Genomic DNA, 52,251 nt, shown 5'->3' on the forward strand with positions numbered 1-52,251 from the left:
GTAAATCCGGCGGGTTTTTCAGCAGCCCCTTAGAGGCCACCTCTTGTTCGTTAAAATATATTTATTCGCACTTTTAAATCAGTTTTACTGATTCAACACAGCATCATCTCAGGTCAGGAGCGGCTTCGACGCGGTTACGCTTGTCGCAGTGTCCAGCGAGAGCAGGGGCCGCGCCAAATTCAGCGGTCGCCCGCCACTGACAACCGCGGGCGCCGCCGGCGGTCCGAGTCGAAGACCGAATCCGCCAGATTATTGCGTGCGACGCGGGAAAGGCTTTGTTGGACTCATCTAGCCGAACAAGCGGCGCGCTCGCCGCGACGTATCAGGTCGCAGTCTTCATCCATCCCGAACCCGATTGATGCGCATCGCCCAGCTCCACGAGCCGTATGAGATGGGCTTCCACCTGAGCAGCGGCCATCGGCTGCAGGCGCACATCGAGATCGGGATAGAGCCGCAGCGCGATCTGCTCGGGGATCGCGGGCTCGTCCGCTGTCAGCGCCTCCCAAACCTGGGTTTCACGTTCGCGCCGATGCGCCACGATATGCGCCAGTACGCCCGGCGCGTCCTCGAGCAGGCGGCCGTGCCCGGGCGCGATCCGTTCGATGGGTAGAGCCTGCAGATGTTCGAGGCTTTGCATGTAGGCGCTCATATCGCCATCCGGCGGCAGAATGACCACCGTGACATCGGCCATCACGGTATCGCCCGCGAACAACAACCCGGCATCGCGCCAGAAGAAACACAGATGATCGGCGGCATGGCCGGGGGTATGGATCGCCTCGAGACATACCGTATCCAGATCGATGACATCGCCATGATAAAGAGGACGATGCGCAGCGAAGTCTTTGTCGCGTACGCCCTGCAACTCGAGCGGATAGGCATGAATAGGAATATTCAGGCGCTCGGCCAGACGGTGCGCGCCGCCGGTATGGTCGGGATGCGCATGGGTAATGAGGATCGCCACGATCTTGCCGGGTGCGGCGGCGACCAGCGCGTCGAGATGATCGGCATCGTCCACGCCGGGGTCGATAATCGCGCAGTGCGACTTGCCCACCACGTAGCTGTTCGTGCCTGCCCCCGTCATCGGGCTCGGGTTAGGGGCCACGACGCGTATCACGCCGTCGACCAGCTGTTCTGTCTGCACACCGTTCACGGTACACGCACCGTTGTCGCGTTCATGAGCGCCGCCAGCGCCGTGTCGGCATCCGGGTAACGGGCCAGTGATTCGAGCGTTGCACGGGTCGGCGTCATCAACTCGATGTCGCCGCGATCGTGGGCGGCCACGGCTTGCGCCGGCGGCGCCCACCACACATGGGTGGTTTCCAGGCCATCGCAATACGCCTCGCCTTCGGGCGCGGCTGCGGCGAAAAAACGGGTCGAGTAACGCTTGGGCGGCCCCGCGGGCGTGGTCCAGTGGGCAAAGAACGCCAGCGCGTCGAGATCGAAACGCAGATCCATTTCCGATACCACATCCACCCAGGTCGTGGCCTGGGCATTGAGTGCAGCGCGTAGCGCATCGCGCCGGTCCGCTGTCACTTGGGCATGCGACGCGCAGGCAACCAGCAGGCCGGCCTCTTCGAAGCATTCGCGAATGGCAGCCATCGCCAAGGCGAAACCGTTGTCGCCAACCGCTTCGTCGATGGCATCGGCATCACCGACACAACGAGCGCGCAGATCGGCATCCTCATCGGCCGCATCGAGCGCACCGCCGGGGAAGACATAGGCATTGGCGCCGAACACGTGGCTGGCGTGGCGGCGCAGTAACAACACCTCAAGGCCCGACGCGACACCATCGCGCAACAGCGCAGCCGTTGCGGCATCGCGCACGGTAACGACTTGGCTCACAGCGAGGCAGTTGTCAGACAATCCATGTCGGCTAGCATACCTGCATCATTCTTTCTTTCGCATGTCGATGCATCAGGTATTCGTCTACGGCACGCTGCGCCCCGGCGGGCGCAACCATCATTTCATGGCAACCGCGACGCATCTGGGTGCGTACACCACGCCGGCGGCTTTTACGCTGCTCGATACCGGCCCCTACCCGGCCGCCCTCGATGAAGGCAAAACGGCACTGGTAGGCGATGTGTTCACCGTAGACGACGATACGTTCGCCGCACTGGACCGGCTTGAGGACTATCCGGTGCACTACACCCGGCGCAAGCTCGCCACCGATTATGGCGATGCCTGGGTATATCTCTGGATAGCCGCTCAAGATCCGACCTGGCCGGTGATCGACCATGGCGACTGGTGTCGACACATGCGCGAGCACAGCGACAACAGCTGACGATCCACAACCGACGAAACACCGTGAACGACACCCGACACAACGCAACCCCCGATAGCAGCCGGATCCGCGATCTCTACGACCTGGTCACCGGCGACGAGCATGCACGCGTATGTCGCAACCTGTCCGACGAGGCCTGTCGCGAACAGCCGACCAATTTCTTTATCCATCTGGTCGCGCTACTGGCCAACAAGATCGGCGACCTGATCGCGAGCCCCAAGCTGGTACTGCCCTGGCTGATGGGCGCACTCGGCGCGCCGGTCTGGATGACGGGCCTGCTGGTGCCGATTCGCGAATCACTGGCCCTGCTACCGCAACTCGCCGTGGCTGGCTGGATGCGTGCCAAGCCGCGCCGCAAATGGTTCTGGGTGGTCGGTTCCGCAATCCAGGGCGCGAGCGTGGTCGCCATGATTGCAGTCGCGCTTACGCTTGAAGCGGTACCCGCGGGCACGGCGATCCTGTTACTGCTCGCTGTCTTCTCGCTAGGGCGCGGCGTGTGCTCGGTGTCCTACAAGGACGTTCAGGGCAAGACCATTGCCAAGACCCGTCGCGGTACGCTCTCTGGCTATGCAGCGAGCGCGGCCGGTGGCGTGGCTATGGCGCTCGGCCTGCTGCTCTGGCTCACGCCGATCGGCGATGCCACGCTCACGCCGCTGCTCGTACTGCTGGCGATCGCTGGCGCCGCCTGGCTATTTGCGGCGATCACTTTTTCGAGTTTGCGCGAGTATGCAGGTGCGACCGAGGGTGGCGGCAACGCACTCAAGACCGCTTGGCAGAGTCTGGGCCTCATTCGCAGCAAACCCGGTTTCGCTCGTTTCATCGGCGTACGCGGTCTGCTGGTCGCCACCGCTCTGGCGGCGCCTTACTACGCCACGCTTGCACGAGACAGTGGCGGCGAAGCGATCGCCAATCTGGCTATTCTGCTCGCACTTTCAGGCCTGGCATCGCTGGTATCGGCGCCGTTCTGGGGCAAGTTCTCCGATCGGTCCTCGCGCCAGGTATTGATACTCACGGGCATCGTGGCCGGCCTGCTCAATTTGGTGGTAGCCGCATGCGCATGGTTCGATCTCGGCGATACGCTGGGCGTCTGGCCGTTCGCGGCGGGTTATTTCGTGCTCGCAGGCCTGCACGCGGGGGTACGCCTGGGCCGCAAGACCTATCTCACCGATCTGGGTAACAACGACGACCGTGCCCAGCTTACGGCCGTGGCCAACACAACCATTGGCCTGATCCTGCTGGCCGGCGGCGGCCTGATTGCGCTGATTGGCCTGCTGGGTGCCGCAGCGGCAGTCGCGGCACTCAGTGTGCCTGCCTTCGCTGGCGCCGCACTCGCAATCGGGTTGCCGGACGCCGAATGAGCGCATCGGCGCATGGTGCCCAGGCGTAAACTAACGAACGCTATGTTTACCGAGTTGCCCATGCGCCGCCCGCTCTTCGCTGTTCTCTTGCTTGCCGCCGTATTCTTCATGAGCGCCTCGGTCGGCGCTGCCGAACGGCCCGCGCCCGATGCTCCTTTCGAGCCCGACGTCGGGGCCGATGAAGGCGTAGCGATCTTTGCCGGCGGCTGCTTCTGGTGTATGGAACAAGCCTTCGATGAAGTCGACGGCGTGGTATCCACGACCTCCGGCTATACCGGTGGCCATCTGGCCGACCCGAGCTATCGCGACGTGACGGCCGAAACGAGCGGCCACGCCGAGGCGCTGAAAGTGGTCTATAAAACCGATGAGGTGGACTACGACCACCTGCTCGACACGTTCTGGTACAACATCGACCCGACCGATGCGGGCGGCCAGTTCTGTGATCGCGGCGATTCCTATCGCAGCGAAATTTTCTATGTGAACGATGCCCAGAAACAGGCGGCCGAGGCCTCGAAAACCGCCCTGCAAAACGATCCCGATGCCCCCTCGCCTATCGTCACCAAGATCGTCGCAGCCAAGACGTTCTACCCCGCCGAGGACTATCACCAGAACTATTACCAAAAGAATTCCTTGCGCTACAAGTTCTATAAAAACTCCTGTCGGCGCACCGCCACCCTGGAAAAACGCTGGGGTGAAAAAGCAGGCGGCCCGGACTCCTGAACGCGGCTTACGGCAGCCGCGCCCGGTAGCTGAGGGCGCTGAAAGACTCGCCCGCGTGCGATAATCGCGGCATGTTCGATCGTGTCCGACGCTACGCACATTCTGTGCAGACCAACGCCCGCGAAGCCTTGACCAATGGCCGCGATTGGTTGGCCAACGACCCGGATCTCTATCAAGCCGAGCGCACGCCTTATCGCGTCATTCATCGTCTCGGTTTGATGGCGGTGCGCTATTACCCGCCGCTAGAGGAAAGCACGATTCCTGTCGGCGATGCGGTCGAGTCGGTTGCCGCGCATGAACACGCGGTACCGATCGTGCTCGTGCCGCCGCTGGCTGCCAGCACCCTGATTTTCGACCTGCTGCCGCAGCGCAGTCTGGTGCGTTATCTACGCGCCCGCGGCTTTGCCGTCTATCTGATCGACTGGGGCGAACCCGGCCGCAACGACGCCCATCTGGGCGTACGCGACTATGCCCTGCGCCTGCTGCCCGATGCGCTGACCGCGGTCCGGGCGCATAGCGGCAGTCCGGACGTATCGCTGATGGCCTACTGCATGGGCGGCTTGTTTGCCCTCATCTATGCCGGCACGGGGCGTGATTACGGCATTCGCAATATCGTGACCATCGCCAGCCCCATCGACATGCACGATGCCACGCTGGCCGCCCGCGCGCTGCGCGCACTCAACGGCCCGGCGCGGCTGGTTCGCCGGCATACGTCGTGGCGTATTCATCAGATCGATCCACGACTGATGCATGTGCCCGGCTGGCTCAACGGTGTGGCGTTCAAGCTCACCAACCCGATCGGCAGCCTCACCACGTATCTCTCGCTGCTGCGCGGGCTGGGCGACCGTGAATTCGTGGCCACCCATGCCACCTTCGGCCGCTGGATGGGCGATATGCTCGATTATCCGGGCACGCTGGTTCAGGATTTTCTGGTCACCCTGTGGATCGACAATGCCCTGGCCAGCGGTACCGTACGTCTGGGCGAAGTCGAATCCGATCTCGCATCGATCGACTGCCCATTGCTGGCCATCGCAGGTGAATCCGACCAGCTGGTGGGCGTGGCGAGCGTGCGCCGGATCATGGCACTGGTGACCAGCGAGGATCGCCACTTCGAGTTGGCGCCGGGCGGCCATGCCGGGGTATTCGCCGGCAGCGAGGCGTCTGCTCACACTTGGCGCATTGCTGCGGACTGGCTGGCCAAGCGGTCGGACTAGGCCTGGCCCCGCGCCGGCAATTCGCGTTCGACGCGCCGCGACGAACGGGCACAGGCCGCGGCGAACAGCGCACCGCTGACGTTGTGCCAGACCGAGAATAACGCCCCCGGCAACGCAGCGGCAGCAGAAAAATACTGCTGCGCCAGCGCGACGGCCAAACCGGAGTTCTGCATACCCACCTCGATCGCCACCGTACGAGCAATACGCCGATCGCCGGCCAACAGCCGGGCACAGCCATAGCCTGCCGCCAGCCCGATCAGGTTGTGCAGCACGACCGCGGCCAGTACGACCAGCCCCATCGTGGCGATCGAATCGGCATTGAGCGCCACAATGATCGCGATAACCACGGCGATCGCGATCGACGAGCCGAGCGCGCACCAACCATCGCGGGACGGCCAGCGATCGCCGATCCAGAGATTCAGCCCCATGCCGGCAACCACCGGCACAATCACGATCTCGGCGATACTGATCAGCATGGCAGCCACAGGCACGCCCAGTGCCGCATCGGCATAGAGCCAGGTCAGCACCGGCGTGGCGACAACCGAGACAAGCGTGGCGATACTGGTGAGCGTAATCGATAGCGCCACATCGCCGCGTGGGAACCTCGGTTTGAATTCCTCGCGGATCGCGTTCGAGTCCTCAAATGCGTCGCAACAAGACGCCCAAGCGCAGTGCCTGGCTCATTGCCAGGTCAAGCTTGGCAACGCCGTTGCGGCGCATTTGAGGCCGAACCGCTTAGCGGCCGGGGCTTTGCGCGTGTCTGGGCGGCGTCATTCGTCGTTCACGTGCAATAAGCACGCTTCACTCCTCATTCCTTGCCAGCCACGCGCAAAGCACGCCGGCGCGACCGCGAAGAATTCAAACCGAGGTTCCCCTTAAACAGATAACGTTAGAGGCGGTGCCACCCGCCACACTTCCGACGAGTATCAGGCCCAGCGCTAGAGGCCCATCGAGGCCCAGCGCTTTGGCGATGGCCCATGCCACCAACGGCATGAGCCCAAACTGCAGCACAACGCCGAGCAATACGACCGGCCAGCGCGTAACGGCGCGCAAAAAATCTCCGGGCGTCAGCGTCAGCCCCATGCCGAACATAATCACCACCAGCAGTGGCACGATCGCCGGTTTGGCGGCCACGAACGCCCACGGCGCCATATAGGCAAACGCCGCCAGCACGCCGGCGACGAGTGGAAACACGGCCGCGATACGCGAAGGCGACGGCGCGTTCACGATGTTGTACCGAGCAGTTCGAAGCCGGCCTCGCGAAGCAGATCGGCCGTTTCATAAAGCGGCAGCCCCATCACACTCGAATAACTGCCATCGAGCCGGGCGATGAAGATCGCGCCGCGCCCCTGAATCGCATAGCCACCGGCCTTGCCGATCGGCTCGCCGCTTGCGACATAGCCAGCGCGTTCCGCGGCGGTGATATCGCGCATGGTGACTTGGCTCATCGATATGCGGGAAAGACAGCGCCCCGCCACGCACAGCGCCACGCCGCTGACCACGCGATGGGTGCGGCCGGATAACGACGCCAACATCGAGTCGGCCTCGGCGTCATCGGCCGGCTTGCCATAGAGTCGTTCACTGAGTGTCACAACCGTATCCGAGCCGAGCACCACGTCGTCCGGATAGTGCGCGGCCAGCGCCTGGGCCTTGCCGCGGGCCAGACGTTCGGCCAACGCCTCGGCGCTTTCGGCGGGGTGCGGTGTCTCGTCGATATCGGCCGCGATCGCGACGTGCGAAACGCCAAGTTGATCGAGCAGCTTGGCACGCTGCGGCGAGGCCGAGGCCAGAATCAATCGTCGGTTCATAACGGTTTCACGTAGCGGGCCGGATCGGCACTGTCGGTAAATTCGATAAACGCGTCGCGCATGAGATTCCCGGCATCGATGGCCTGCTGCCAGGCCGCCAGGCGCGCGTCGTCGCGCCCGGCATAGCGATAGAAATCCTTGCGGTCGGGCACTTTCCGCTCCACCAAGCGATCTCGCAATGCCGGGCCGGGGCCGATCAGCAGCGTATTGGCGGCATGACGCGGGCGCCGCCACGGCAGGCTCTTGTCGAACCAACCCGGCACGAGCCGCTCGTCGTAATGCGGCATGAGTACGAGCGGCGCGTCGGCCTCGCACGCGAGCAGCGGTTGATCAATATGGTAGTCGACGATGCCACCATCGCGATAAACGCCGACCGGGGCGCCGGCCGGATCGACCACGCCGCGCATGACCAAGGGGACATTGCCGCTCGCATAGACGGCATCGCGCACGTTGGCTGCGGTCAGCTCGATCGCGCGGTCGCCCAGATGGGCATCTGCCCAGTGCAAGCCGCCCTTGCCGCGCGAAAAAACCACGCGCTCGAAGAACCAGCGCAGGCTGTTGCGCGAGAACGCGTTACCCAGGGCACCGAGGCTCGAGCCGAACATTAGCGCGCCGCGTGCTTCACTCCGCGTCAGCGCACGCGAGCGTACCGTGAGCACATGCATACGAAAGCGCGGATGGGACAACACGCCGTCGCGCACGTCATCGGTAAGAAACGTATCGAGGATCGCGCGAACCGTACCGCTGATTTCATCGCGCGTGGGCTTGGCGCTATAGAACTGGTCCAGATAGGCCCGTTCCAGCGTATCGATCGATCCGGCCGGATCATGCGGGTGGCAAGCGGCCGCAAAGCGCCATGCCCCGATCGACGAGCCAACCAGATCGATCGGCTGGGCGGCATCGTCGCGGTACAACCAGTCCGAGAAGAGATAGCGATCCAGCGCTGAGAGAATCAACCACTTCGGCCCGCCGGCCGCACCGGCCATGGCCCCGACGTGGCGCGGACTCAACCCCTCTTTTGCCAGCACGGCGCGCGCGGCAGGCCCCGCACGCAGGGTCAGTACGTCGTGAAAGTCCATCTGTCTTGCCAAGCGATCGATCGGCGCATTCTAACGGGCACGGCGCATTCGCGCCGACAGGTGTCGACCGCTTTGATCCGTATCAGTCGACGGTGATGATCTTCATTGCATTGGTGCCGCCGGGGCCGGTGAAATCGCCCTTGGTCACGAGTACACGATCGCCGCTTTCAAGATCGCCGCGCGTACGCAGGCAGGCCACGGCTTCGTCGACCGGCACCACGCCGTTGAGTTCGGACGGCAAAAACGCCACCGGAAACACATTGCGGCACAGGGCCAGATAGCGCTCGGATGCCGGGTACTGAGTGAGCGCAAAGATCGGGATATGCGTGTCCTGGCGCGACATCAACAACGCGGTCGTCCCGGACTCAGTCAGCGCGATGATCGCATCGGCATGCATATGGCGCGCCGTGTACATCGTCGCCATGGCGATGGCTTCGTCGGTGCGCTCGAAATGCGCGGCCAGACCGCTGGCGGCACGGTCGGCCGTGGCTTCACGCTCGGCACCGATACAGATCTTGGCCATAGCCGCCACAGTCTGTACCGGATAGTGGCCGACCGCAGTCTCGGCCGAGAGCATCACCGCATCGGTGCCGTCGAGCGTGGCGTTGGCCACGTCCAGCACCTCGGCTCGCGTGGGAATCGGGTTTTCGATCATCGATTCCATCATCTGGGTCGCGGTGATCACGAGTCGATTCATCTCCCGCGCGGTGGCAATGATGCGTTTCTGTACGCCGGGCAGCTCGGGATCGCCGATTTCCACACCCAGATCGCCGCGCGCGACCATGACGGCATCGCTGGCCTGGATAATTTCATCGAGGGCGGCAATCGCTTCGGCGCGTTCGATCTTGGCGCATAAACGGGCTTCGCCGCCGGCCGCTTGCAGACGCTCGCGGGCGTCGTGCAAATCGGCGGCACTGCGCACGAAAGATACGGCCAGATAATCGACGTCCAGCTCGGCGGCAACGCGAATATCGTCGAAATCTTTCTCCGTCAATCCGCCGGCAGACAGGCCACCCCCGCGCAGATTCACACCCTTGCGGCCGGAGAGCTTGCCGCCGACTTCGACGGTGCACTGAATTCGGTGATCGTCCACCGCATCAACCGCGAGCGAAATCGCGCCGTCGTTAATCAGCAGCTGACTGCCGGCCTTGACGTCGGCCAGCAGCGGCTCGTAATGAATGGCCACTGCATCGCGCGTGCCCGCATTGGCGGCCATCTGCGTATCGAGCGTGAATGGCTGACCGGTTTCGAGTTCGACCGCACCGTCAATGAAGGACTCGATCCGAATCTTCGGCCCCTGGAGGTCGGCCAGCACGGCGACGGGCAGCTGAAGTTCGGCTGCAGCCTCACGCACGCGGCGTACACGTTCGCGATGGTCGTCGGCTTCGCCATGCGAGAAATTGATTCGTACGACATTCACCCCGGCCGAGAGCAGTTTGGAGAGCACCTCGGGTGAATCCGAGGCCGGGCCGAGGGTCGCAACAATCTTGGTTTTTCGTTTCATGCTGCAAACGCTAGCACAGCGCCTGTGTTGGCGGGATGACAAGACAGGAAAATCATGGTTTTAACCTGTACCCAAGCCTGCCGATACGCCTGGACGGGTGCATTGCATAAACGGTTCGCAACCACTTCTCTCGCGAACTAGACTCGTGCGCCCATTCACACCAACGCTGCTCATGCTGTCGCCAACGGAAGTGCTGCGCCGAGCCGGAATTCTGCTACTACTGTGGGTGGCCGGCATCTATATGCGCGCGCCGATTCTGATCGCGGCCCCCTTGGGCGAGCGTATTCGCGACGATCTGGGGTTTGGTCAAACGGCGTTGGGTGCGCTCACCACGCTACCGGTGTTCATGCTCGGCCTCGGCGCGCTGCCTGCCGCCTGGTTGATCGGCCGGTACGGGGCGCGCAACACATTGGTCGCGTCAGTTCTTCTTACCGGCGTGGCATCGATGCTGCGCGCGTTGGCGCCAGACATCGCCGTACTGCTGGGTTTAACCGCCGCGATGGGCCTGGGTATCGCCGCCATGCAACCGGCGCTGCCGGCTCTGGTCGGGCGTTGGTGCCCTTCGTTCGTGGCGCTGGGTGCAGCAATTTATATCAACGGCATGATGCTCGGCGAGTTTGTCGGGGCCGGTCTGACGCTTCCATTACTGTTACCCGCAGTAGGCGGCGACTGGCGCAGCGCCCTGGCCTGGTTTTCGCTGCCGGCTATTGCGTTGAGTCCGTTATTGCTGGGGCCGCGACTGCACGGCAAGCGGCCTACCCAGCGCACGCGTGGTCTGCCCGCATTCGACGATCGTCTGCTCTGGCGTTTCGGGCTGCTGCTCGGTGCGACCGCAGCGACTTTTTTCGGCATGAATGCCTATATGGGCGTCCTACTCGAGCGCAAGGGATTGGGCGAGGATCTCGCCACGATGCTGTTTGCGTTCAACCTGACCCAGCTCGTGACATCAATCGTGCTGGTGTTCGCCGTTCGCCATGTGTTGCGCCTGCCACGGCTGCTGGCACTGACATGTCTCGCTCATATCATCGGCCTTCTAGGCTTCCTGCTTGCGGACGGGCTGGCGCTACTCTACCCAGCTGCCGTGCTGCTGAGCCTGACTGCGGCACTCCAGCTGATCGTACTCACCGCCCTACCACCGCTACTGCGCGACGCCGACTCCGCCGGGCGACTTGCCGCCGGCATGCTCGCGGTCGGCTATATCCTCGGCTTTGCCGCACCGATCGCCGCCGGCGCAGCCGCCGACGCATTGGGCTCGCCGTATGCGGTCGTCGCCGTATTTCTGGCATTCAACACAGCCGTATTACCGCTTGCCTGGACGACGCGGACCGACCCCGAGTATTAATCCGGCAAAAAACCAGATTGCTCAACTCCTTGTTGATGCGTGCATGCCGGCTAAGTAGATCGTGGTCAGGCGCAGCCTGACCGCCCCTCGGCAGGACCTGAAACGATCTGCGCTTGATATGGCACGGCGTTGAAACAGCTGAGCGCGTCAGCTGCGCCAGCGCCACAAAACAAGCCCCGTCGAAACGGGGCTTGTATCAAACGGCAGATTTTCGCTTCAAACCGCGCCTAGAACGTCGCCCAATCACCATCATCAATATCGATATCGCTTTTGACCGGCGCCGCAGCCGGCGCCGGCCGCGCTGACGGCGCAGCCGATACGCTCGGTGAAACAGACGCTGCCACCGGCTGTTCGTTTGCAACGGGCGCAGACTCGACCACATTGATATCACCACGCAGCTTGAAGAATGCGACCTGACGCTTGAGCGCCTCGGCCTGTTCTTCGAGCGACCGGCTTGCGGCGGCGGATTCCTCGACCAACGAGGCGTTTTGCTGGGTCATGCTGTCCATTTGCGATACGGCCAGATTGACCTGTTCGATACCGCTGGACTGCTCGCTGCTCGCAGCAGCGATCTCGGCAATAATATCGCCGACCTTATGCACGCTCTCGACGATGCCGTCGAGCGTCTTGCCCGATAACGCCACCTGCTGTGAGCCATCGGCCACCTTCGCCGCACTGTCTTCCACCAGCGACTTGATGTCCTTGGCTGCCGCCGCACTACGGCTGGCCAGATTGCGGACTTCCGAAGCGACCACGGCAAACCCGCGCCCCTGCTCGCCTGCACGGGCAGCTTCTACAGAGGCATTCAAGGCCAGAAGATTGGTCTGGAAAGCAATATCGTCGATCAGACCCACGATCTCGCTGATCTTGCGGCTGGAGGCATCGATCTCCTGCATGGCTGCGACCGCGCGCGACACCACCTCACCGCCTTCACTGGCCTGCGCCCGCACACCGTGCGCCAGCTGATTGGCCTGGGCGGCGTTGTCGGCATTCTGCTTGACCGTAGAGGTCATCTGCTCCATCGAAGCCGCGGTTTCTTCGAGATTGGCGGCCTGTTCCTGGGTACGGCTGCTGAGTTCGTCGTTACCTGAAGCGATCTGGCCGGCGCCGACGCTGACCGACTCGGAGCCTTGGCGCACGTTGGCGACAATCTCGGACAGCTTGGCCTGCATATTCTTCAGGCTTTCAAGCATCGCGCCGAACTCGTCCTTGTACGGATTATGAACATCGTTCTCGAGGTGGCCGTCGGCGATAGACTCCGCCAGTTGCCGGGCCTGATCGAGCGGCCGGGTGATCATACGGGTGAGCACGAACATAATGCTCAGGATAATGAGCGCCACCACCACGAGGGTCGCAATAATGATAGTGCGGCTGGTGGCTACCGTAGCCTGCGCCTGAGCAAAGAACTCCCCGGCCCGCGTGGCCTGATACGCGGCCAACTCGTCCATATAACCCACCAGGGAATCGAACCCGGGCTCGACATCGACCGCATACAGTGCCTGCGCCTGATAAGTCTCACCCGATTGCATGGGTTCGAGGATTGTCTTGAGCACCGGAACGAATGCCTTGAACGCCGCTGCAGCCTGATCTGCTTTTGCGCGCTCTTCGTCACCGGTCAACAGAGCCGGGTAATAGTCTTCCCAAACCCGGGTTACCTTGGCGATCCGGGTATCGAGCTGCTTGTCGAGCTCTACGCCGTCATCGTTGAACATAATGGCGTGCTGCACATCGCGGCGCATCGCGTTGAACGTATCGCTAAGGACGTTGACCTCGATGACGCCTTTGAGGTTTTTCGAATAGATCCGGTCGGTGACAGAAGCCACCTGACTGTTGCTGTAAAGCGAAAAGGCCCCGAGCGCTATCACCAGAACGGTAATCACGCCGAAGCCCAACCCCAGCTTCCCCTTCACACTTTTCATCATTGCGAACCTGCCTGTTCAGTACCCTTATTCCCGCGGTTTCGGCCAGCGCGAACACCGGTTCGATACGCCTTCGGCGGGGGTTGTTATTGCAATTATCGGCATGCTGGCCACGCGGATGGCGTTCGACCATCTCGCAGGTGGTAGCTTTAGCACCCGGTACCTATCGGCGTAGCGCCGTATTGCTTGAGCGGCTTGCGCTAGCGCCCGATCGAGCACGTTCGCAGAAGAAATTAAACAGTCGCGCCGGCATGCCTTGACTGCAGCGGCGAGTACTGGGGGTACGGCGTGCGAATGACGTTGCCACAACGCCAGCACGCGAACCGCTCGCGGGAGCTAACGGTTACCGCGTCGCAAAGCAGGGGTCACAGGAGCGAACGTAAGCGCCGCCGCGGGAAGCGCCCGGCTCGTTGCTCGGGAACAATCATGCGACTCGTCTTGTGCACAATCGTGTCGGCGACGCATGGTCATCAAGCGCTTCGCGGACACGATCAAAGCGGCAGCGTAGAAAAGTATCTCCCGATTCTAGTGCTCGGTAAGCATTGCGCGCAGACGCGATACGGCCTGACTGTGGAGCTGACATACGCGAGACTCGCTCACGCCCAGCACCACGCCGATTTCCTTGAGGTTGAGATCTTCCTGGTAGTAAAGACCCAGCAGCAGTTTTTCGCGCTCAGGCAGTTCGTCGATCGCTTCTGCCAGTTGCTCGCGGTCGCCGAAGGCCAGAAGCGCATCGAGCGGGTTGGTCGAGGTATCGACATCGGCCGAGATGATAGAGGCGGCGGAATCTTCCGTACCGCTCTCCTCGAAGGCTTCGATGAAACCGTTGTTCACGTCGTGCAGTAGACGATGATATTCGTCGATCGGCATATCGAGTTCTTCGGCGATCTCGCGATCGGTAGCCTGGCGACCATGACGATGTTCGAGACGCTGAATCGCACGGTCGACATCACGACTGGCGCGACGCACACTACGCGGCAACCAGTCGCGGCTGCGCAACTCGTCGATCATCGTGCCTTTCACACGCTGGGACGCATAGGTCGCAAACGAGGCCCCCTGCGAGGCATCGAAGCGATTGAATGCATCCAACAGGCCGACCATGCCCGCCTGAATGAGATCATCCAGCTCGACGCTGGCCGGCAGGCGCACCTGCAACGACAGCGCATGCCGTCTGACCAACGGCAGGTACTGTTCCACCGCCTGGGACCGATCGATCTTGCCTTGCGCCGTATACATAAGTGATCCGCCTGAATGGGCAACCGCTGGTTACGTATGAGCACGTCCAACGCGGTTGGTTTTTCGATGCAGGCAATACTAGGGGTTGGCAAGAGTCAGCGATTGGCGAATTAAGCGCAGCTTTCGGCCCCTTCTCGGCGAATAGCGTTGTCGGCACGGCCGACCAGACTTCCCGACTGGGTCTCATTAAAACTTTTGCTTTGAGGCCATTAAAGATTATTCAGAGCACGACGATATGTACCCCAGCGGCAGCGAGAGCCGCATCCCGGCAAGCCGCCGAACCCAACACAACGCACAGGGAACATTGCCATGTCATTCGTGATCAACACCAACACGCTGTCGCTGACCGCCCAGCAGAACCTCAACTCTTCACAGAAGACCCTCAACAGCGCCATCGAGCGTCTGTCGTCGGGCAGCAAGATCAACTCCGCCAAGGACGATGCCGCCGGCCAGGCCATCTCCAACCGCATGACCTCCCAGATCAACGGTCTGAAGCAGGCTTCGTCGAATGCCAACGACGGCATCTCGCTGGCCCAGACCACCGAAGGCGCGCTCAACCAGATCAACGACAACCTGCAGCGCGTACGTGAACTGAGCGTGCAAGCCGCCAACGGCACCAACAGCCAGTCGGATCTGGAATCCATCCAGAACGAAATCACCCAGCGTCTGGGCGAAATCGATCGTGTGTCCGAGCAGACCGCCTTCAACGGCACCAAGGTGCTCGACGGTTCCAAGACCGAAATCAAGATCCAGGTCGGCGACAAGGACGACCAGACCATCTCCATCAACCTGGAGAACATGGATTCGGCTTCGCTGGGCCTGGGCGGCTTCAATGTCGATGGCAGCGTTGCCTATGACGAAACGGGTAGCAGTCTGGGCGCCGACGAAGCCCTTGTCTCCTACACCGACGCCGACGGCAACACCGCGTATGCAATCGAGGACTCCTCGGCCGGCGCTGGCAACGAAACCTATGCCGCAGCCACAGTCGCTGCAGACGGCACCGTCTCGGCCGGCACTGCGGTGACACCGACCGGCACGGTCTCGGCGGTCGCCGACGGCGATACCATCCGTGGCGATGCGGCCAAGACCGCCAACCCGCTGGCCACGCTCGACAGCGCGCTGAAGCAGGTCGACGATCTGCGCTCGGATCTCGGTGCGGTCCAGAACCGTCTGGACTCGGCGATCAACAACATCTCCACCACCGAAATCAACATCTCCTCGGCCCGTTCGCGCATCACCGATGCCGACTACGCCACGGAAGTGTCGAACATGTCCAAGGCCCAGATCCTGCAGCAGGCCGGTACCTCCGTGCTCGCCCAGGCCAACCAGAGCACCCAGGGCGTTCTCTCCCTGCTCCGGTAAAGCCCTGGCTTCAAGTCTTCGCTATACGCGAATACAAAGGGCGCCCCTCGGGCGCCCTTTTTTTATTCGGAATATCAATACCGTACACAGGAGGAACGACCGAACCCGATACAGCCCGCATAGGACACGCGTATCGAGCCATAAAAAAACCCTGCAGGGCACAGATAAAGCGCTAAAGAAAAAACGAACGAAGGCGATATGACATCAGCGGCGCGATATGCAGGCCGCCCCTAAAGCTCCCGGAGCTATCCGGCCAGTCACAACGACTTAGATACAGGAAATCGCCATGTCATTCGTGATCAACACCAACACGCTGTCGCTGACCGCCCAGCAGAACCTCAACCAGTCCCAGAAGACATTGAACAGCGCCATCGAGCGCTTGTCTTCGGGTAGCAAGATCAACTCCGCCAAGGACGATGCCGCCGGTCAGGCCATCTCCAACCGCATGACCTCGCAGATCAACGGTCTCAAGCAGGCTTCGTCGAATGCCAACGACGGCATCTCGCTGGCCCAGACCACCGAAGGCGCGCTCAACCAGATCAACGACAACCTCCAGCGCGTTCGTGAACTGAGCGTACAGGCCGCCAACGGCACCAACAGTCAGTCGGATCTGCAGTCGATTCAGAACGAAATCGACCAGCGTCTGGGAGAAATCGATCGCGTGTCCGAACAGACCGCCTTCAACGGCACCAAGGTGCTCGACGGGTCCAAGACCGAAATCAAGATCCAGGTCGGTGACAAAGACGATCAAACCATCTCCATCAACCTGGAGAACATGGACTCGGCCTCGCTGAGCCTGAACGGCTACAACGTGAACGGTTTTGCCGACGCCGGCGCCGATGGCCTGGATGCCGCGACCTTCAAGGCCACCGACGGCACGACGGATGTGACCGCCGCCAATGTGGCGAGCAACGGCACCGTCACGATCACCGATCAGAATGGCGGTACGGTCACCGGCACGATCCAGCAGGACGACAACGGCGACCTGTTTGTCGAGTCCGGCGGCAACACCTACGGGGTGACCAGCAGCGACGTGAATATCGGCGCAGCCGCCAACGGCAGCGATTCGACGATTTCGCTCACGGTCGATACCGAAAACGCCCTGTCGGCACGTAACGAGGATCCGCTGGCGGCTCTCGACAGCGCCCTGAAGCAGGTCGACGATCTGCGCAGCGACCTCGGTGCGGTCCAGAACCGTCTGGATTCGGCGATCAACAACATCTCCACCACCGAGATCAACATCTCCTCGGCCCGTTCGCGTATCACCGATGCCGACTACGCCACCGAAGTGTCGAACATGTCCAAGGCCCAGATCCTGCAGCAGGCCGGTACCTCCGTACTCGCTCAGGCCAACCAGAGCACCCAGGGCGTTCTTTCCCTGCTCCGGTAAACCTTGGCTATCCGGATTCGCTACACGCGAAAACACAAAGGGCGCCTTCGGGCGCCCTTTTTCGTGCAAACTTGCCCAGTCTTACGTCTTCCATGCAAGCATAACTCGAGATTCAGAGAGCCCGTGAGGCTGGCCTTCGATCAGACCCCATACGCTGCAGGAAATGCATGGCAGTTAGGCTTGAAGGGCTAAAGAAAATAGCGATCTAGGCGATATGACATCAGCGGCGCGATATGCAGACCGCCCCTAAAGCCGCCGGCCATAGCCGGCCAGTCATAACGACTTAGATACAGGAAATCGCCATGTCATTCGTGATCAATACCAACACGCTGTCGCTGACCGCCCAGCAGAATCTCAATCAGTCCCAGAAGACATTGAACAGCGCCATCGAGCGTCTGTCTTCGGGTAGCAAGATCAACTCCGCCAAGGACGATGCCGCCGGCCAGGCCATCTCCAACCGCATGACCTCGCAGATCAACGGTCTCAAGCAGGCTTCGTCGAATGCCAACGACGGCATCTCGCTGGCCCAGACCACCGAAGGCGCGCTCAACCAGATCAACGACAACCTCCAGCGCGTTCGTGAACTGACCGTGCAGGCTGCCAACGGCACCAACAGCCAGTCGGACCTGGAATCGATTCAGGGCGAAATCGAGCAGCGCCTGGGCGAGATCGATCGCGTGTCCGAACAGACCGCCTTCAACGGCACCAAGGTGCTCGACGGCTCCAAGACCGAAATCAAGATCCAGGTCGGCGACAAGGACGATCAGACCATCTCCATCAACCTCGCCAACATGGATTCGGCTTCGCTGAATCTGGATGGCTTCAACGTCGACGGCACGACCAGCGTTGCGGTGGGCGATGCGACCACGCTAAATCTTCAGTCTTACAACGACGCCGACGGCAACACCCAGTACGTCATTAATGATGGCTCTGGTGGATTCACACAGGCCGAGATCAACTCCGAAACGGGTGTGGTCAGCGATACGGGTATCGATGCCACCACCGCCGTCACAGATGCTGGCGGTGCCACGAACATTGCTGATGGCGGCACCGTAACCGTCGAAACCAGCGACCCGCTGGCCGCCCTCGACAGCGCCCTGAAGCAGGTCGACGATCTGCGCTCGGACCTCGGTGCGGTCCAGAACCGTCTGGACTCGGCGATCAATAACATCTCCACCACAGAGATCAACATCTCCTCGGCCCGTTCGCGTATCACCGATGCCGACTACGCTACGGAAGTGTCGAACATGTCCAAGGCTCAGATCCTGCAGCAGGCCGGTACCTCGGTCCTGGCGCAGGCCAACCAGAGCACCCAGGGCGTGCTCTCCCTGCTCCGTTAAGCAGGCTAAGCATCTCGTAAGAGAACTGACAGAGGGCGCCTTCAGGCGCCCTTCTTTTTTTGCTCCGGCCATCGCTCCAAGGCAGTCGGCTCTAGCTTCTGTTCGATCAACTCAATGAATATCAGCAACCAATCGCTGACACAGGTCGTTCGATACAACCTCGGCTTGCACCAGCAACGCAAGCAGATCGCGGTCAAACATATGGCCAGCGGCGAGCGTGTCAATCAAGCCAAGGAAGGGCCTGCGGCCGCGGCTATCGCCAACCGTATGACCGCCCGTACCCAGGGGCTGACCCAGGCCATGCGTAACGCGAGCGACGGCCTGGCCCTGGCTGCGCGCCTCGAATCCTCGTTGGAAGACATCAACAACGAACTGCAGCACATTCGCAAATCGACGGTCGGAGCGCTCAACGGCACGCTATCGGACATCGACCGAGCGACGATCGGGCGTGATATTCAAAATAGTCTCGACACGATCGATCGCATCGCGGAGAGAACGCAGTTCAATGGCATGCACCTGCTGGACGGCTCCCGCCAACGGGTGTCGATTCAGGTAGGCACGGATGACGGCGATCGACTGTATATCGATCTGGAACGCATGAACACGCAGGCACTCGGCCTTGCACCTGAAGAGCATGCCGAGCCCGTTGCCGACACGCTCGAGCCAAACGAGCCGCCGCCCATGTCTGCCCCTGCCTTCCAAGCCAACGGACGTACCGCGGATGCAGATGCCGTATTTGCTTTCATGGCGGGTGGGTTCCAAGTTTACGGCTATGAGGCCGTACAGGGTGCGGACGGGTCGTTATACGTACGCGACGAAGACTACAATTACTACGCCGTCTACTCCTCAAAGGTTACGGATGCAGGCGGTGCGATAAACGGGCCAGAAGCCCCTAGCGGTGGCGATACCGTTGAACTCGGTTTTAACCCTTGGGCGCCTGTTGCCGCACCAGAAGGCTTCTCCACCACGCCGCGAGCGACGACGGCTGACGCACCGAGCGAGAACGCTTCAACGAACGAGACGCCTGCGGCACCCTCGCGGCTGCTGAGTCTCGAAGCAATCGACCATGCCATACAACAGGTGGATCGCTTCCGAGGCTATCTGGGTGCGACCGAAAACCGGATCGACTCGGCGCTGGCTACAATCCTGGAACAGAAAAACGCTGTCGTCGCGGCACGATCGAGAGTGCTCGACGCCGACTACGCCCACGAATCCGCCCAGCTTGCTTCGGCCCAGCTGCTCGAGAACGCGGGCATATCCGTTCTGGCACAGGCAAACCAGGCACGCAGCACCATCGTGGCTCTGCTGGGTTAGCCGTCACACACATTCCCACCGAGCGATAGAAGTACCGTACTGCAGCGGCACGAGGGCGTATCCGCTTCTGCTACTGCACGTAGAACAGGACAAAAAAGGGCGCCCACGGCGCCCTTTTCTTGTTCAGCACACGAAACGCAGGGCTACACCTGCATATTCATGATCTCCTTGTACGCATTCACTACCCGATTGCGTACCTGTACGCCCATCTCGAAAGCCAGGCCGGCTTTCTGCATATCCACCATCACATCGTTGATGCCCACACCCGGCACGCCGCGCTCGAATGCATGGCCCTGGGCAGCGGCGCTTTGCTTCATACCGTCGATCTTGTCGATCGCGGCGACCAGCGCATTGGAAAAATCGACGGCTTCCGTCTTTTCGCCGTTTTTCGGCACGGCCTGCGCACCGGCTTGAACGCCCGGCTGCGCAGCAGCAGGGCCAGCCTGGTTGGCCGTGGCTTGCAGCTGTTGCAATACGCTATTGAGATTCACACCCGAGACACTCATAAGCCTTCCCTCGTGAAAGACGATCGGGGCGCGCAAGCCGCGCCGACACGATATCCAATTTGATGGAAGGCAGGGTAACGCAGGCGCAAGCGATCTAATTCGCTCAATTGCCGCCCAAAAAGCCGGCTTATTCGGCCTTTGATTTTCTTTCGTTGCTGAATAATGGCCCTCGTCCTGCTACGACCGCGACACATCGAGCGCCGCGGTCAGGCAGACAACAAGAGGGCCCGGGTACATGAATCGACCCGCGGCAGTAACGCATCAAGCAACGAGGAATGAGCATGGCGACAGCGGAGACGCCGGTCGCAGCAGCCGAGGCCAAGCCCGGTGTGCTGGAGCAGCTACGCGCGAACCCGCGTCTGCCCTTGATCGTGGGTGTTGCGATTGCCGTGGCCCTATTGGTGGCCATGGCGTTGTGGACCATGGGTCCTAGTTACGGCGTGCTGTTCTCGAACTTGAGCGATCGTGACGGCGGCGAAATCATCGCTGAACTCGAGCAGATGCAGGTGCCCTACAAGTTCGCGGGCAACGGCAACACGATCATGGTCCCGACCGACATGATCGATCGTACGCGCCTGCAGCTCGCCGGCGAAGGCCTGCCCAACGGCGGCGGCGTCGGCTTCGAGTTGATGGACAATCAGTCCTTCGGCATCAGCCAGTTCGCGGAACACGTCAACTACAAGCGCGCGCTCGAAGGCGAGCTGGCCCGCTCTATCGAAAGCATGGATAGCGTGGCCAAGGCGCGCGTGCATCTCGCAATTCCCGAGTCGTCGGTATTCGTGCGTGAGCGCGAAAAACCGAGTGCTTCGATCGTACTCGATCTGTATCGCGGCCGCGCGCTCGGCGACGGTCAGGTCACCGCGATCGTTAACCTCGTGGCCAGCAGCGTGACCAATCTGCCCACCGAAGGCGTCACCGTGGTCGACGGTTCCGGCAAACTGCTGTCCAACAACGCGGCCACCGCGGGCGAGGCCACCGACGGCTCCCAACTCGAATACGTTGACCGTATCGAGCACAGCTATCGCGACCGTATTGAATCCATCCTCGCGCCGATCGTCGGCCGCGACAACATCCGCGCGCGCGTGGTCGCTGATGTGGATTTCTCCTCCAACGAGCAGACACAGGAACTCTATACGCCCAATGGCGACCCGGCCCAGGCCGCGATTCGCAGCGAGCAGCGCAGCTCCACCCGCTCCAACGGCGGCCCGGCCATGGGCGGCGTGCCCGGCGCGCTGAGCAATCAGCCGAGCCCCGAGATCGCCTCGCCGATCAACGAGAACAACACCACGACGACGGCCAGAAAAGACGACGGGGCCAAGGGCGCGACCGTCAGCAACGCCACGATCAACTACGAGGTCAATCGCACCATCCGCCACACACGTGAACAGAGCGGGCAGCTTCAGCGCCTGTCTGCGGCCGTCGTCGTGAATTATCCGATGCAGGCGAACGCCGAAGGCGAGATGCAGCCGATGCCGCTGGCCGCAGAGCAGATGGACCAGATCAAAAGCCTCGTGCGCGAAGCGATGGGCTTTTCGGCAGCGCGCGGCGATTCGCTGGAGGTCATTAATATGCCCTTCACCGCGCAGCCGGATACCCTGACCGAGCCCGGCGTGCCCTGGTGGCAGGATCGCCAGCTTCTCGCCATGGCCGAGAGTGCGATCAAATATCTGCTGCTCGCCATCGCGGCGTGGATCGTATGGCGTAGGCTGGTCAAGCCGCTGCTCGATCAGGTGCCGCGTCCGCCCGTGCGCCTGGCCGATGCCAAGGCCGAAGCCGGCGAAATGACCGAGGAACCGGAGGACGACGGTAACGAAGATTTGCGGGCGGCTATCGAAGCCGGCCGTGGCAAGCGTCGCCAACAGGATGCGCTGCTAACCACCACCCGCGAAGCCGCCAAGAACGACCCGAAACTGGTCGCCGCCATCATCAAGAGCTGGATGCATAGCAATGCCTAGACAGATGTTCAACGAAGCCGGCAGCGAACGCGGCGCCATCCTCATGATGACGCTCGACGAAGATACGGCCGCAGACGTGTTCAAGCACCTGTCCACGCGCGACGCTCAGGAACTGGGCATGCGCATGGCCCATCTGCGCAATATCTCGAATGAGCAGATCAGCGAAGTGCTCAACGAATTCCATGAAGAATTCGAGCAGGTGAGCGCAGTGAGCATGAACTCGAGCGAGCACATCCGCTCCGTGCTGACCAAGGCCATGGGCGCCGAACGTGCGGCGAGCCTTCTGGAGGATATCTTCGACGCCCAGGAAGGTACGGGCATCGATGCACTGAACATGATGGAGCCGACCGTGGTCGCGGAGATGATTCGCGACGAACATCCGCAGATCATCGCGACCATCATGGTTCACCTCGAGCGTGGACAGGCGGCCGAAGTGCTCATGCTTTTCGACGAGCACTTGCGCAACGACGTGGTACTGCGTGTATCCACCTTCTCGGGTGTTCAGCCGGCCGCGCTGCAGGAACTCACGGAAGTGCTCTCCGGTCTGCTCGACGGCCAGAACCTCAAGCGCAGCAAGATGGGCGGGGCCCAAACCGCCGCCGAGATCCTCAACCTGATGAACTCGGCCAACGAAGAGAGCGTGTTGGAAAGCGTGCGCGCTCACGACGACAACCTGGCGCAGAAGATCATCGACCAGATGTTCGTATTCGAGGACCTGGTCAGCGCCGACGACCGCACCATTCAGCGTCTGCTTCAGGAAGTCGACCAGAACAGCCTGGTGGTGGCACTCAAAGGCACCCCGGACGAGCTTATCGCGCGTTTCACGTCCAACATGGCCAATCGCGCAGCGGAAATGCTGCGCGAAGACATGGAGCTGCGCGGCCCGATTCGCGTGTCGCAGGTCGAAACCGAACGCAAGGCCATTCTGCAGACCGTGCGCCGTCTGGCCGACGCCGGCGAAATCACGCTAAGCAAGGAAGACGACGAGTATGTCTGATCGCTCGAGCGCGCGAAAAGATGCCTGGCGCCCCTGGCAGATGGGCGCGCTCGAACGGCGCATGCCGCGCCGTGATATTGACGATGCCACGGATGCGCCGGCACGCCGGCGCGAGGATGCCATCAGCTTCGCGCTGTTCGAGCTCGCCAAGGAAGAGGCAGTGGCCAAGGGCCACGAGGCCGGTTATGCCGAGGGCCTGGAACAAGGCCGAGAAGAAGGAAAGGCCGAGGCCAAAGCGGAACACGAACAACGTCTGGCCGCCGAGCTCGAAACGCTTCTCGCCCCGATTCGCGAGTTGAGCGGCTCGTTTCGCTCGGCTGTGGACAGCCTTAACGACAAGGTCTCTTACGAGCTCGTCGAGCTCGCGCTTGAAGCAGGCCAGAAACTCGCAGGCCGGGCATTACAGCTCAAACCCGAACACATCCTCGATGACATCGAGGAATTGATGGCCGAGAATCCGACCATCGGCGGCAATCCGACGCTGTATGTGAATATCGAGGATCACGCGCTGGTCGAATCGCATCTTTCGCAGACACTTCAGGCCGCTGGCTGGGAACTACACCCCGATATGGGGCTGGCACGCGGCGATTGTCGTGTAGAAAGCGAACAGCGCGCCGTCGACGCCACGGGCGGCGATCGCTGGAGCCGACTGTTGCATACCATCGGGCATGGAGAAGAGTCATGACCGGAAATCCCAGCGCTGTTCAGCAGTGGATCGAAGATCTGCGCGAAGCCCGACAAAATGTAACCAGCCTCTCACGTACCCGTCAGGGCGGACGCCTGACGCGTGCTACGGGCCTTGTACTCGAAGCCGTAGGCCTACAACTGCCGCTGGGCGCGCATTGCATTGTTGAAATCCGCGGCGGCAACGATTTCGCGGAAGCCGAGGTGGTGGGCTTCAATCAGGAAAAGCTTCTACTCATGCCGTTCGTCGATACCGCCGAAATGGTACCGGGCGCGCGCGTGTGGGCCACACTCCCACCGCCGGGCGCGCAGGCCATCGGCAGCAAACGCGTGCCGGTTGGCGATAACCTGCTCGGACGCGTTGTTGACGCACGGGGGCGCGTGCTCGATGGCCGCGGGCCACTTCACGATGCGGCCCATGCAACGCTTGCCGCGCCGCGGCTCAATCCGCTCGATCGCGAACCCATTCATGAAGTGCTGGATGTCGGCGTGCGGGCGATCAACGCCCTGCTGACCGTCGGCCGTGGCCAACGCCTGGGCCTGTTCGCGGGTTCCGGTGTCGGCAAGAGCGTGCTGCTGGGCATGATGGCGCGCTTCACCCAGGCCGATGTGATTGTGGTCGGACTCATCGGCGAACGTGGGCGTGAGGTCAAGGATTTCATCGACAACATTCTCGGTACCGAAGGACTCAAACGGGCTGTTGTCGTGGCCGCACCGGCCGACGATTCGGCCCTGCTACGCTTGCAGGGCGCGGATTATGCGACGCGGCTCGCCGAGGATTTTCGCGATCGCGGCAAAAACGTGCTGCTGATCATGGACTCGCTCACGCGTTACGCCATGGCCCAGCGTGAAATCGCGCTGGCGATCGGCGAGCCGCCAGCAACCAAGGGTTATCCGCCGTCGGTCTTTGCCAAGCTGCCCAAGCTGGTCGAGCGCGCCGGCAATGACGCACCGGGCAAGGGCTCGATCACGGCGTTCTATACCGTGCTCACCGAAGGCGACGATCAGCAGGACCCGATCGCCGATTCCGCTCGCGCCATCCTGGACGGGCACTTCGTGCTCTCGCGCCAGCTCGCCGAAGCCGGCCACTATCCGGCGATCGATATCGAAGCGTCGATAAGCCGCGCAATGACCGCGCTTATCGACGAAATGCATCTGTCGCGTATCCAGTACTTTAAGCAAATGCTCTCTCGCTACCAGCGCAACCGCGATCTCATCAGCGTGGGCGCCTATGCGAAGGGAAGCGACCCGTTGCTCGACCAGGCAATCGAGATGTATCCGCAGCTCGAAGCCTTCCTGCAGCAATCAATGAACCAACGCGCCGATTTCGAACACGCCAGCCAGCAACTGGCCGAACTGCTACCGCAACGACCGAACCACTGATATGGCCAAGACCTCTGCTCTCGATACGCTGATCAACCTTGCAACCGACGACCGCGATGCGGCGGCCGTGGCACTCGGCCGTCTGCGTCAGGATCATCAGCAGACCGAGCAGAAGCTCGAAGCGCTGCTGGGCTATCACGCGGAATATCAGCGGCGTCTGGATGAGGCGATGTCGATGGGCATGAGCATTGCCACGCTGCAGAACTACCAGCGCTTCATCGCATCGCTGGAACATGCGATCGAGCAGCAGCGCGGTGCAGTCAACCAAAGCGAACGCCGTATCGAGCATGGCAACGACGACTGGCGCACCCGCCAGAAACGTTTGAATTCCTATGACGTACTGGCCGTACGGCGGCGCGAAGCTGCACAAAAAGCCGAAGCGCGACGCGAACAGCGCCAGACCGACGAATTCGCCAGCCGTGCGCTCAGCGCCGGCCTTTATCAATAGTATTCGCCACCGACGGATATCGCTCCATGGGCATTCAACTTCTCAACGCGCTTACCGCGTCGTCTGCCGAGAACGGCACAAAAGGCGGTGCGGCGGGCAACAAGCCGCAGGGGGACGTGAGTTTCTCGGCGGTGCTCGCGGATCGCAGCCGCACGGATGCGCGTGATACCAACGCGACGACCATCGCCAAGGATGCTGCGCTCAAGCAGGGCGAAGCGTCGTCGCACGCCGATCGAAAAACACAACCCACAACCGATGCGTCGGCACGCGATCTGCTGGCCGTACGTCACGGCACAACGGATCCACGCACGGCAAACCAGCCCCTGACCGCGGACCGCGAAAAACAGACAGAGGGCCGAGCCCAAACCAAGCGCCTGCCTGACACGCGTTTGGCCGATAGCTCGACCGACGCGGATCTGACCATCGCAGAAGCCGAAACAGAGGGCGATTCCGACAAGACCGTATTCGCCGACATAAGCTGGAACGCGATTGCCGTACCGCTGCAGCACGGCGCGGCTGGTGCGACGACCACCCAGACCAAGACAACGCACGCGACGGTCGCCACTGCCGCGACCGACACGCAGGCTACCGCAGGCAAAGCCACTGGGCTGGTCGAATTGCAGTCGTCCATACCGAATGCCGGGCAATTGGCGACTGCCGCCGCCGATGGCGCCCCTAACCCGCGCACGCTCGACGCACGCGCACAGCAAACGGCGCGTAAGGCCGGCGATACCGCGCTACGCCTTACGGCCGATAGCGACGGCCTCGTCAAACAAGGCGAAGACGCGCTTGCCAGCGATCGCGTCCGTATTGCCGTGGCCGCGCAAAACACGAACACCGACGCGCGCGCCCCGGCCGCCTGGGCTGCTTTCGCCGGCGATGTGTTTCAGCCGGCCCGCGGTAGCCGCTTTACGACAACCGGCACGAGCGCCGAGTCCGGCGCGGACGCGCTGGATATGAAGTCGCTGCCCAATACGACTACAGCGATCCAGGGCGCGGCCGGCAATAGCTTTGCCGCGAGCACGCCGCCGGCCGCACTAAGTGCAAGCGTGAACGCCCCGCTGGGCAGCGAGGCCTGGAAACAGGCGATCAATCAGCAGGCGCTGCGCTTGAGCCATGTCGGCGATGGCGCCGCGGAGCTCACACTCTATCCACGTGAGCTGGGCCAGCTTCATGTTTCACTCAAGATGGGCGAGCACGCACAGCTGCATTTCGCGTCGGCCCATGCCGACGTACGCGCAGCGGTCGAGGCAGCGTTGCCCCAGCTACGCCACGCCTTTGCGGAAAGCGGCATCAACCTCGGTCAGACATCGGTCAGCGACCAGGGTACGAACCCGAACTCATCGAACGACAATGGCAGTGGTCGCGCTCAGGGCCGCACGACAATCGCCGATACCGGTGACGTGGCGACAGCAGATACGCTGACCGCGCCCGTAGCCGTTACCACGCTGGCCGGGCGCACGCTCGACGGCGGTATCGACATTTTCGCATAGTGATGTGAAACCCGGCCGGCTCATGCCTGCCCGACTTTTAAGGACACCTATCGCTCATGGCCACTTCGCCCCCCAACGCTTCCGGCAGCAACCGCACGCTCTGGCTCATCATCATGGCGCTGGCGCTGATCATCGTGACCGGTGCAGCGATCGGCGGTACCTATTTCTTCATGAACGACGGCGATAAGGCCGCCGCGGCACCCGCGCATGCACCGGCGGTGCCCAAGCCTGCGCCGGTATTCGTGGAGATCGACCCGTTCACGGCCAACCTGCGCGACCCGCGCGGGCGTATCCTTTATGTGCGTATCGCGGTTAAGGTCGACGATGAAAAGGCAGCAAAGAAGCTTGCCGAACACATGCCGCAGGTACGTAACCGTATTCTCATGACAATCGCCGATACCCAGGCCGATAACCTGACCAGCGCAAACGGCAAACAATCGCTTGCCAACACGCTGCAGGTCGCCATCGCCAGACCGTTCGACGAGGACGAAGACGCCATTGGCGTACAGGAAGTCCTTTTCACTGATTTCATCGTTCAATAGGCAGCGCTCGTGTCCAACGACGACATGCTTTCACAGGACGAAATCGACTCGCTGATGCTTGGCGTCAGCGGCGATGACGAACCGTCCTCGTCCAAAGCGGATAATGGTGGCAAACGTATCCGCGCCTTTGATCCGAACGATCAACAGCGCGTGGTGCACGGACGCCTGCATGCATTCGACATCATCAACGAACGCTTTGCGCGACGTTTTCGCATGTCGCTGTTCAATCTGATCCGGCGCAACGCTGACATTACCGTGGGCCGAATCAAGATTCAGAAATACAAGGATTTCACCCGCAATCTGCCGGTGCCGGCCAACATCAACCTGATCAGCATCAAGCCGCTGCGCGGCAACGCGCTGGTCGTGTTCCCGCCAAATCTGGTCTACCTGGTCGTCGACAGTCTGTTTGGCGGCGATGGACGCTTTCTCACGCGCTCGGAAGGTCGCGAATTCACACATACCGAACAGCGCATCATTCAACGACTGCTTTCGCTGGCACTGGAAAGCTATGCCGAAGGCTGGAAAAGCGTCTACCCGGTCGAGCTGGAATATCAGCGCGCCGAGATGCAGGTGAAGTTTACGAACATCACCAACAACGACAACGAACTCGTGATCAGCTCGACTTTTCATGTCGAGGTGGGCGCTTTCGGCAGCGATTTCCAGATCTGCATGCCGTACTCGATGATCGAACCCATCAAGGATCTGCTGTCCGGCCCGTTGCAAAAGCGGGATCCGGAAGAGGAACAACAGCGTACTCGCCAGCTTGCCGGCGAGATCAAGCAAAGCCATATCAAGCTGATCGCCGATTTCACTCAGATCGAGACCACGCTCGGCCGCGTCGCCCGTCTGGAAGTCGGAGACGTACTGCCGATCGATCTACCGCGCGCCATTACTGCCCGCGTTGATGGCGTGCCGGTTCTCGAATGCGACTACGGTCGGCTTAACGACCGCAAGGCACTACGCGTGACACGTGTCATCAACCAAGAGGCTTCAAAGTCCAACCAGGGACCTAAAAAATGAACGATCAAATGCCCCAAAGCGGCGCCGACGACGATTGGGCCGCCGCGCTTGCCGAACAAGCAAGTACTGAAGCCGAGTCCGAAACCGGCGGCGACAGCATGGAGGACGCCTGGGGCGAGGCCATGGCAGAACAGGCCGAAACCGAGGCCGAAACCTCCCCCCGTCCGAAAGCCACGAGCGCCGGCGACAGCGTGTTCAAGCCGCTCGCCGATGAAGCCAAGGCCGGCACGCCACGCGAACTCGACATGATCATGGAGATCCCGGTCACGTTGTCGGTGGAATTGGGACAGACCCGCCTGACCATTCGCGAACTGCTCGACCTGGCCCAGGGATCGGTGGTGGAACTCGATGGCCTGGCCGGCGAACCGATGTCGATCCTGGTCAACGGCTATCTCATCGCCCAAGGCGAAGTCGTCGTTGTCGATGAAAAATACGGCATTCGTATCACCGAAATCGTGACCCGTTCGGAAAGAATCCACAAACTCAACAAATGAACGAAGACGAGGCGCAACAAACGATGAATGCGGCGCAGGACGCGCCGCGTACGGGTTCGGCCGACTGGCTTCATGGCCGCGCCCAGACGGGTGCCGATACGCCGTCCGTTGCCGTACCGAAAGCCAACGGCTCGCTCGGCATGGAGAGTATCGGGCGCACATCGCTCGGGCTGATCGTGGTCATCGCGCTGATCTTCGCTTGCAGCGCATTGCTCAAACGTTTCGGCCCCTATCGCAAACGCGGCGGGCGTTCGCTCGACATCATCGCCAGCCAGAGTCTGGGCCCGCGCGAGCGTGTGGTGGTCATCGAAGTCGAAGACACCTGGCTGGTGCTGGGCGTTGCGCCCAACAGCGTGAACACGCTTCACACCATGCCTGCCGGCGAGCGCGACCAACCTGAACAGACCCGCCGCGACAAGCGATCAAACCCCAGCTTCGGCGAAGCGCTGAGCGAAAACCTGCGCCGCGCCGGCGCGCGCTTTACCCGTAACGACCGAGGCCGCTGATGGGCCGTTTTTCGATACGCCTGCTGCTTGCGCTGCTCGGGCTTACCCTGAGTTTTGCCGTGGGCGCGCAGGAACCGAGCGCGCTGCCCGGGGTCGTCGCGCGCCCGCTCGAGGATGGCGGCCAGTCCTGGACCCTGTCGGTGCAGACGCTGGTGCTGCTCACGGCCATGGCCTTCCTGCCGGCCGTGCTGTTGATGATGACCGGCTTTACACGAATCATCATCGTGTTGAGCCTGTTGCGCAGTGCCATCGGCACACCCACGGCGCCCCCGAATCAGGTCCTGCTGGGATTGGCGCTGTTTCTGACTTTCTTCGTGATGTCGCCCGTATTCGAGCGCATCTACGACGTCGCCTACGAGCCACTATCGCGCGACGAAATCACGTTCCAGCAGGCATTGCAGAATGGCGTACAGCCGCTGCGCGAATTCATGCTGCGCCAGACGCGCGAGAGCGACCTGGCCATGTTTGCCAATCTCGGCAACATTCCGCCCATGCAGGGCCCGGAAGACGTCCCGCTGCGGCTGCTCTTGCCCGCGTTCGTGACCAGCGAGCTCAAAACGGCCTTCCAGGTCGGCTTCATGATCTTCATTCCGTTTCTGATCATCGACCTGGTCGTGGCCAGCGTGCTCATGTCGCTGGGCATGATGATGGTGCCACCGGCGACCATCTCTCTGCCGTTCAAGCTCATGCTGTTCGTGCTTGTGGACGGCTGGACGCTGCTGATCGGCTCGCTGGCCGACAGCTTTTTCATGACCTAGGGAGAAGAATCGAGCATGAGTCCCGCAACCGTCATGGAACTGGCCTATCAGGGCATGAAAGTCACCCTGCTGATGGCCACGCCGCTGCTTTTGACCGCTCTGCTAGTGGGTCTGGTCGTCAGTCTCTTTCAAGCTGCCACCCAGATCAACGAGATGACGCTGTCGTTCATCCCCAAGATCCTGGCCGTGTTCGCCGTACTGATCGTTGCCGGGCCCTGGATGCTCGGACTGATACAGGATTTCACCCGCGATCTGTTTTTAAGCATTCCCGGCCTGATCGGCTAAGCGCCGTACGCGCTTTTATCGATGATCGAGTTCACCACGAGCCAGATCACGCCCTGGGTCATGGCCATGTTCTGGCCGTTCGTTCGCATTCTCGCGTTCGTCGCGGTCGCGCCGATATTCGGCGAAAACAGCTTGTCCCGGGTTTCCAAGGTGGGATTGGCGGTACTAATCGCTTTTATCATCGCCCCTACCCTGCCGCCTCCACCCGACATCCCGCCCGTGTCCTACGTCGGCGTGTGGCTGATCGTGCAACAGGTGCTCATCGGCATTGCCATGGGCATGGTCATGCGCGTGGTATTCGCTACCGTGCGGGCGGCCGGCGACTATATCGGTCTGCAGATGGGTCTGGGCTTTGCCTCGTTCTATTCTGCCGCCATGGGCGCCAATATCATGGTGCTCGCACAGATCCTGAACGTGTTCGCGTTGCTGTTCTTTCTGGCCTTCGATGGGCATCTGATCATGCTTCAGGTGCTCGCGTTCACGTTCGTCGAACTGCCGATCGGGGCGGGGGCGATCGAAGCCGACGGCTGGTACACGCTGGTGCGCTGGGGCGGCACGGTTTTCAGCGCAGGGCTCGGCCTGGCCCTGCCGCTGGTGACCGCGCTGTTAACCATCAACATGGCACTCGGCATTCTCAACCGCGCCTCCCCTCAGCTGTCGATCTTCTCGATCGGCTTCCCGCTGACTTTGCTCTCGGGCGTCGTGCTTTTGTACTTCATGGTGCCGGAGCTCGGCGGGCTGTTCGAGCAGATGTTCGCAAACGGTATCCAGGCAATGGGTGCAGTATTGGGCGCGATGGCCGGTACCGCGTGAAAGAGGATCGGTTTGCGCCTACCCGAGCCGTGCAGCCAGCGCTCACTCATACGGTAGAAGCAGATTTCGCTATCGCTAAATGCGCTGTCGGCAGAACCCGCAGATCGAATCCACAACCGGAAGTTCGAACGAGGCACCGTGCCGCCTGCGGACTCGGCGCGCCTCAGCACTTGTTTGCCGGCCTGATAGATCGCAAAAAGCCCGCAGCGCACAAGCGCTGCGGGCTTTCGCTCTCAACCTATACGAGTTTAGAGATTGAACATCGACAATTTCTGAATATCGGTGAACGTCTTCTGTGAAAACTGCAGTGCCACTTGAGCAAGGCTGTATTCCGAATAGGCCGACATGTAGTCGAGATCCTCGAGCTGCGAACGCGTCGTATCGTAGTTGAGCGAGCGTGCATCGCCGACCGTATCCAGAGTATCCAGTTCGTTAAGCCGCGAGCCCAGCGACGCGCGCACGGTCAATACGTTGTCGAGCGAATTCGAAACCTTGCGATGCGCGCTGTTCAAACCGTTCTCAAGCGCCGCCCGTGCCGCCGGCGTATCGGTGCCTTTTTTCAGGACATCAATCACGCTGGCAATCGTGTTGAGAATGTTGTTGTCTTCGTCGCGGTCGTAGGCAAAAGTGAAACCGTCGCCGTCAGCCGGCGTTCCCTTGATGCTCACGCGCATGCTGTCGCCCAGCTCAATCGGCTCGCCTGCCACGTAGGGCTGATCGGCCACCACCGTTTCGCCCGTGCTGGCGTTCGCCACCGTATAACGAATCTCGCCATCTGACTCGCTGAAGCTGACCTGGAATTCGTTGCCGAAATCAGCGCTTGACGAGTTGGCCACGTTAATCGAACCGAACACGCCGGTACCGGCATTGCCGGCATCGGCGGTGCCCACGTACTGGGCGCTATCGGTGACCGAGGCGAACACCCGCGTGCCCGTATCGTTGGTGGCCATCATGCGGGAGGCGTCCACGCGGAGGTTTTGCAGGCCCTCATCGCCCTGATAGCTCACGCGCCCGCCGGATTCAACGAACGGCTGCCGATCCCCATCGTGGCCAGAAAATATGTAACGGCCGTTGCCATCCTGGGCGTTGGCACTGCCCAGCATCTGGGCATAAATTCCTTCCAGCTCGGTGGCGATCGAGTTTCGATCGGCATCGCTGTACGTGCCATTACCGGCTTTGACCAGCAACGGCGTGACCGCTTGCAATGCTTTCGTGACCTGGTCCAGCTCGGCTTCTTCAGACGATAGATTCCGCCGCGCCGCGGTACGGCTGGCTTCGAACTGATCGTTTACCGCGCTGGCCTGTGATACCACTAGCGACTGTGATGCGGCGCGCGGGTCGTCGGCGGGCGTAACAATCTTCTTGCCGCTCGCCAACTGCTGGCCAACTTCAGCGACCTTGCCCTGCTGACGCAAGATCGACTGCATGCTCATGCTGTAGATCGAATTGGTGCTCAAGCGCATGACGTTTGCCTTTACGTGAAGACTAGGCGCGAATGCCAAGCAGCGTATCGAACAGGCTTGCAGCCGTTTCGATCACCCGGGCATTCGCTTGATACATTTGTTGGTAATACATCAGATTGACGCGCTCTTCATCGAGATTGACCCCCGAAACCGACTGTTGTGCGGTTTCGAGTTCGCTGGTGAGCATGTCCTGCGCGCTGCTGTTGACCTGCAACGAGCGCGTCTTGTTACCGATATCACTCACCAACCGCGCGTAGCCACTGTTGAAGCTGCTATCACCTTCGATCGCCGGCTCGTCCTGCAAGGCAGCCAGTGCCAGTGCATTCGTGTTATCGCCGGTGCCGCCGCCCTGGCCTGCAGCGATCGCTGCCGTGCTCTTGACGGCCACTTCCATGGCTGCGGCGGCCCGATCAAGCGGCTTGATGGTAAACGCGTCGCCGTCTAGCGGTTCACCTTGAATCTGCACCTCGACACCGTCGAACTGCAACGGCATCTCATCGCCCCCGAAAAAGCGTTTTTCGCCGTCGCTTAGACGCGTGAGCTTGTAAGAACTGGTGTCTCCGTCGTATTCGAGCCGGTAGTTGCTCGCGCGTACTTCGGCGCTCGCGCCTTCGGTGAACTTAACGTCGAGTGTGGCCGTACTGTTGTTGTTCGCGTCGCTGAAACTCACCGGGCTGCCGGCTTCGAAGAATGCGCCACCGGCCTGGCCCTTGAGGGTCGTACCGCCCTGGTGAACCTCGTTTACCCGCGTGGACAGCGTATGCGCGATCTGATCCAGGCGCAGCTCTGCAGGCTCGAGCGAATCCTTGCGGAACGCGAGTAGGCCGCCAACCGTACCGCCTTTGATGCTCGACTCCGAAAGTTCACGCACCTGGCCGTTTCCGACCTTGAAACCGATCGCCGAGCGCGTCGGATCGGCACTGGAATCAACCAGCGCCAGGGATTTCGCACCGTTTGCATCCACCAATGGCTGTCCTGCAACCATGATGTGATAGGAGTTGCCATCCTGAACCGACAGCTTTACGTCGACCAGATCGCCCAATGCCGATACCAGCTGGTCACGCTGATCAAGCAGATTGTTCGGCGGCTGGCCGGTCTTTGCCTGGGCCTGCACGATCTGGGTATTCAGGCCGGATATCTGCTCGGCATAGTTGTTGACCTGGGTAACGGCTCCGTTGATCTGCGATTCAACGCTTTCGCCCATATCCGACAGATATTCCGAGAATGCCCGGAACTGTGCCGTCATGCTGTTGGCATCGCCGAGCAGCGATTCGCGCGCGGCGGAGTCCGCCGGGCTTGCGGACAACGTCTGCATACCACCGAAAAACTTCTGCATCAGCGGTGCAAGGCCGGCTTCGCGGTCGCCCAGAAGGTTGTTGACTTGCGAGATCTGGCCGAGATGGGTGTCCAGTGCGCTCGAACGACTCTGGGCGTCGTTGAGCTGCCCGGTCAGGTACTGCTGATACTGGCGCTCAACACCCGTCGTACGTACCCCGCCGCCCTGGCCGTTGCCGGTCTGTGACGTGCTCAGCCCGGCGACCTGGCGACTGTAGCCCGGGGTGTTGACGTTGCTGATGTTGTTGCTGGTCGTCGCCAGCGCGGTTTGCGCTGCGCCGAGGCCACTCAAGGCGATGCCGAAGAGATTGGACATGATCGCTCTACAAGTTTGGCATGCGCACCATCGGTGCGGTCATGAAGAAAATAACGGCAAAAGCGCAAAAAAGTTGAATGACTTCCCTGCCCCGCTCGACCCTAGAAAAGACGCGTTAAGTCAGCTGCTTGAGCCTGCGCAACCTGCACAGGCTCGGCCGCCGTCGCGACGTCGTCAGCCGGCAGGCGACTCATGATCGAGACCAACTTGTTGGCATAGGCCGGATCGGTCGCATAGCCACAGTTCTGCAGCGCTCGGGCGGCATGTTCAGCCGTCGGCGCGTCGACCACCGGCTTGTAGCGCGGCGATTGCGTAAGCAGCCGTGCATAGTCCGAAAAAGCCTGCTCGTAGGAATCGTAGGCCCGGAACTCGGCCTGGGTCGTGTAGCGTCGCGAACCAGCATATTCCGTAGTTTTCACGCTCGCTGCGTCGCCGTCCCAGCCAGTGGCCTTGATGTTGAAAACGTTGAAACTCGGGCTGCCGTCGGCACGGGTGATCTCATGTTTGCCCCAGCCGGTTTCGAGCGCAGCCTGGGCAAGGATCAGACGTTTGGGGATGCCGGTTTCACGCGATGCCACCGCAGCTGCCGAATCCATTCGATCCAGGAACCGGTTGACGTGATCGGGGAGCACAGCGCGGCGAACTGCATCGGAAGCCGACACATCTGCTTCAGCACGCGCGATCTTCACGGGTTCGTTCGCGGCTGCCTGCAACGGCGGGCGTGGAAACTCCTTGCGGGCCAGATCGTCGGTGGGCTCTGCGCTACGGCGGCTGGCCGCGATCGAATCCGAGGCACGCAGCGCTTGCGGCGCGGCATTCGGAATCGAAGCCAACAAGGCATCGACGTTGTTGTCTGCGGTGACGGATGGCGTCGCTTTACCTTGCAGCTGCTGGGTCAGCATATCGGCGAGACCCATACCGCGCTGCGACATGGTCTGCGCCCATTGCTGGTCCATGAGCTGCTGATACATTTCCGAGCGCTGACTGTTCATCAGCCCGCTTTGCGGAATGGCATCCCGCATCTGCTTGAGCATCTTCTGCAGGAAAACCGCCTCAAACTGCTTGGCCGCCTCCTTGAGCCCCTCCTCCGGCGAGTTTTTCGCGGAGTACTTGAGCTTGGCGACCGAGTTCATGCTCAGAGCGAAATCGCCCGCGGTGCCTGCACTTGTCATCTAGATGATCTCCAACTCGGCGTTCAGCGCCCCGGCGGATTTCAGCGCCTCGAGAATAGCCATCAGATCGGTCGGCGTGGCGCCAAGACGATTGAGCGCATCCACGACCTGGCGCAGCGATGCGCTTTCGGAAATGGTGTGCAGCGTGCCGCTGCCTTCCTGCACGCTGATATCGGCGTTGGGGACCACCGCTGTCTGCCCGCCCGAAAAAGCGTTGGGCTGGCTGACAATGGGGTTCGAGTCGATCACCACCGACAAACTGCCGTGAGCGATCGCCGCGCTGTTGAGCGTAACGTTGCGATTCATCACCACTGAACCGGTCCGCGAGTTGATCACCACGCGCGGCACATCCTGTCCCGGGGTGACATTCAAGTCCTGTACACGCGCAAGAAACGCCACCTTGGCGCCTTCATCCATGGGCGCCTGCAGCGTAATGGTGCGCGAGTTCTTGGCCGTTGCGATATTGGAACCGAACGCCTGATTGATGGCATTCATCGTACGCAGCGCGGTGTTGAAATCAGCGCGCTTTAGGTCGAGATCAATCTCCCCGCCAGTCGCCAGCTGTGCAGGCACGGTCCGTTCGATCGTCGCGCCGGCCGGAATACGACCTGCGCCGGTCTGGTTGACCTGCACACTGCTGCCCCCGGCGCTGGCGCTGATACCCGGCGCCAGAATGTTGCCCTGGGCCAGCGCATAGATATTGCCGTCAGCGCCCTTGAGCGGGGTCATCAGCAAAGTGCCGCCACGCAGACTCTTGGCGTTGCCAACCGAGGAAACGGTGACATCCAACTCCTGGCCAGTACCGGCAAACGGCGGCAGGTCCGCCGTTACCATGACCGCGGCAACGTTCTTGAGCTGCATGTTGGTACCCGCCGGCACGGTCACACCGAGCTGGGTGAGCATGTTCTTGAGCGCCTGACTCGTGAACGGGGTCTGGGTGGTCTGATCACCCGTGTTGCCCAGACCGACCACAAGCCCGTAGCCGACCAGCGGGTTGGAGCGTACACCACTGAAGGTGGCGATATCGCCCAGGCGCGCGGCCTGTGCGCTGCCGACGATCAACAGTGCGCCGGCAACAGCCAGCAACATGCGTTTGTACCGCCCGATCTGGATCATGTCTTGACTCGCTCACGAAAGAAGGAACAAACGGTTCATTTCAGGGTTTACAGCGGCGACAGGTTCAGGAACACGCGCTGCAGCCAGCCCATACGCTGGGCTTCATCGATATAGCCGTCGCCGTAGTATTCGAGGCGGGCGTTGGCGACCTGGGTCGATACCACGGTGCTGTCAGCCGAAACGGTGCGCGGATTGACCACGCCCGAAAACAGGATGTATTCCACGCCCTGGTTGATACCGATCCGCTTTTCACCAGCCACCTGAAGATTGCCGTTGGGCAACACATCCATGACGGTCACGGTGATCGTGCCGGTGAAATTGTTCGAGGCATTCGCACCGCCACTGCCATTGAAGCTGTTCGCCCCCGACAGGTCGGTGCCTTGAGCCTCCAACAGACTCTGGAGCGCTTCCGGAATCTGGGTGGGTGTGAACTCGACCGACCCATTGCGACTGGCCTTGGCCGCCGAGCTCTTCGAGGCGCTTACGGCTTCGTCAAGCACGATGGTGAGAATATCGCCGACCTGGGTCGGGCGCCGATCCTCGAACAACGGCTTCGTATAACTGGCCCGAAAGATCGACCCATCGGCCGGCGGTGCCGGCGGCAGCTGCGGCGGCGCGGTGGTCGGCCCTTCGACCACGTTCTTGCGCGGCAGTTGGGCACAGGCCGACAGCGCCATCAAAGCCGTGAAGATCACGGCCAGGCGCAGAATCCGCGGAAACAGGGACGCGCTTCGCATCGGTCGCTCGTTACAGCTGGGCCAGACGCTGGAGCATCTGGTCAGACGTTTCGACTGCCTTGGAGTTGATCTCGTAGGCACGCTGGGTGGCGATCATGTTCACCATTTCCTCGACCACGTTCACGTTCGAGGTTTCGACAAACTTGTGACGCAGCAGGCCCGTGCCGTTGAGGCCCGGAATGCTGTCGTTACGGGGGCCCGACGCGGTCGTTTCGCGATACAGGTTGTCGCCGATGCTCTGCAGGCCGGTCGGGTTGATGAACGTGGTCAGCTGCATCTGGCCCACCTGCACGTTTTCGGCCGTGCCCGGCTGGGTCACGGAGACGGTGCCGTCGGTGGCCACGCTGATGGACAGCGCGTTTTCCGGAATCGTGATGGCCGGCTCGATCGGAAAGCCCGAGGCGGTGACCAGCTGTCCGTTCTGGTCGATCTGGAACGAGCCGTCGCGGGTGTAGGCATTGGTGCCGTCGGGCATCTGTACGGCAAAGAAGCCGCGGCCGTCGATGGCGACATCCTTGGAGTTGCCGGTCTGCTCCAGATTGCCCTGAGAATGCAGACGTTCGTTGGCGACCGGCTGTACACCGGAGCCGATCTGCAGGCCCGATGGCAGGTTGGTCTGTACCGACGACAAGGCGCCGGGCTGACGCATGTCCTGATAGAGCAGATCCTGAAAGACCGCGCGCGAGCGCTTGAAGCCGTTGGTCGACACGTTCGCCAGGTTATTGGCAATGGTATCGAGCTTGACCTGCTGCGATTCGAGGCCGGTCTTGGCAATCCAGAGTGAGCGAATCATGCGTTTTCCCTCGTTGCGCCGAGCCACAAGCCCGCGCGATGCGTATCTAAAAGAAACTAGGTCAGTGAGAGCAGCTTGTTGGCGCTCTGGTCGTTTTCGTCGATGCTGCTGATCATCTTCATCTGCATCTCGAAGCGACGCGCGTTTTCAATCATCGAAACCATCGCTTCCGTCGGGTTGACGTTGCTGGACTCGATAGCGCCGCTAACCACACGTACGGTGTCGTCGGCCGCGAACGGGGCGCCGGGCGTGCCGTCTTCGTTATTGCGCGGGTGGAACAGGTTGTCTCCGCCGCGTGCAATCTGGTCGGCTTCGGGGTTGACCAGCTTGAGCCGACCGATTTCAGCGATGGCATTGGGCTGATCGCCCGCACCGAGGGCCGAAATCGTGCCATCGGGCGCGATCGTGACTTCAGCGCCCAACGGCAGCACCAACGGCGCACCGAACTCGCTGAGCACGACGTTGCCGTTGCTACGCAGCAGACCGGTGGAATCCATCTGCAGCCCGCCTGCGCGGGTATAGGCTTCCTCGCCGTTCTCGGCCTGCACCGCCAACCAGCCGTCGCCATCGATAGCTACGTCCAGGCTGCGCCCGGTTTCGGTCATATCCCCGGGGGTCAAATCGGCCCCCGGGGTGGTGCTGGCCGTGATCGCTCGCGTCGCCAGACCATCGCCATTGACCGGCACGGCCCGAAACATCGACAGCTGAGCGCGAAAGCCCGGCGTCGAGGCATTGGCCATGTTGTTGGCTACCACGGCCTGGCGTTCCAGGGTCTGGGTAGCGCCGCTGAGCGCGGTGTAAATCAGTCGATCCATGACGAAACGTCCTGCAGTAGAAGCGAGCTAGCGATCAGAGGTCATTAACGCAGGTTGACCGCGGTCTGCAGGACCTGATCCTGCGTCTTGATCGTCTGCGCATTGGCCTGGTAGTTACGCTGCGCAATGATCATTTCGACCAGCTGCTGCGACAAATCCACGTTGGAGCCTTCCAGCGTCGAGCCCAGCAGGCTGCCGAACTGGCCGGTACCGGCGACGCCGAGCCCCGGCTGGCCGGATTCCGCGGTTTCAACCCAGGCATTACCGCCCACCGGCGACAGGCCCTGCTCGTTGCGGAAGCTGGCCAACGCAATCTGGCCGACATTGATGGCCTGACCGTTGGAGTAGCTGCCGCGGATCATGCCGTCCTTGCCGATATTGATCGCGGTCAGATCACCCGACACATAACCGTTCTGCTGCGGCGTGCTGGCCGAGAATTCCTGCGCGGTCTGTGACGAGCCACCGAAATCGAAGCTGAAATCGATCGGCGCCGAACCGTTTTGCGCGTTCAGGCTATAGGCCACCGTGGACGCCCCCAGCGTATCGGGCTTGTTCTGCTGGCCCGCTTCGGTGAGGTTGCCGTTGGCGTTGAAGCTCAGCGTGCTGGCGGGCAGCTGCTGGACATAGCGAATCTGGCCGCCCGAGAAACTGCCGTCCGGATTGGCGCTGGCGCCCGAGACATAGGCGGTGTAGTTGTGATCACCGTCGCTGAATTCGTAGCGGCCATTGCCACCGGCCACGGGATCGAAGCCGTTATACGTGGCGTCGGCATCAACCGTACGCGGCAAGTTGGACTCTTCGCCCAGCGCCATTTCGCCGTTCACACTCCAGCTGTTGGCAGCGGTCTTGGTGAAGTACAGGTTCACGCTGTGCGCATTGCCCAACGAATCGAACACCGTATTGGGCGTGCTCCAGTTATAGCTGTCGGCGTCATCGGCGTTGAATGCACCCGTCTTGATCTCGGCGCCCGCGTCCAGCGCGGTTTCCAGCGACGCCTGAGTGGTCGCCTTGGCGTTCATGCGCTCGGTCGGAATGACCAGTGGCACCGGGTTGCCGCCAGCCGCCACAGTCGGCTCGGCCGCCGGGTTGTTGAAGTTGGTCACGTTGTAGCCGGTGAGCAGCGCACCCTGGGCATTGGCGATATTGCCATCCTTGGTCTGCTGGAATTCGCCGTTACGCGAATACAGTGTCTGGGCGCCATCGGTGAGACGGAAGAAACCGCCGCCGTCGATCGCAACGTCGAGATTGCGGCCGGTATTGTTGAGCGCACCACCAGCAAAGTTCTGGGTTACACCCGTGACCTGGGCGCCGAGGCCGGTCTTGGCACCGGCATAGATATCCGCGAATTCGCTACGGCCGGACTTGAAGCCCACCGTCTGCGAGTTGGCGATGTTGTTGCCGATGCTGCTCAGGCTGCTGTTGGCCGCGTTGAGACCGCTGACCCCTTGCGAAAAACTCATGTTGCTTCCCTCGTGTTTCGAGTGTTGAAGTATTGCCCGATCGCGGGCGTGATGATTGGTCGATTAGCGCGCGTTTACGCACGCAATTCGCGATACCCGGGTACTAGATGATTTGACGGATGGCATCGAGCCCGACCAGTCCCTTCGGACCCAGATCAAGCTGCGGACCGTTGTCACTCGCGACCACGCCGCCGACATATCCCATGGTCAACGGCTGTACCGGCACCGACTGGCCGTCCGGCCCAAGCGCCGTGATGCTCACCGTGTAGTTGCCCTCGCCCACGATCTGGCCGGAGGCGTCCTTGCCATCCCAGGAGAACGACTGAATGCCCGCCTGCTGATTTTCGTAAGTGGATTCGTGAACCACGCTGCCCGCGCCGTCGGTGATGGTCAGCTTGAGCTCGCTCGCGGGCGATTCGAGTTCCATGCCGAACGGAGTGGCCGCTCCTTCGGCACCTACGCTAATACTGTCGCCGGCCACGAGTACGCCGCGCCCGATAAGCGCGCTGGCCTGCAGCTGCTGTGCGGCATCCATCTGGCCGCCGATGGAAGACAGGGTGTCATTGAGGTCGTTGATGCCACTCACGGTGTTGATCTGCGCGATCTGCGAAGTCACCTGTGAGTTGTCCATGGGGTTGAGCGGGTCCTGGTTCTGCATCTGTGCAACCAGCAAGGTCATGAACTGTTCGCTCATGTCCTTGGCACGCGTGCGCGAGGCCGCTCCAGCGGCGCTAGCGCCGCTGGCAGCGTTGACGGAACCCAGAATATCGGTAGCCATGATGATTGAACCTTGTTGTTATTCGCCGAGCGTCAACGTACGCAGCGCCAGCTCCTTGCCGGTGTTGAGCACTTCGATGTTGGCCTGATAGGAACGCGACGAAGAGATCATGTTGATCATCTCGTCGGTGGGATTGACGTTGGGCATCTGTACATAGCCCTTGTCGTCGGCCATGGCATGGCCCGGGTTGTATTCCTGACGAAACGGCGCATCGCTTTCGATTACGTCGGAAACACGCACGCCGCCAATACCGTCGACCGCGCCCGCCTCGAGCTCGAATCGCACTTGCTTGGCGCGATAGGGTTCGCCGTTCGGCCCGGATACGCTATCCGCGTTGGCCATGTTGCTGGCCGCGACGTTCATCCGCTGGGCCTGGGCCGTCAGCGCCGAACCCGCGGTATTGAAAAGATTGATGATCGACATTCTTATTCCTCGTGGTTAGACGCTGATCAGCGTTCAGGCTGCATCGCGGCACGCAGGCCTTTGATCTGGGAACCGAGAATCTGAAGATTCGCGCGGTAGTGGACGGCGTTATTCATGAACTCGACGCGTTCCACGTCCATGTCCACCGTATTGCCGTCCAGACTGGGCTGCGCGGCATTGCGATAGGCCAGCTGCGTACCATCGAGGCTGCCAGGGCTGGCCGCGCCAATATGCCCAACCGCCGTCGTCTTCAAGGGCACGGCGGGCGTGCCGTTATTACCGGTCGCGCCCAACACGCGGTCGAGCTCGGCACGGAAGTCGAAATCACGCGACTTGTAGCCGGGCGTGTCGGCATTGGCGATATTCGCCGCCAGCACATCCTGGCGCTTGTCGCGCAAGTCAAGCGCCTGCTTGTAGAAACTCAGCGACGCTTCGAGTCGATCGAGCATGATGGCTGCTCCCTCATGGCCTGCAGATGGTTTTGCGACGGTCATACTAAGAGGCCGAGCGAAAGGGCCATGGGTAGAACAGGCACCGATTTGGGCTCTATTTCGCCGGATAGCGAAGCCGCGCCTGCCCCTACAATCCGCCGACATAAGATCACGCCCGTCTATCGCGAGCCCGTCCCGGCATGAACCCGAACGCCCGCCATCGCAAAGCACGCACCACGCTGAGGCTATTCGCCATGGCGGCCCTTGGCTGGGCGGCGGTATCGGCGCACGCAGACGACGCGTCAATGCAACGGCTACTCACGGATTATCTGCGTACGCAGGCGCCACTCGACGGCGATGTGGATGTTTCCGTCACCATGCCGCGGGTCAACATGCCGGCGTGCCACAATCCGCGCCCGTTCCTGCCAGGCCGCAATCCGCGTATCGCCGGCAATATCACGGTGGGCGTGCAATGTCCGGGCGACCGGCCGGCTACCCGTTACTTTCAGGCGCGCGTGACCGTCATCGCCGACTACTATGTCGCCGCGCGTGACCTCATGCCCGGCGATGTCCTCGGCATGGGCGATATTCGACGTGAACAAGGCGATCTATCGCGCCTGCCCGCCAATATCGCAACAAGCGCCGACAGACTGCTCGGCATGTCGGTTAGCCGACGTGTCGCGGCCGGGCGCCCCTTGGGCGAGTCCATGGTTCGACAACCGCTTGCAATCAAACGCGGCGAACTCGTACGCGTGGTCGCGGTCGGGCCGGGCTTTTCGATTACGACCGAAGGCAAGGCGCTCAACGCGGCGCCGCTCGGCGGCGACGTACGCGTCAGTACACAGGAGGGCTCGATTGTCATTGGACGGAGCACGAACGAGAATACGGTGACGATCACGCGTTGACCCGTTGTGCGCGATATCGGCGTTCGCGATTAAAGAAAAAAATCCGATCGCCGATCTTTGCGCCATGGCACGCACAATCGTTCCCTACGGAACGTTCGAGGAATACCGCCGTGAAGATCGACCCGACACAGAACACACCGCGCATCGCCAATACCGAGATACGCGACATCAAGAAGACTGACGAGGCCAAATCCGGCGCCCAGGCGCCTGCCGCGTCAGCCCGTTTTCAACCGTCCGGCATTTCGGACGCCTCGCAGGATATCGACATGGCCCGCGTCAACGAGATTCGTGACGCGATCAGCCAAGGCAAACTCGAGATCCGTTCCGACAAGATCGCCGACGGCCTGATCGCCAGCGCCCAGGCGTTGGTTTCCGGCAAGTCATAACCAGGACAACATCATGAACGACCCCTTCGCGATCAACCTGCAACAGCATCACGACGCCTTGGGTGAGTTCATGACGTTGCTCGAAACCGAGCAATCGTTGTTCACCGATGCGCCGGTCGCCGTAGACGCGCTGGCGCGTCTGACCGAGCGCAAGGCTGCGCAGGCGAAAACGCTCGAACAGCTCGATGGCCAACGTCGGGCCATTCTGCACGAGCGTGGCTACAGCACGGATCGCGATGGCGCCAGCCAGCTGGCTGGCGCTTTGGAACAGGACGCGCTCTGGCAGGCTCTGCTGGAGCGTATCGAAGCGGCACGCATGCAAAACCAGATCAATGGTCTGGCAATCGGCACGCGGCTGGATCATACAAACCGCACGCTGAGCTTTCTTCAGCGTGAAACCGGCCAGACGCTGTACGGACCGAACGGGCGCACGCGCGCATTCGGCTCCAACCATAGCCTGCGCAACGGCGTTTAACCCGCCACCGGCAGGCTTCAAACGGCGCGGGCAAACCAGGGCGTCGGAGTCCGAGCGGCAGGATCCCGTTAACGGAAATTCACCATCAAGGTGAGCGCGCCGCCTTCGAGCGGCGTGCGTGCTGCGCGTGGTCCCTGGATCCGGAAGTTGAACCGAAATGGCGTCGCCACTGGCAAGCCGGCGAACGCCGTGGTTTGCCCGCGTGCGTTCGACGCATCGACACAACGGCCGCCGCCACACAACTGCACGACCAACTCACGCGGGCGCCATCCGGCATAGTCGTAGCGCCAGGCGACCCGCGTGATGGCATTGCCGGACAGCGGTGTGCTGTTATTCGGAGAAAGTGTCGCACTGTCGTAGCGCAGCCCCTGCTGACGCAGGGTCGGCGCATCGCTTTGTGCCACCCAGCGCCCTGCAGCCATCGCCGGGGAGAATATCCCGACAAGGGCCAGAATCAGGATGATCGCCGATACGCGTAACCCGGCTGACATCTGCGAACGGTTAGCGCCCGCCGATGAGCATGTTGACCCGCACGCTGCGATCGTCGGGAATTTCGTTTTGCGAAAGCACCACGAGCTGACGCATGCGCCGGCGCAAGAAACGTGTCAGCAACGGCCGCAGTTCATGCTGAACCACCAGCACCGGCGCCAGGCCTCGCTCTTCCTGACGCGCCACCGAATTCTCGACCTGTTGCACGAGCGTGTCGGCCAGGCCGGGCTCCATGCCACCACCGTTGGTCAGCGCCTGCATGAGCATCTGCTCGAGCTTGGCATCCAGCGTCATTACTTCCAACTGCGGCGCGCCGCCGTACCAGTGCTGCACGATCGAACGGCCGAGCGCCATACGCACCAGCGCGGTCAACTCGTTCACATCCTGGGTATGCCCGGCGTTGACCGCCAGCACATCCAGGATCCGACGCATATCACGGATCGAGACCTCTTCCTCGAGCAGGTTCTGCAGGATGCTCGTGATCGTGCTCAACGGCACCAGTTTGGGCACCACATCATCGACCAGCGCCGGATTGTCGTTCTTGACGCGATCAAGCAGGGCCTGGGTTTCGCTGCGGCCAAGCATATCGCTGGCGTGCTGGGCCAACAGATGATTGATATGGGTCGCGATGACGGTCGACGCATCGACCACGGTATAGCCCTGCACCTCGGCCTGTTCGCGATGACCTTCCTCGATCCAGACCGCAGGCAGGCCGAAGGCCGGATCGGTGCCGGCCCGACCTTCGAGCGTGCCGTGGGCCTGACCCGGGTCGATTGCCAGCCATTGCCCCGGATAGGCCTCACCGCGGCCGATTTCGACGCCGTTGAGGGCCAGACTATAGCTGTGCGGCTGGAATTCCAGGTTGTCCCGAATATGCACGACCGACGGCAGAAAGCCGACTTCCTGGGCGAATTTCTTGCGCACACCCTTGATACGCTTGAGCAGCTCGCCGTCCTGATGCGCGTCGACAAGCGGAATCAACCGATAGCCGACTTCCAGACTCAACGGATCAACAAGCTGCACGTCGTCCCAACTGGCTTCGCGGCTTTCGGCGGTGACCGGCGCCACGGGGGCCTGTTGTTCAGCCTGCGCTTGCTGTTCGCGCGCCTGTTTCTGCAGCCACCAGCCCAGGCCGCCCAGCAGCGCGGTGAAGAACAGAAACACGAGGTTCGGCATGCCGGGCACAAGCCCCAACATGCCGAGCACGCCGGCAGACAGAAACAGAACCTTGGGATTGGTGAACAGCTGAGCCAGCATCTGCTGGCCCACGTCCTGATCGGTGCTCACCCGCGATACGGTCACACCCGCCGCGGTCGAAATCACCAGCGCCGGCACCTGGGCAACCAGGCCGTCGCCAATGGTCAGCAGCGTATAAGTGCGCGCGGCCTCGCCCGCCGACAAACCATGTTCGCCCATGCCGATGATCAGGCCTCCGATAAGGTTGATCACCATGATCAGGATGCCGGCAATAGCGTCACCGCGCACGAACTTGCTCGCGCCGTCCATGGAGCCGAAGAAATCGGCCTCCTGCGAGATTTCCTGGCGTCGTTCCTTGGCTTGCTGTTCATCGATGAGCCCGGCATTCAAATCGGCGTCGATCGCCATCTGCTTGCCCGGCATGGCATCGAGCGTAAAGCGCGCGCCGACTTCGGCGATACGCCCCGCGCCCTTCGTGATCACCATGAAGTTGATCACGATCAGAATGCCGAACACGACCAGACCCACCGCGAAGTTACCGCCTACCAGGAACTGGCCGAACGCCTCGATCACCTGACCGGCCGCGCCCGCCCCGGAATGACCGTTCATGAGCACGACACGGGTCGACGCGACGTTCAGCGACAATCGCAGCAACGTGGCAAACAGCAGTACCGTGGGAAAAGCGGCAAAATCCAATGGCTTCTGGGTGAACATCGCCACCAGCAGCACCATGATCGACAGCGCGATATTGAAGGTGAAGAACAGATCCAGCACGAACGGCGGCAATGGCAGGATCATCATCGCCATGATCATGATGATCAGTACCGGGCCGGCCAGCATCTTGTACTGAGCTGAACCACCCGCGCCCAGACGGCCAAACATCGTGTTTAAAGCGTTCATGTGTTCGTGTCTTCCTCGTCCGGGTCGAGGCCCGGCGGTACGGCAATCGCCGCAGGTTTGACGGGCGGCACACCGCCGGCTTCGTTATAGCGTTTGAGCTGGAACACCCAGGCCAGAACCTCGGCGACGGCCGTATACAACGCGGCCGGAATTTCCGTATCCAGGTCACCGTGGCGATACAACGCGCGCGCCAGCGGCGGGGCCTCCAGCAACGGTACGCCCGACTCGGCGCCCAGTTCGCGGATCTTGGCTGCCACATTATCAGCCCCCTTGGCGACTACACGGGGCGCGTTCATTTCACCGTCACGATACGATAGCGCCACCGCGTAATGGGTCGGGTTGGTGACGATAACGTCGGCGGTGGGCACTTCACTCATCATGCGGCCGCGCGCCATGGCCTGCTGCTGCTGGCGAATCTTGGCCTTGAGTTGCGGGTCGCCTTCGGATTCCTTGTGCTCGTCCTTGATCTCCTGGCGACTCATGCGCAGCTTCTTGTGATGGCTCCATAACTGGTAAGGCACATCAATGCCGACGACCACGGTAAAAGCCAGCAGCATCAGCGCACAGCAGGTGACGATCAGGGTCAGCGCATGCAAAAGCGCGCCGTGGCCCTGCTCCTTGGCGAGGCTGAGCAGCTCGTCGAGATGGTTATAGACGAACCAGACCGCGACCGAGCCGATCAGCACCGACTTGGCGATCGCCTTGGTCAGCTCGATCAGGCCCTGAGAGGAAAATATCCGGCCGAGACCCTTGATCGGATCGAGTTTCTTGGCATCGAACTTGATGGACTTCGGCGAGAACAGCCAGCCGCCGAGCAAGGTAGGCGCCAGCAGTGCCACGACCACCAGCGGCAACGTGATGGGTGCGAGTGCACCCAGTGTGGTCAGCGCCTGCGCCCATTGATGATCCAGCACCCGCGAGCTGTCCATGGCCATGGACGCGTCGAAACGCATGCTCGCCTGCATGACGGTCATCATCTGCTCGCCCATCCAGCCGGCCATCAGCCATAGGCTGGCCAGGCCCACGCACAGCAGCATGAACGTCGCCAGTTCGCGCGAACGCGGAACCTGGCCGTCCTCGCGCGCCTTCTCCAGGCGTCGCGGGGTTGCCGGTTCTGTTTTTTCCGCGTCGCTTTCGTTGGACATGCGCTACCCGAGGCGCCGCTGCCCGGAATCGGGACCACGGCCGAAGTTTCGAGTAGGCATTATGCAAAGCGCGAGCGCGCGCCGATTGCGCGAACAGCGGCGTTAATGCGCGCTTATCGTCGGATGCAGCTGTGCACGGGCGCCGCAGCGCCCGTGTTTATCACCACCTAGAAGCCGAGACTGTCCAGCAAGTCGTCCACCTGAGCCTGATCGGTCACGATGTCGGTATTGCCGTCGGTCTGGATCTGCGGGCCGTTGAGCAAGGACGAATTCTCGAGACTTTTTTCGCGACGCTCCCCCTCGTAACCACGAACGCGATCCTCGGGCAGGTAACGCAACAGCACTTCGATGAGCTGTTTTTCGATATCGCGGATGACGACCACGAGCTTCTTGATGACCTGGCCGGTCAGGTCCTGAAAGTCCTGCGCCATCATGATGTCATGCAGTTGGCCGCTGGTGGCCTGCGTCTGTTCCGGAACCCATTGCAGATAGCTGCGGGTGTCGCGCACGAGTTCGCGCGCGTCGACCAGTTCGATCGGCGCGTCGAACCAGCTTTGCCAGCGTTCGTCGAGCTTGACCGCCCGGTTTTCTATTTCGGTTTGCAGTGGCTGGGCGACTTCGATCGATGACAGCGCGGTTTCGGCAGCCTGTTCGGTCATTGTTGCAATATAGTTGAGCCGATCGCGCGCATCCGGGATGGCGTCGGCCGCTTTTTCCACTTCACGATCCAGACCCAGCTCGCGCATGCTTTCGTTGAGCGCGCGCGTGAGCTGACCGATACGATCGATCAGTTCCTCGGCCTGTTCTGGTACGGCCTCTTCGACCTGATTGTTGTGTTCCATGATGCTGCCTTCTCCTGCCCTTCGGGCATGCGCTTACATGCCGAGTTTTTCGAAGATACGCTCGAGCTTCTCTTCCAGCGTAGCGGCTGAAAACGGCTTGACCACATAACCGCTGGCGCCGGCCTGGGCCGCGGCGATGATGTTCTCTTTCTTGGCCTCGGCGGTAACCATCAGTACCGGCAGATCTTTGAGCGTATCACTTGCACGGATACGCTTGAGCATTTCCAACCCGTCGAGATTTGGCATGTTCCAGTCCGATACAACGAACTGAAATTTGCCGGTATTGAGCTTTTCCAACGCATCGACGCCGTCTTCGGCTTCTTCGACGTTGTTATAGCCCAGCTCTTTGAGCAGGTTGCGCACGATCCGGCGCATCGTGGAAAAGTCGTCGACGACGAGGAAGTTGAGGTTCTTGTCCGCCATGGCGATATCTCGGTTTTGTTGACTGGCCTGTGGGTGGGTGAAGCGTTTCGGTTGCGGGCGAACGCCCGGCTGGTTCTAGATGCGCAAGGCGCGGCTTTCCGGACCGGATAGCAACGCCAGCGCCTGTCGGGACATATCGTCGATCGGCACAACAGCCTGCGCCGCGCCGATCGCGATCGCCTCGCGAGGCATGCCGAACACGACACAGCTGGCTTCGTCCTGGGCGAGCGTGGCAGCGCCGGCTTCGCGCATCTGCAAAAGCCCCTGTGCACCGTCCTTGCCCATACCGGTCATGAGAATGCCGATCGCGTTGCGTCCGGCATGTTTCGCTGCCGATTCGAACAAGACATCGACCGAAGGCCGATGCCGATTGACCGGCGGGCCGGCCTCGAGGGCGACAACATAGTTCGCCCCGCTGCGCGCCAGGCGCAGGTGCTGCTCACCGCCGGGCGCAATATACGCGCGCCCAGGCAGCACACGCTCGCCGTGTTCGGCCTCCTTGACCTGGATACGACACAACGAGTCCATACGTTTGGCAAACGATGCGGTAAAGCCGCCCGGCATGTGCTGGGTGATCAGAATCGCGGGCGCGTCGGCCGGCATAGGCTCGAGAAATTCGCGAATCGCTTCCGTGCCGCCGGTCGACGCCCCCACGATGAACAGTTTCTCGCTGGAAACGCGCGGCGCCACCAGCGGCTGTGCTCCAGCCGGCCGACTTGTAGGCCGACGCAGGGTGGCACGGGCAGCCCCTCTGATTTTTTCGACAATTTCATGGCCGCTTTCGACCAGGCCCCGGCTGAGATCGAGCTTCGGCTTGGTCACGAAATCGACTGCGCCGAGTTCCAACGCCTGTAACGTGATATCCGACCCCCGCTCGGTCAGCGACGAGAGCATGATCACCGGCATGGGCCGCAGGCGCATGAGCTTGCCGAGGAAATCCAGCCCGTCCATACGCGGCATTTCCACGTCGAGGGTCAGCACGTCCGGGTTATGTTGTTTGATCAACTCGCGGGCGACCAGCGGGTCCGGCGCGGTCGCGACCATTTCCATATCGTCTTCGTTGTTGACGATTTCGGTTACGAGCTTACGGATCAATGCCGAATCATCGACACAGAGAACCCGGATCGCACGCTTGGCGGTCATGCTCACGATGCCGTCTCCTTACGTACGTGTTTCGCAGAATCCGTGCTCGTAGCGATCACACCTGCAACCGGCATCGCTGGAGCGAGCTTGTTTGCGAGCAGCACATCTTGCTGAACCATACGCCGTTCGCCACCGCGCAGCCGACGTAGCTGCACGCGGCCCGTCACCGGGAAATAATGCACCTGGCGAGCGCAGTCGCCTTTGAGCTCCTGCGACAATACGGCAATGCCGCAGTTTTCGAGATACTCGAGTATGAATGCGGAATTGGCTTCGCCGACGCGCGCACCCTGCACGCCGCTCATGAGCATCGCCCCACCAAAGACTTTCGCCTCGATACGCTCGCGACGCGCGCCCTGCTGGTAGAGCGCTTCCAGCAAGGTGTCCATGGCATAGTCGCCATATCGCATGGAACGCGCTTCAGCTTCGGCAACATCAGGTCCCGCGGCCGGCAACATGAAGTGGTTAAGTCCGCCCACACCGGCCACAGGGTCGCGCAGACAGGCCGCGACACACGAGCCGAGTACCGTAGTCAGCACCACATCCTCCCGGGTAATGGCGTACTCGTTCGGCAAAACGCGGATCGCATCCATACCGTGACGCTGGTCGAAATAGGTATGTGTCGACCCATTCTGGATCGATCGAGCTCCCTGGCGAACGGTCATGCCGACACCTTCGTCGGGCGCTGACTGCTGCCTAGCGCACGCTCGTAGACGGTATGGCTGCGCAAACGCAGTGACTGCGTGATGTTGGAGAAATTCTCCGAATGACCGGCGAACAACAAGCCATCCTCTCGCAGCAACCCGGCAAAGCGCTCCAACAGGCGCGCCTGGGTGGGCTTGTCGAAATAGATCATTAGATTCCGGCAGAAGATGACGTCCAACGGGCCATCGATATTCCAGTTCGAATCGAGCAGATTGAGTACCCGGAAGGTGATGTTCTGGCTCAAGCTCGGCTGCACGCGCACCATGCCTTCACGCTCGCCGGTGCCTTTAAGGAAGAAACGCTGCAGCCGCTCGGAGCTCATCTTGCTGACATCGTTCATTGAATAGATGCCGCGCTGCGCGACTTCGATGGCGCGCGTGTCGATATCGGTGGCTAGAATGCTGGCTGCCCGCTGGTTCGCACCTAACGCCTCGGCCAGCGTAATTGCGATTGAATACGGCTCCTCGCCGGTCGATGCCGCACAGGTCCACACCTTGAGCGGCGCACTGCGCGCCTTAGCGTGGGCAGCGAGCAGGGGAAAATGATGGGCTTCGCGAAAGAACGAGGTCAGGTTGGTCGTCAGCGCATTAACGAAATGCTCCCACTCAACGTGACTGGCGTCGGCCTGCAACATCGACAGATAATCGCGAAAACGGGTATGTCCAAGCACCCGAATACGCTTGGCCAAGCGGCTGTACACCATCTCGGTTTTGTGCGGCGCCAGAGAAATTCCCGCACGCGCATGGATAAGCTTGCGCACGCACTCGAAGTCCTCAGAGGTCAGCAATAGGTCACGTTCGTTTCGAACAGCCAGCACGGGCGAACCCTCCTTGAAGATGGCGGGCCCGCCGCGAACCACCACCAGGAAGGGCGTGGAATCTACGATGCTCTGGGCCTTTAGCTAGCATCGACCGACAGTGAATTTTCTTTAATACACTTTCTATTCAGAATGTTAGACGACAAAAAGCGCCGCACCATTCGGCGCAGCGCTTGCATGATAGACAGATTGATGGCGCCAGACGACGCGCGGGCGCTAGGTGTGTAAACCCACCAG

At 61.5% G+C, this 52,251-nt stretch carries 54 protein-coding genes; 25 read left to right on the forward strand and 29 right to left on the reverse strand.

Annotated elements, in window-relative coordinates; genetic code table 11:
* Nucleotides 1–322 precede the first annotated feature (322 nt).
* Nucleotides 323–1,141, reverse strand: coding sequence for an MBL fold metallo-hydrolase (locus SSPSH_RS15575; protein ID WP_040608422.1), 819 nt, complete (start codon nucleotides 1,139–1,141; stop codon nucleotides 323–325).
* A gap of 5 nt (nucleotides 1,142–1,146) precedes the next feature.
* Nucleotides 1,147–1,842 (reverse strand): NUDIX hydrolase, encoded by a 696-nt coding sequence (locus SSPSH_RS19025; protein WP_006914563.1) that lies wholly within the window; start codon nucleotides 1,840–1,842, stop codon nucleotides 1,147–1,149.
* Between the two features lie 61 nt (nucleotides 1,843–1,903).
* Between SSPSH_RS19025 and SSPSH_RS15585 the strand changes: the two genes are divergently transcribed.
* The 4 genes from SSPSH_RS15585 (at nucleotide 1,904) to SSPSH_RS15600 (ending at nucleotide 5,573) form a co-directional block, all read left to right on the forward strand.
* Nucleotides 1,904–2,281, forward strand: coding sequence for a gamma-glutamylcyclotransferase family protein (locus SSPSH_RS15585; protein WP_006914564.1), 378 nt, complete (start codon nucleotides 1,904–1,906; stop codon nucleotides 2,279–2,281).
* A 23-nt stretch (nucleotides 2,282–2,304) separates the two neighbouring features.
* Nucleotides 2,305–3,639 (forward strand): MFS transporter, encoded by a 1,335-nt coding sequence (locus SSPSH_RS15590; RefSeq protein WP_006914565.1) that lies wholly within the window; start codon nucleotides 2,305–2,307, stop codon nucleotides 3,637–3,639.
* A gap of 60 nt (nucleotides 3,640–3,699) precedes the next feature.
* Entirely contained in the window at nucleotides 3,700–4,359 is a 660-nt protein-coding gene (msrA, locus tag SSPSH_RS15595) for a peptide-methionine (S)-S-oxide reductase MsrA (RefSeq protein ID WP_040608426.1), read from the forward strand.
* Between the two features lie 71 nt (nucleotides 4,360–4,430).
* The gene (locus SSPSH_RS15600) at nucleotides 4,431–5,573 is read left to right on the forward strand and encodes an alpha/beta fold hydrolase (RefSeq protein WP_006914567.1); all 1,143 of its coding nucleotides are present in this window, start codon (nucleotides 4,431–4,433) and stop codon (nucleotides 5,571–5,573) included.
* On the opposite strand, the gene SSPSH_RS15605 is transcribed toward SSPSH_RS15600, so the two are convergent.
* The 5 genes from SSPSH_RS15605 to pyk form a co-directional block, all read right to left on the reverse strand.
* Complete coding sequence (locus SSPSH_RS15605; protein ID WP_021031871.1) at nucleotides 5,570–6,160, reverse strand: bile acid:sodium symporter family protein; 591 nt, start codon at nucleotides 6,158–6,160, stop codon at nucleotides 5,570–5,572. The genes SSPSH_RS15600 and SSPSH_RS15605 overlap by 4 nt on opposite strands.
* 271 nt (nucleotides 6,161–6,431) lie before the next feature.
* Nucleotides 6,432–6,800, reverse strand: a complete 369-nt coding sequence (locus SSPSH_RS15610; RefSeq protein WP_021031872.1) for a bile acid:sodium symporter family protein — start codon at nucleotides 6,798–6,800, stop codon at nucleotides 6,432–6,434.
* Nucleotides 6,797–7,381 (reverse strand): Maf family protein, encoded by a 585-nt coding sequence (locus SSPSH_RS15615; RefSeq protein WP_021031873.1) that lies wholly within the window; start codon nucleotides 7,379–7,381, stop codon nucleotides 6,797–6,799. The genes SSPSH_RS15610 and SSPSH_RS15615 overlap by 4 nt, the downstream gene beginning before the upstream one ends.
* On the reverse strand, nucleotides 7,378–8,460 hold the full coding sequence (locus tag SSPSH_RS15620; RefSeq protein ID WP_006914569.1) for a hypothetical protein: 1,083 nt from the start codon (nucleotides 8,458–8,460) through the stop codon (nucleotides 7,378–7,380). Before SSPSH_RS15620 ends, SSPSH_RS15615 begins: the two co-directional genes overlap by 4 nt.
* Nucleotides 8,461–8,542: 82 nt before the next feature.
* Complete coding sequence (gene pyk, locus SSPSH_RS15625; RefSeq protein WP_006914570.1) at nucleotides 8,543–9,964, reverse strand: pyruvate kinase; 1,422 nt, start codon at nucleotides 9,962–9,964, stop codon at nucleotides 8,543–8,545.
* A 172-nt stretch (nucleotides 9,965–10,136) separates the two neighbouring features.
* On the opposite strand from pyk, the gene SSPSH_RS15630 reads away from it, so the two are divergent.
* Nucleotides 10,137–11,306: an MFS transporter gene (locus SSPSH_RS15630; protein WP_006914571.1), complete on the forward strand. Its 1,170-nt coding sequence runs from the start codon at nucleotides 10,137–10,139 to the stop codon at nucleotides 11,304–11,306.
* 227 nt (nucleotides 11,307–11,533) lie between these two features.
* Here the strand turns inward: SSPSH_RS15630 and SSPSH_RS15635 are convergent, their stop codons facing one another.
* Nucleotides 11,534–13,228, reverse strand: coding sequence for a methyl-accepting chemotaxis protein (locus SSPSH_RS15635; RefSeq protein WP_006914572.1), 1,695 nt, complete (start codon nucleotides 13,226–13,228; stop codon nucleotides 11,534–11,536).
* A gap of 522 nt (nucleotides 13,229–13,750) precedes the next feature.
* A complete protein-coding gene (locus tag SSPSH_RS15640; protein WP_006914573.1) occupies nucleotides 13,751–14,461 on the reverse strand; it encodes an RNA polymerase sigma factor FliA in 711 nt (236 codons plus the stop codon).
* A gap of 309 nt (nucleotides 14,462–14,770) precedes the next feature.
* Here SSPSH_RS15640 and SSPSH_RS15645 point away from each other — a divergent pair, with 309 nt between their 5' ends.
* From SSPSH_RS15645 to SSPSH_RS15660, 4 genes are all read left to right on the forward strand, one after another.
* Nucleotides 14,771–15,823, forward strand: a complete 1,053-nt coding sequence (locus SSPSH_RS15645; protein WP_006914574.1) for a flagellin N-terminal helical domain-containing protein — start codon at nucleotides 14,771–14,773, stop codon at nucleotides 15,821–15,823.
* 286 nt (nucleotides 15,824–16,109) lie between these two features.
* Nucleotides 16,110–17,213 carry a FliC/FljB family flagellin gene (locus SSPSH_RS15650; RefSeq protein ID WP_006914575.1) on the forward strand — a complete coding sequence of 368 codons (1,104 nt, stop codon included), beginning with the start codon at nucleotides 16,110–16,112 and terminating at the stop codon, nucleotides 17,211–17,213.
* Between the two features lie 302 nt (nucleotides 17,214–17,515).
* Nucleotides 17,516–18,553, forward strand: coding sequence for a flagellin N-terminal helical domain-containing protein (locus SSPSH_RS15655; RefSeq protein ID WP_006914576.1), 1,038 nt, complete (start codon nucleotides 17,516–17,518; stop codon nucleotides 18,551–18,553).
* Nucleotides 18,554–18,667: 114 nt separating this feature from the next.
* Nucleotides 18,668–19,867 (forward strand): flagellin N-terminal helical domain-containing protein, encoded by a 1,200-nt coding sequence (locus SSPSH_RS15660; RefSeq protein ID WP_006914577.1) that lies wholly within the window; start codon nucleotides 18,668–18,670, stop codon nucleotides 19,865–19,867.
* Between the two features lie 143 nt (nucleotides 19,868–20,010).
* Here SSPSH_RS15660 and fliE read toward each other — a convergent pair whose 3' ends face one another.
* Nucleotides 20,011–20,373 carry a flagellar hook-basal body complex protein FliE gene (gene fliE, locus SSPSH_RS15665; RefSeq protein ID WP_006914578.1) on the reverse strand — a complete coding sequence of 121 codons (363 nt, stop codon included), beginning with the start codon at nucleotides 20,371–20,373 and terminating at the stop codon, nucleotides 20,011–20,013.
* Between the two features lie 281 nt (nucleotides 20,374–20,654).
* On the opposite strand from fliE, the gene fliF reads away from it, so the two are divergent.
* The 13 genes from fliF to fliR are packed head-to-tail and all read left to right on the forward strand — an operon-like array spanning nucleotide 20,655 to nucleotide 31,751.
* A complete protein-coding gene (gene fliF, locus SSPSH_RS15670) occupies nucleotides 20,655–22,328 on the forward strand; it encodes a flagellar basal-body MS-ring/collar protein FliF (protein WP_021031874.1) in 1,674 nt (557 codons plus the stop codon).
* Between the two features lie 4 nt (nucleotides 22,329–22,332).
* Nucleotides 22,333–23,325 carry a flagellar motor switch protein FliG gene (fliG, locus tag SSPSH_RS15675; protein ID WP_006914580.1) on the forward strand — a complete coding sequence of 331 codons (993 nt, stop codon included), beginning with the start codon at nucleotides 22,333–22,335 and terminating at the stop codon, nucleotides 23,323–23,325.
* Complete coding sequence (locus SSPSH_RS15680; protein ID WP_006914582.1) at nucleotides 23,318–24,010, forward strand: flagellar assembly protein FliH; 693 nt, start codon at nucleotides 23,318–23,320, stop codon at nucleotides 24,008–24,010. Before fliG ends, SSPSH_RS15680 begins: the two co-directional genes overlap by 8 nt.
* Complete coding sequence (fliI, locus tag SSPSH_RS15685) at nucleotides 24,007–25,392, forward strand: flagellar protein export ATPase FliI (RefSeq protein WP_006914585.1); 1,386 nt, start codon at nucleotides 24,007–24,009, stop codon at nucleotides 25,390–25,392. Before SSPSH_RS15680 ends, fliI begins: the two co-directional genes overlap by 4 nt.
* A gap of 1 nt (nucleotide 25,393) precedes the next feature.
* Nucleotides 25,394–25,840 carry a flagellar export protein FliJ gene (gene fliJ, locus SSPSH_RS15690; protein WP_006914587.1) on the forward strand — a complete coding sequence of 149 codons (447 nt, stop codon included), beginning with the start codon at nucleotides 25,394–25,396 and terminating at the stop codon, nucleotides 25,838–25,840.
* Between the two features lie 26 nt (nucleotides 25,841–25,866).
* Nucleotides 25,867–27,333 (forward strand): flagellar hook-length control protein FliK, encoded by a 1,467-nt coding sequence (locus SSPSH_RS18125; RefSeq protein ID WP_006914589.1) that lies wholly within the window; start codon nucleotides 25,867–25,869, stop codon nucleotides 27,331–27,333.
* 56 nt (nucleotides 27,334–27,389) lie between these two features.
* The gene (gene fliL, locus SSPSH_RS15700; RefSeq protein ID WP_006914591.1) at nucleotides 27,390–27,875 is read left to right on the forward strand and encodes a flagellar basal body-associated protein FliL; all 486 of its coding nucleotides are present in this window, start codon (nucleotides 27,390–27,392) and stop codon (nucleotides 27,873–27,875) included.
* Nucleotides 27,876–27,884: 9 nt separating this feature from the next.
* Nucleotides 27,885–28,895: a flagellar motor switch protein FliM gene (gene fliM, locus SSPSH_RS15705; RefSeq protein ID WP_040608420.1), complete on the forward strand. Its 1,011-nt coding sequence runs from the start codon at nucleotides 27,885–27,887 to the stop codon at nucleotides 28,893–28,895.
* On the forward strand, nucleotides 28,892–29,389 hold the full coding sequence (gene fliN, locus SSPSH_RS15710) for a flagellar motor switch protein FliN (protein ID WP_006914595.1): 498 nt from the start codon (nucleotides 28,892–28,894) through the stop codon (nucleotides 29,387–29,389). Before fliM ends, fliN begins: the two co-directional genes overlap by 4 nt.
* Nucleotides 29,386–29,895, forward strand: a complete 510-nt coding sequence (gene fliO / locus SSPSH_RS18130) for a flagellar biosynthetic protein FliO (protein ID WP_006914597.1) — start codon at nucleotides 29,386–29,388, stop codon at nucleotides 29,893–29,895. The genes fliN and fliO overlap by 4 nt, the downstream gene beginning before the upstream one ends.
* Nucleotides 29,895–30,653 carry a flagellar type III secretion system pore protein FliP gene (gene fliP, locus SSPSH_RS15720; protein WP_006914598.1) on the forward strand — a complete coding sequence of 253 codons (759 nt, stop codon included), beginning with the start codon at nucleotides 29,895–29,897 and terminating at the stop codon, nucleotides 30,651–30,653. Before fliO ends, fliP begins: the two co-directional genes overlap by 1 nt.
* Nucleotides 30,654–30,668: 15 nt before the next feature.
* Nucleotides 30,669–30,938: a flagellar biosynthesis protein FliQ gene (gene fliQ / locus SSPSH_RS15725; protein WP_021031876.1), complete on the forward strand. Its 270-nt coding sequence runs from the start codon at nucleotides 30,669–30,671 to the stop codon at nucleotides 30,936–30,938.
* A gap of 21 nt (nucleotides 30,939–30,959) precedes the next feature.
* Nucleotides 30,960–31,751, forward strand: a complete 792-nt coding sequence (fliR, locus tag SSPSH_RS15730; RefSeq protein ID WP_021031877.1) for a flagellar biosynthetic protein FliR — start codon at nucleotides 30,960–30,962, stop codon at nucleotides 31,749–31,751.
* Between the two features lie 248 nt (nucleotides 31,752–31,999).
* Here the strand turns inward: fliR and flgL are convergent, their stop codons facing one another.
* The 11 genes from flgL to flgB form a co-directional block, all read right to left on the reverse strand.
* Complete coding sequence (gene flgL, locus SSPSH_RS15735) at nucleotides 32,000–33,214, reverse strand: flagellar hook-associated protein FlgL (protein WP_006914603.1); 1,215 nt, start codon at nucleotides 33,212–33,214, stop codon at nucleotides 32,000–32,002.
* Nucleotides 33,215–33,236: 22 nt separating this feature from the next.
* A complete protein-coding gene (gene flgK, locus SSPSH_RS15740; protein WP_006914607.1) occupies nucleotides 33,237–34,865 on the reverse strand; it encodes a flagellar hook-associated protein FlgK in 1,629 nt (542 codons plus the stop codon).
* 101 nt (nucleotides 34,866–34,966) lie between these two features.
* Nucleotides 34,967–36,037: a flagellar assembly peptidoglycan hydrolase FlgJ gene (gene flgJ, locus SSPSH_RS15745; RefSeq protein ID WP_006914609.1), complete on the reverse strand. Its 1,071-nt coding sequence runs from the start codon at nucleotides 36,035–36,037 to the stop codon at nucleotides 34,967–34,969.
* On the reverse strand, nucleotides 36,038–37,153 hold the full coding sequence (locus SSPSH_RS15750; protein ID WP_006914610.1) for a flagellar basal body P-ring protein FlgI: 1,116 nt from the start codon (nucleotides 37,151–37,153) through the stop codon (nucleotides 36,038–36,040).
* Between the two features lie 47 nt (nucleotides 37,154–37,200).
* Complete coding sequence (locus tag SSPSH_RS15755; RefSeq protein ID WP_006914611.1) at nucleotides 37,201–37,890, reverse strand: flagellar basal body L-ring protein FlgH; 690 nt, start codon at nucleotides 37,888–37,890, stop codon at nucleotides 37,201–37,203.
* A 10-nt stretch (nucleotides 37,891–37,900) separates the two neighbouring features.
* Nucleotides 37,901–38,683 carry a flagellar basal-body rod protein FlgG gene (gene flgG, locus SSPSH_RS15760; RefSeq protein WP_006914612.1) on the reverse strand — a complete coding sequence of 261 codons (783 nt, stop codon included), beginning with the start codon at nucleotides 38,681–38,683 and terminating at the stop codon, nucleotides 37,901–37,903.
* Between the two features lie 56 nt (nucleotides 38,684–38,739).
* On the reverse strand, nucleotides 38,740–39,498 hold the full coding sequence (gene flgF, locus SSPSH_RS15765; RefSeq protein ID WP_006914613.1) for a flagellar basal-body rod protein FlgF: 759 nt from the start codon (nucleotides 39,496–39,498) through the stop codon (nucleotides 38,740–38,742).
* 44 nt (nucleotides 39,499–39,542) lie between these two features.
* A complete protein-coding gene (gene flgE, locus SSPSH_RS15770; protein ID WP_006914614.1) occupies nucleotides 39,543–40,958 on the reverse strand; it encodes a flagellar hook protein FlgE in 1,416 nt (471 codons plus the stop codon).
* 103 nt (nucleotides 40,959–41,061) lie between these two features.
* Nucleotides 41,062–41,736: a flagellar hook assembly protein FlgD gene (locus SSPSH_RS15775; RefSeq protein ID WP_006914615.1), complete on the reverse strand. Its 675-nt coding sequence runs from the start codon at nucleotides 41,734–41,736 to the stop codon at nucleotides 41,062–41,064.
* An 18-nt stretch (nucleotides 41,737–41,754) separates the two neighbouring features.
* Nucleotides 41,755–42,159: a flagellar basal body rod protein FlgC gene (gene flgC / locus SSPSH_RS15780; RefSeq protein ID WP_006914616.1), complete on the reverse strand. Its 405-nt coding sequence runs from the start codon at nucleotides 42,157–42,159 to the stop codon at nucleotides 41,755–41,757.
* Nucleotides 42,160–42,185: 26 nt separating this feature from the next.
* Entirely contained in the window at nucleotides 42,186–42,608 is a 423-nt protein-coding gene (gene flgB, locus SSPSH_RS15785; RefSeq protein ID WP_006914617.1) for a flagellar basal body rod protein FlgB, read from the reverse strand.
* Nucleotides 42,609–42,790: 182 nt separating this feature from the next.
* On the opposite strand from flgB, the gene flgA reads away from it, so the two are divergent.
* The 3 genes from flgA to SSPSH_RS18135 all read left to right on the forward strand — a co-directional run bounded on the left by flgA (nucleotide 42,791) and on the right by SSPSH_RS18135 (nucleotide 44,356).
* Complete coding sequence (gene flgA, locus SSPSH_RS15790; protein ID WP_006914618.1) at nucleotides 42,791–43,495, forward strand: flagellar basal body P-ring formation chaperone FlgA; 705 nt, start codon at nucleotides 42,791–42,793, stop codon at nucleotides 43,493–43,495.
* Nucleotides 43,496–43,605: 110 nt separating this feature from the next.
* The gene (locus SSPSH_RS15795) at nucleotides 43,606–43,881 is read left to right on the forward strand and encodes a flagellar biosynthesis anti-sigma factor FlgM (RefSeq protein ID WP_006914619.1); all 276 of its coding nucleotides are present in this window, start codon (nucleotides 43,606–43,608) and stop codon (nucleotides 43,879–43,881) included.
* Between the two features lie 13 nt (nucleotides 43,882–43,894).
* Nucleotides 43,895–44,356, forward strand: coding sequence for a flagella synthesis protein FlgN (locus SSPSH_RS18135; protein ID WP_006914620.1), 462 nt, complete (start codon nucleotides 43,895–43,897; stop codon nucleotides 44,354–44,356).
* A gap of 68 nt (nucleotides 44,357–44,424) precedes the next feature.
* Here SSPSH_RS18135 and SSPSH_RS18140 read toward each other — a convergent pair whose 3' ends face one another.
* The 8 genes from SSPSH_RS18140 to SSPSH_RS15840 all read right to left on the reverse strand — a co-directional run bounded on the left by SSPSH_RS18140 (nucleotide 44,425) and on the right by SSPSH_RS15840 (nucleotide 52,014).
* Nucleotides 44,425–44,847 (reverse strand): flagellar protein FlhE, encoded by a 423-nt coding sequence (locus SSPSH_RS18140; protein ID WP_006914621.1) that lies wholly within the window; start codon nucleotides 44,845–44,847, stop codon nucleotides 44,425–44,427.
* Between the two features lie 10 nt (nucleotides 44,848–44,857).
* A complete protein-coding gene (flhA, locus tag SSPSH_RS15810; RefSeq protein ID WP_021031880.1) occupies nucleotides 44,858–46,942 on the reverse strand; it encodes a flagellar biosynthesis protein FlhA in 2,085 nt (694 codons plus the stop codon).
* Nucleotides 46,939–48,087, reverse strand: a complete 1,149-nt coding sequence (gene flhB / locus SSPSH_RS15815; protein WP_006914623.1) for a flagellar biosynthesis protein FlhB — start codon at nucleotides 48,085–48,087, stop codon at nucleotides 46,939–46,941. The genes flhA and flhB overlap by 4 nt, the downstream gene beginning before the upstream one ends.
* 167 nt (nucleotides 48,088–48,254) lie before the next feature.
* Nucleotides 48,255–48,929 (reverse strand): protein phosphatase CheZ, encoded by a 675-nt coding sequence (gene cheZ, locus SSPSH_RS15820; protein ID WP_006914624.1) that lies wholly within the window; start codon nucleotides 48,927–48,929, stop codon nucleotides 48,255–48,257.
* Between the two features lie 33 nt (nucleotides 48,930–48,962).
* Nucleotides 48,963–49,352 carry a chemotaxis response regulator CheY gene (cheY, locus tag SSPSH_RS15825; protein ID WP_006914626.1) on the reverse strand — a complete coding sequence of 130 codons (390 nt, stop codon included), beginning with the start codon at nucleotides 49,350–49,352 and terminating at the stop codon, nucleotides 48,963–48,965.
* A 75-nt stretch (nucleotides 49,353–49,427) separates the two neighbouring features.
* Nucleotides 49,428–50,495 carry a protein-glutamate methylesterase/protein-glutamine glutaminase gene (locus SSPSH_RS15830; RefSeq protein WP_006914627.1) on the reverse strand — a complete coding sequence of 356 codons (1,068 nt, stop codon included), beginning with the start codon at nucleotides 50,493–50,495 and terminating at the stop codon, nucleotides 49,428–49,430.
* A gap of 2 nt (nucleotides 50,496–50,497) precedes the next feature.
* Entirely contained in the window at nucleotides 50,498–51,157 is a 660-nt protein-coding gene (locus tag SSPSH_RS15835; RefSeq protein WP_006914628.1) for a chemoreceptor glutamine deamidase CheD, read from the reverse strand.
* Nucleotides 51,154–52,014: a CheR family methyltransferase gene (locus SSPSH_RS15840; RefSeq protein WP_021031882.1), complete on the reverse strand. Its 861-nt coding sequence runs from the start codon at nucleotides 52,012–52,014 to the stop codon at nucleotides 51,154–51,156. Before SSPSH_RS15840 ends, SSPSH_RS15835 begins: the two co-directional genes overlap by 4 nt.
* Nucleotides 52,015–52,251 lie beyond the last annotated feature (237 nt).

It is taken from the genome of Salinisphaera shabanensis E1L3A (assembly GCF_000215955.2).
Taxonomy (GTDB): domain Bacteria; phylum Pseudomonadota; class Gammaproteobacteria; order Nevskiales; family Salinisphaeraceae; genus Salinisphaera; species Salinisphaera shabanensis.

Excerpts from the sequence above, each read along its gene's own strand:
- SSPSH_RS15585 (WP_006914564.1), top strand. The coding sequence starts at position 1,904 with ATGTCGATGCATCAGGTATTCGTCTACGGCACGCTGCGCCCCGGCGGG.
- msrA (WP_040608426.1), top strand. The coding sequence starts at position 3,700 with ATGCGCCGCCCGCTCTTCGCTGTTCTCTTGCTTGCCGCCGTATTCTTC.
- SSPSH_RS15600 (WP_006914567.1), top strand. The coding sequence starts at position 4,431 with ATGTTCGATCGTGTCCGACGCTACGCACATTCTGTGCAGACCAACGCC.
- SSPSH_RS15615 (WP_021031873.1), bottom strand. The coding sequence starts at position 7,381 with ATGAACCGACGATTGATTCTGGCCTCGGCCTCGCCGCAGCGTGCCAAG.
- SSPSH_RS15620 (WP_006914569.1), bottom strand. The coding sequence starts at position 8,460 with ATGGACTTTCACGACGTACTGACCCTGCGTGCGGGGCCTGCCGCGCGC.
- pyk (WP_006914570.1), bottom strand. The coding sequence starts at position 9,964 with ATGAAACGAAAAACCAAGATTGTTGCGACCCTCGGCCCGGCCTCGGAT.
- SSPSH_RS15630 (WP_006914571.1), top strand. The coding sequence starts at position 10,137 with ATGCTGTCGCCAACGGAAGTGCTGCGCCGAGCCGGAATTCTGCTACTA.
- SSPSH_RS15635 (WP_006914572.1), bottom strand. The coding sequence starts at position 13,228 with ATGATGAAAAGTGTGAAGGGGAAGCTGGGGTTGGGCTTCGGCGTGATT.
- SSPSH_RS15640 (WP_006914573.1), bottom strand. The coding sequence starts at position 14,461 with ATGTATACGGCGCAAGGCAAGATCGATCGGTCCCAGGCGGTGGAACAG.
- SSPSH_RS15645 (WP_006914574.1), top strand. The coding sequence starts at position 14,771 with ATGTCATTCGTGATCAACACCAACACGCTGTCGCTGACCGCCCAGCAG.
- SSPSH_RS15650 (WP_006914575.1), top strand. The coding sequence starts at position 16,110 with ATGTCATTCGTGATCAACACCAACACGCTGTCGCTGACCGCCCAGCAG.
- SSPSH_RS15655 (WP_006914576.1), top strand. The coding sequence starts at position 17,516 with ATGTCATTCGTGATCAATACCAACACGCTGTCGCTGACCGCCCAGCAG.
- SSPSH_RS15660 (WP_006914577.1), top strand. The coding sequence starts at position 18,668 with ATGAATATCAGCAACCAATCGCTGACACAGGTCGTTCGATACAACCTC.
- fliE (WP_006914578.1), bottom strand. The coding sequence starts at position 20,373 with ATGAGTGTCTCGGGTGTGAATCTCAATAGCGTATTGCAACAGCTGCAA.
- fliF (WP_021031874.1), top strand. The coding sequence starts at position 20,655 with ATGGCGACAGCGGAGACGCCGGTCGCAGCAGCCGAGGCCAAGCCCGGT.
- fliG (WP_006914580.1), top strand. The coding sequence starts at position 22,333 with ATGTTCAACGAAGCCGGCAGCGAACGCGGCGCCATCCTCATGATGACG.
- SSPSH_RS15680 (WP_006914582.1), top strand. The coding sequence starts at position 23,318 with ATGTCTGATCGCTCGAGCGCGCGAAAAGATGCCTGGCGCCCCTGGCAG.
- fliI (WP_006914585.1), top strand. The coding sequence starts at position 24,007 with ATGACCGGAAATCCCAGCGCTGTTCAGCAGTGGATCGAAGATCTGCGC.
- fliJ (WP_006914587.1), top strand. The coding sequence starts at position 25,394 with ATGGCCAAGACCTCTGCTCTCGATACGCTGATCAACCTTGCAACCGAC.
- SSPSH_RS18125 (WP_006914589.1), top strand. The coding sequence starts at position 25,867 with ATGGGCATTCAACTTCTCAACGCGCTTACCGCGTCGTCTGCCGAGAAC.
- fliL (WP_006914591.1), top strand. The coding sequence starts at position 27,390 with ATGGCCACTTCGCCCCCCAACGCTTCCGGCAGCAACCGCACGCTCTGG.
- fliN (WP_006914595.1), top strand. The coding sequence starts at position 28,892 with ATGAACGATCAAATGCCCCAAAGCGGCGCCGACGACGATTGGGCCGCC.
- fliO (WP_006914597.1), top strand. The coding sequence starts at position 29,386 with ATGAACGAAGACGAGGCGCAACAAACGATGAATGCGGCGCAGGACGCG.
- fliP (WP_006914598.1), top strand. The coding sequence starts at position 29,895 with ATGGGCCGTTTTTCGATACGCCTGCTGCTTGCGCTGCTCGGGCTTACC.
- fliQ (WP_021031876.1), top strand. The coding sequence starts at position 30,669 with ATGAGTCCCGCAACCGTCATGGAACTGGCCTATCAGGGCATGAAAGTC.
- fliR (WP_021031877.1), top strand. The coding sequence starts at position 30,960 with ATGATCGAGTTCACCACGAGCCAGATCACGCCCTGGGTCATGGCCATG.
- flgL (WP_006914603.1), bottom strand. The coding sequence starts at position 33,214 with ATGCGCTTGAGCACCAATTCGATCTACAGCATGAGCATGCAGTCGATC.
- flgK (WP_006914607.1), bottom strand. The coding sequence starts at position 34,865 with ATGTCCAATCTCTTCGGCATCGCCTTGAGTGGCCTCGGCGCAGCGCAA.
- flgJ (WP_006914609.1), bottom strand. The coding sequence starts at position 36,037 with ATGACAAGTGCAGGCACCGCGGGCGATTTCGCTCTGAGCATGAACTCG.
- SSPSH_RS15750 (WP_006914610.1), bottom strand. The coding sequence starts at position 37,153 with ATGATCCAGATCGGGCGGTACAAACGCATGTTGCTGGCTGTTGCCGGC.
- SSPSH_RS15755 (WP_006914611.1), bottom strand. The coding sequence starts at position 37,890 with ATGCGAAGCGCGTCCCTGTTTCCGCGGATTCTGCGCCTGGCCGTGATC.
- flgG (WP_006914612.1), bottom strand. The coding sequence starts at position 38,683 with ATGATTCGCTCACTCTGGATTGCCAAGACCGGCCTCGAATCGCAGCAG.
- flgF (WP_006914613.1), bottom strand. The coding sequence starts at position 39,498 with ATGGATCGACTGATTTACACCGCGCTCAGCGGCGCTACCCAGACCCTG.
- flgE (WP_006914614.1), bottom strand. The coding sequence starts at position 40,958 with ATGAGTTTTTCGCAAGGGGTCAGCGGTCTCAACGCGGCCAACAGCAGC.
- SSPSH_RS15775 (WP_006914615.1), bottom strand. The coding sequence starts at position 41,736 with ATGGCTACCGATATTCTGGGTTCCGTCAACGCTGCCAGCGGCGCTAGC.
- flgC (WP_006914616.1), bottom strand. The coding sequence starts at position 42,159 with ATGTCGATCATCAATCTTTTCAATACCGCGGGTTCGGCGCTGACGGCC.
- flgB (WP_006914617.1), bottom strand. The coding sequence starts at position 42,608 with ATGCTCGATCGACTCGAAGCGTCGCTGAGTTTCTACAAGCAGGCGCTT.
- flgA (WP_006914618.1), top strand. The coding sequence starts at position 42,791 with ATGAACCCGAACGCCCGCCATCGCAAAGCACGCACCACGCTGAGGCTA.
- SSPSH_RS18135 (WP_006914620.1), top strand. The coding sequence starts at position 43,895 with ATGAACGACCCCTTCGCGATCAACCTGCAACAGCATCACGACGCCTTG.
- SSPSH_RS18140 (WP_006914621.1), bottom strand. The coding sequence starts at position 44,847 with ATGTCAGCCGGGTTACGCGTATCGGCGATCATCCTGATTCTGGCCCTT.
- flhA (WP_021031880.1), bottom strand. The coding sequence starts at position 46,942 with ATGAACGCTTTAAACACGATGTTTGGCCGTCTGGGCGCGGGTGGTTCA.
- flhB (WP_006914623.1), bottom strand. The coding sequence starts at position 48,087 with ATGTCCAACGAAAGCGACGCGGAAAAAACAGAACCGGCAACCCCGCGA.
- cheZ (WP_006914624.1), bottom strand. The coding sequence starts at position 48,929 with ATGGAACACAACAATCAGGTCGAAGAGGCCGTACCAGAACAGGCCGAG.
- cheY (WP_006914626.1), bottom strand. The coding sequence starts at position 49,352 with ATGGCGGACAAGAACCTCAACTTCCTCGTCGTCGACGACTTTTCCACG.
- SSPSH_RS15830 (WP_006914627.1), bottom strand. The coding sequence starts at position 50,495 with ATGACCGCCAAGCGTGCGATCCGGGTTCTCTGTGTCGATGATTCGGCA.
- SSPSH_RS15835 (WP_006914628.1), bottom strand. The coding sequence starts at position 51,157 with ATGACCGTTCGCCAGGGAGCTCGATCGATCCAGAATGGGTCGACACAT.